Here is a 55,906-nt window from a genome sequence, read left to right as displayed (position 1 = left end):
CAGCTTGCTGATCGACGCGATCGGCATCCTTTGATGAGTGTTCTTTTCGTAAAGGGTTTCACCTGTGCTGCCGTTGATGACCAGCACCGAACGGGAATTGAGCCGGGGGGCGCTGTAGCCGGACATCTCGCTGGCTACCATCACGCCGTGCGGCGGAGCCGCCATTACCGGCATGGCCAGAGCCGCCGATACCAGCAGACTTGCGATTTTCTTGATCATGCGTCACTCCGCTTATGTGAGCTTATTTTGGAGGAAACAGGACGATATCCCGAGGGCATTGGTTGCCAAATGTCGCCAAGATGACGGCATCTTGCAAGCGGGCTGCCCGCAGGGTCCTGTCTGCATTTTAAACAATGTTGTCGTGCTGTGTAGGGCAAAAAAGCAATTCCGCAGTGTGTTCCGGCCGGGGCGTTGCCGGTCTTCTTCCGCAGGAGGTGTGAACCGCTCCGGACAAGCGTAAAATCATCGGCTTCGCCACCCGATCCGCCCCTCTTGCCATGCTGCTAACCTTTCCCGACAGTCCATTTCAACTGAACCAGCCGTTTGCGCCGGCCGGCGACCAGCCCGCCGCCATCGCCCAACTGGTGGAGGGGTTGTCCGACGGCCTGTCCTACCAGACCCTGCTGGGGGTGACCGGTTCCGGCAAGACTTACACCATGGCCAACGTCATCGCCCAGACCGGGCGGCCGGCCATCATCATGGCGCACAACAAGACGCTGGCGGCGCAGTTGTACAGCGAGATGCGCGAATTCTTCCCGCACAACGCGGTGGAGTATTTCGTCTCCTATTACGACTACTACCAGCCGGAAGCCTACGTGCCCAGCCGCGACCTGTTCATCGAGAAAGACTCCAGCATCAACGAGCACATCGAGCAGATGCGGCTGTCGGCCACCAAGTCGATATTGGAACGGCCTGACTGCATCATCGTGGCGACGGTGTCGGCGATTTACGGTATCGGCGATCCGTCCGACTACCATCAGATGATCCTGCATCTGAAGGAAGGCGAGACCACGCCGCAGCGCGAGATGATCAGCCGGCTCACCACCATGCAGTACAGCCGCAACGATATCGACTTCGGCCGCGGCACCTTCCGCGTGCGCGGCGACGTGATCGACATCTATCCGGCGGAAAGCAGCGATACCGCCCTGCGCGTCAGCCTGTTCGACGACGAGGTGGAAACGCTGACGCTGTTCGATCCCTTGACCGGCGTCACCAAGCAGCGCGTCGGCCGCTTCACGGTGTTTCCGTCCAGCCACTACGTGACGCCGCGCGACACCGTGCTGCGGGCCTGCGAGCAAATCAAGGAGGAGCTGCGCCACCGCATCGAGTGGTATCAGAAAGAGGGCAAGCTGGTGGAGGCGCAGCGCATCGAGCAGCGCACCCGCTTCGACCTGGAAATGCTGTATGAGATGGGCTTCTGCAAGGGCATCGAAAACTATTCGCGCCATTTCTCCGGCCGCGGCCCCGGCGATCCGCCGCCGACGCTGATCGACTACCTGCCCAAGAACGCGCTGATGTTCATCGACGAGAGCCACGTCACCGTGCCGCAGGTGGGGGCGATGTACAAGGGCGACGCGGCGCGCAAGGCCAATCTGGTGGAATATGGCTTCCGCCTGCCCTCGGCTGCGGACAACCGGCCGCTGAAGTTCCATGAGTTCGAGCAGCTGATGCCGCAGACCATCTTCGTCTCCGCCACGCCGGCGGTTTACGAGAAGGAGCATGCCGGCCAAGTGGTGGAGCAGGTGGTGCGGCCGACCGGCCTAGTGGACCCGGAAATCGAGATCCGTCCGGTGGCGACGCAAGTGGATGATCTGCTGTCCGAAATCCGCTTGCGCATGGAGCGCGGCGAGCGCGTGCTGGTCACCACGCTGACCAAGCGCATGGCCGAGCAATTGGCCGATTACTACACCGAGCACGGCATCAAGGTGCGCTATCTGCATAGCGACATCGACACCGTCGAACGGGTGGAAATCATCCGCGACCTGCGGCTCGGCATGTTCGACGTGCTGATCGGCATCAACCTGCTGCGGGAAGGCCTGGACATCCCGGAGGTGAGCCTGGTGGCCATCTTGGACGCTGACAAGGAGGGCTTCCTGCGCAGCGAGCGCAGCCTGATCCAGACCATAGGCCGCGCCGCGCGCAACCTGCACGGAAGGGCATTGCTGTACGCGGATCGCATCACCGACTCCATGAAGCGGGCGATGGACGAGACCGAGCGCCGCCGCGCCAAGCAGATGGCCTTCAACGCCGAGCACGGCATCACGCCCAAGGGTGTGGAGAAGAGGGTGAAGGACATCATCGATGGCGTCTACAGCGTCGAGGCCGAGCGCAAGAAGCTGGTGGACGAGGCCAAGGTGGCGATGATGGACGAGAAGACGCTGGCCAAGGAGATCAAGCGGCTGGAGAAGGACATGCTGGAGGCGGCGCGCAATCTGGAGTTCGAAAAGGCCGCGCGCATCCGCGACGAATTGAAGGAATTGAAGGAAAAAGCCTGGCTCAGCGATCTGTAAGCGTCTGGATGCCGCAACCGATGCCCCGCGCCGGAATGACGCGGGGTATTTTTTTAAGTCGTTTCCAGCAATTCCTGCGGCAGGGTGGCCAGCTCCGCGCGGAAGAAACTGCGCTCATTGCGGCGCAGCTCGGGCAGCAAGGCCAGCAGCCGCGCGGCGTTGCCGCAGGCGGCGCGGCTCAGTCCCTGTTCCTGCGCCTGGAACCATAGCGTTTCCAGCAACAGATTCGCCAGTTGCAGCGGCGCCAGCGGCAGCCGGCCCTGATCATGCTCTTCCAGCGTCAATTCCGCCAAGGCCGACCAGTTGCCATAACCCTTGGCTGGCGAGAATGGACAAGGACTGAGCTTCAGCGCCTTGCCTAACTGGGACGGCGGAAAGGGGCGGTTGGACTGGAAGGCCGCCAACGAGGGGTGGATGTCGCCAGCGCAGTTGCCGCGGGCGACGCGCAGCAAAAAAATGGTGTTCCAGGCCGAGCCATTGCCGCCGCCAAAACGGTCGCAAATCCACTCCGACAAGCCCAGCCAGCGTATCGCCTGGCGCTGCATCGCCTCCGCCGGCAGCGCGCGCTCGCCGTCGATCAGCCGCTGCCGCCAGAACAGCCACAGGCACCAGCCGATATTGGCCGCCACATGCTGGGCGGAGTCTATCGAGTCGGCTTCGTAGGCGGCCTCCAACGCGCCGGCCAAGGCTTGCAGCGCGGCCTGCGCCCGCTGGGGCTGATTGTCGCTCAGCGCCGCCTGCTTGTGCAGCAGCGCGCTCAGGTTCAGGCATTCGAAACGGACCCGCGGGTTGTAGCGGAACACCGGCTGCAGCTCGGGAGAGGCGTGCAGCTGGGCCAGGCTGGCTTCTGCCGCCGCGGTCTCGCCGCGCGCATAGCCGTCCCAGGCCTCGGCGATGCGCGCCATCGCGGCGAAGGTGGGTTGGGCATTGGCGAAACGGCTTCCCGCCAGGGCGCGGCCCAGCCGTTTCAGCGCCACCCGGCTATCGTCCATTTGCGCGCTGCGGCGCCAGGCCAGGCTTTCCTTCATCAAGGCCAGCGCCTGCTGGAAATCGTTGTGCGCGCATGCGCTGGCGGCATGAAAGGCGGCGGCGGTCTGGCGTCCCGACTGCCGGCCCTGGCCATCGCGCTCGTCCCGGATCGCCTGCGTTAGCCGGCTCCAGTAATCAAGATCCTGCATCAGCTCGGCCAGCGGGTCGTCCGCGCCGGCTGTCGAAGCGGCGTGCAATCCCAGAAACTGCTCCAGCGCCTCGCGTCCGGCCGCTTGCCCTTGCAGTGTGAAACGCAGCCGTTGCAGCGTGCTTGCCGGCAGCCAGAACGGGCCGCGGCTGCGCCCGGCAGGATTCAGCAGCGCCACAGCCACGCGCCCCGGCGGCCCCCAGCCCACTTCCACCCCCCAGCGGGCAAAGTCGGCGAAGGCGCGCGATACCAGCATGCGCAATCCGCGCGTGGCCGGAAAGCGCTGCCGCAAGGCGGCGGCCGGCAGCGGGCCATCTTCATGGACGCTGGCGTAATACAAGCGGACCAGCAGCCATAGCGACTGGAAACGGGCCGGGGCGCCGGCGGCGTGATATGGCGGACTGAGCTCGAAACAAAAATCGGCGGCGGGCGGGATCATCGCGGTTTGTGGTTACGGAAGTTACAGTTGGCGGCGTTTACCAAGCAGAACGCCGCCCCTAGAATTTTTGTCACGGACATTCGGCGGTTTTTCTTTTTAAAACAATTTATTGCCGGCATGGCAGCGCCGGTATTCGCCATTTGAACGTCTAGCAGGCGGCAAGTTCTCGCGCAGATAAGCTTCGGGACGATTTGCGGCTTAATTATCAACACTGATGGATGATGGAATGCACAAAATATTCAAGATGGGCGGTCGCCTGGCGGCATGGGCCCTGGCTTTGGTCTGGGCGGCGACGGCTGGCGCCGCGGATGGCAAGATGGCGTTGAAGCCGGTGCGCGGCGGCGTTTATGTGGCGGAAGACAGCTACTACGCGCGGGAGAATTCGGTGGTGTACATCGGCAGCGCGCATGTGACCGTGGTGGGGGCGACCTGGACGCCGGATACCGCGCGCGAGCTGGCCGAGCAGATCCGCCGCGTGACCGATAAGCCGATCACCGAGGTGATCAACACCAATTACCATACCGATCGCGCCGGCGGCAACGCTTACTGGAAGAGCATAGGCGCGCGCATCGTGTCCACCCGGCTGACGGCGGACGAGATGCGCGCCGGCTGGGACGAAGTGGTCGCCTTCACCCGCCAGGGTTTTCCCGATTATCCGGCCTTGCCGCTGGTGTTGCCGGATCAGGAGTTCCCAGGCGACTTCTCCTTGCAAAACGACCGGGTGCGCGCGTTCTATCTGGGGCCGGCCCATACCAAGGACGGCATCTTCGTCTATTTTCCGCGGGAGAAAGTGCTTTATGGCAACTGCATCCTCAAGCCGGAGCTGGGCAATATGCGCTATGCCGACTTGGCGGAATACCCCAAAACGCTGGAAAAGCTCAAGGCACTCCATCTGGATGTCGACACCGTCATCGCCGGCCACCAGGATGCCGAGCACGGTCCGGAGCTGATCGACCGCTATCTGGCGCTGCTGCACGCGGCGCAATGAAAAATCCCCGCGCAGGCGGGGAGGGCGCGATGGCTAGGCGCGGGTTCCGGCCCGCGCTGAACGCATCTGTCGGCTGCGGTAACGCTGGGCCAGCATCGCGCACACCATCAGCTGGATCTGGTGGAACAGCATCAGCGGCAGCACGATGGCCCCGATGGCATGGCCGGCGAACAGCACCTTGGCCATCGGCACGCCGCTGGCCAGGCTTTTCTTGGAACCGCAGAACAGGATGGTGATCCGGTCTTCGTGGTTGAAGCCCAGCTTGCGGCCGGGCAGCGTGGTGATCGCCAGCAGCAGCCCCAGCAACACGCCATTGACCACCAGCAGCCCCGCCAGCGCGGCTGGCGGCGTTTGCCGCCACAGGCCGCTGATCACCGCGGCGCTGAAAGCGGTGTACACCACCATCAGAATCGATCCCTGGTCCACATACTTCAGCACGGCCTTGTGCTGGTCCACCCAGCCCCCTATCCAGCGGCGGGCAATCTGGCCGGCCACAAACGGCAGCAGCAGCTGGTAGACGATGTCCAGCGCCGATCCCATGCTTTGACCGGCGCCGCCGTGATCGACGATCAACCAGCCCACCAGCAGCGGGGTGAGGAAGATGCCCAGCAGATTGGACGCGGTGGCGCTGCAGATGGCCGCCGGCACATTGCCCTGCGCCATCGAGGTGAAGGCGATGGACGATTGCACGGTGGACGGCAGCATGCACAGATACAGCACGCCCAAATACAGCTCCGGCGTCACCAGCGGGGTCAGCACCGGCTTGAGCAGCAGGCCCAGCAAGGGAAACAGGGCGAAGGTGCAGGCCAGCACCGTCAAGTGCAGCCGCCAGTGTCCGGCACCGGCCAGCACCGCTTCCCGCGACAGCTTGGCGCCGTGCAGAAAGAACAGCAGGCCGATGGCCAGGTTGGTGACGAGATTGAAAATCTGCGCAGCCTCGCCGGAGCAGGGCAGCAGACTGGCCAGCGCGACGGTGGAGATCAGCGCCAGCGTGAAAGAATCCAGCAGTTTGGGCATGTCGGTCCCACGGGGTGTAACAGCAATGTCACTATTGAAACGCAGCTCAATTCAGAATACAAATGCATTTATATGATCAATTAATTACTTTAATTTATGAATTTCACCTTGCGACAATTGCGCGTGTTCCGGACAGTCGCCGAGCAAGGCGGTTTCAGCCGCGCCGGCGATGAGCTGGGTTTGACCCAGCCTGCGGTCAGCCGCGCGGTCAGGGAGCTGGAAGAGACGCTGGCCGTGCGCCTGCTGGACCGCACCACGCGCGAAGTGGTGCTGACCGATGCCGGACGCCGCTTGCTGACCAAGCTGGCGCGCGCGCTGGACGCGCTGGACGAGGTGCTGGATGCGGCGCGCAAGGAGGGCGGGCAGGCCATGGGCACGGTCCATGTGGCCAGCAGTCCCACGCTGTCCGCCAGCCTGATGCCGGCCATCATCGCCGCCAGCCGCCAGCGCTATCCGCAGTTGAGCCTGCATCTGCAAGACCAGGTGCAGCGCCTCAATGTGGAAGCGGTAAAGAGCGGCGCGGTGGATTTTGGCCTGGTGGTGGAACCGGAGCCATCGGACGAGCTGGAACAGGAAGTGATTCTGCAGGACGATTTCTGGCTGGTGTGCCGCTCCGATCATCCCTTGGCCGCGCAAGCCGCCGCGACGTGGCGCCAACTCGATGGCGAAACGCTGGTGTTGCTGGATGGCAGCTCCGGCAGCCGGCCGTTGATCGATCAGCTGCTGCAGCGGCATGAGGTCAATTGCCCGGTGGCGCAGCAGCTGGGGCACTCAAACTCAGTTTTCCGCATGGTGGCGGCTGGTATCGGCGTCAGCGTGTCGCCGGGCCTGGCCATGCCGTTTCCAGCCGGTTGCGATCTGCTGGCGCGGCCGCTGCTGCCGCGAGAGAGTCGCCGCATCGTGCTGATACGCCGCCGCAACCGCACGCTGTCGCCGGCGGCGGAAAGCCTGTGGCGGCTGGTGCTGGAGATGCGCGCCGAATTGCAGCGGCTGGCGCGCGAGGCGAGCGGCGATAGCGCCGGCTGAAGAGGCCGCTTACTGGAACGGAAAACTTAAACGCAGATTGAAGAAGTTGCCGCCAACATCGTTGCGGGTTTGCAGGCCGAAATTATAGATCGCCATCAGTTTCAGCTTGCCGAACTGATAGCCGAGCAGCGGGCCGATGCCGTAATTGCTGGCGCGGCAGCCGCCTGCGTGTCCGCAAGCTGCGGCGCCGCTGCCGGAGTCATCTCCCAGCTGGTTTTCCTGATAGCCGCCCAGGCCCAGTGTCCAGTTGCCTATGGTCCTGGCCGCGGTGTAGTCGATGGCCAATTGCTGGCCCGACTGATAATGGGTATCCGGATTGCGGAAGTTGTAGGCATAGGTGGCATCCATGCTCAAATTCCATCCTCCATGCAGCCAACTCAAGGCTACTCCGGGTTGCAGCGTCCAGAAACCATTGGCGGCCCCAAGATAGGTGCCGCTCGGCAGCCGGCCTGGCGAGGAACTGCCATTGGGCAGATAGACCGCCAGGCTGGTTTTGAGATGCAGATTGTTGGGCAGCGTCCAAGACAATTGTCCGGGTACCAGTATGGTATTGAAGCTGCCCCAGCCGCCATTGGCGGGGATGCCGTTTCCGCTTAGCGTGGTGTAGTCGACAGGCTGGGCGATGGCGACGGCGTAGTCGGCGCCGAACACCTTGAGTCCGGTGGACCATAACACTTCCGGCAATTCGATGAGCGCCCGCACCCGTAGGCCGGTCTTGTTGCCGTTGTTGTCGTACTTGTCCACCCAGGTCCAGTAATTATTGAGTACGCCGTAAACGCCTTTGGGCGGCAGGACGCCGGCCGCTAGCCCTTCGTTGACGCCGCGCAGGTGTGGATCCCACAGTTCCTGCGCATGGATGGCTGTGATGGGCAATATCGCTGCTAGGGCAAGAACGGCGGCTTGCATTCTGGTTTGCGGTAGTTTCATTTTAAACACCTCCGACCGGTTATGCGTTGCCGCAGGCCAAGTAAGCGGCTGTAAATATGATATTCAGGTATTTTGCTGCTGAATTATAGATGCATAATTCAAAATGATTTTATTTGTTAAAATTGGAATGGCGTGATGAAGGGGTGATGACGGACACCATTGATATTCGGAGTTGAAATTTTTTGCGATGTGGTTTGATATTCTTCAGGACTCAGCGTCCTGTTGTCATGCAGGCAATTAACGAGTTTTTTAGGTGTCGGAAAAGTGGCTTAAGCCCAAGGCGAATCGACGTTATGGCCGGATGCATTGCCGCTTAAGACCCGCTAACAAAACCCCTGATCCTGCGTTGCGCCTCCTTGCCATACTATTTGTACTGTCTGCGTCGGCGCGCCTTGGCTCAGGTTCTCTAACAAGGTTTTGTTAGCGGCTCTAAGTGGGATTGGTCTCTGAATTTCATGGGTATGATTTTGTTTTAAATGGAAAAATTATCAATTTTGTTCGTCTGCCATGGCAATATCTGCCGCTCGCCTACGGCGGAGGGTGTCATGCGGGCCAAACTGGCGCAGGCTGGCCTGTTGGACAGGGTGCGGATAGACTCCGCCGGCACGCATGGCTATCACGTGGGTGAGCCGCCGGATGAACGCAGCGCGCGGGCGGCGGCGCGCCGGGGGTACGACTTGTCTGCCCTGCGTGCGCGGCAGGTAGGCGACGCCGACTTTGCCGACTTTGACCTGATCCTGGCGGCCGACAAGCGCAATCTGGCGGACTTGCGTCGCCAATGTCCGGCGCATCTCCAGGATCGCTTGCATTTGATATTGGAACCGCTGGGCGAAGGGCGGGAGGTGGCGGATCCGTATTATGGCGGCAGCCAGGGATTCGAAGCCGTGTTGGACCTGCTGGAGGCGGCCTGCGATGGCTGGCTGCGTCAACTGGCTCGGCGCGCCGATTGAATAGGACGAAGGGCTGACTGCGGCCGTCAACTGCTGCTAAGCTGACGGAAATACCTTTTCTCTTTAATAAGCCCGTGGCGGCGCTTCGCCGCAGGCGGACCATGTCGCAAGGTAAAATCATGGCCCTGACTTCGCGCGAGCGAGCGAACAAGACGCCGTTGGAGATCGTTCCCAGCCATAGCGCGGACGTGATCCTGCCGCGTCAGCCCACCAAGACGCCGCTGGCGAGCCAGACCATCGTCGTCATTGGTTCGTCCACCGGGGGCACCGAAGCCTTGCGCACCCTGTTGACCGCCTTGCCTGCCAATATGCCGCCGATTCTGGTGGCTCAGCATATGCCGGAAATGTTCACCCAGTCGTTTGCGCAGCGTCTGGATTCATTGTGCCGCTTGCGGGTGAAGGAGGCGGAAGACAATGAGCGCCTGCAGGCGGGGACGGTTTACATCGCCCCGGGGCATTCCCATCTGCTGATCAAGAACGCGCCGACAATAGGTTACAGCACCTCGCTGAACAATGGCCCGGCCGTCAATCGGCACCGGCCCTCGGTGGACGTGTTGTTTCGCTCTGCCGCCAATCTGGTGGGCAAACACGCCATAGGCATCATCCTGACCGGCATGGGGCGCGATGGCGCCAACGGCATGTTGGAGATGAAACAGGCCGGAGCCTGGAATATCGCGCAAGACGAGGCCAGTTGCGTGGTGTTTGGCATGCCGAAGGAGGCCATCGCGCTGGGCGCCGCGCATGAGGTGATGGCGCTGTCCGGCATCGCCCAGCGACTCACGGTGCTGGTGCATCAGCGCCAGCCGACGATATAGACAAACACATTGGATTCCATGAAGTATTTACCGATTTTAGTGGTCGAAGACGATGCCGACCTGCGCGAAGCCATCATCGACACCTTGATGCTGTCCGGATACCCGACCCTGGAGGCGGCGGATGGCGGCCAGGCCTTGCAGCGGCTGAAGCAGGAACCGGTAGGCTTGATCATTTCGGATGCCCAGATGGCGCCGATGGACGGCTATGCCCTGTTTGAAGAGGTGAAAAAGCATTACCCCGGCGTGCCCTTCATTCTGATGACGGCCTATGGCGTGATTGAGCGGGCCATCGAACTATTGCGAGCCGGCGCCAGCCACTATCTACTGAAGCCATTCGAGCCGCAGAGCCTGCTGGCGGAGGTGGAGAAGCATCTGCTGGCCATGCCTGGCAACGAAGGCGGCGACGTGGTGGCGGAGTCCGCCGCCATGCGCCAGCTGTTCGCCTTGGCGGGACGGGTGGCGCAAAGCGACGCCAGCGTGATGATCAGCGGTCCCAGCGGCACCGGCAAGGAAGTATTGGCGCGTTATATTCATCGCTACTCTCGGCGCGCATCCGGCCCATTTGTCGCCGTCAACTGCGCGGCGATCCCGGACAACCTGCTGGAGTCCACATTGTTCGGCCACGAGCGCGGGGCCTTTACCGGCGCGGCGCAGGCCTTGCCCGGCAAGTTCGAGCAGGCGCAGGGTGGCACCATTCTGTTGGACGAAGTCACCGAGATGCCGCTATCGCTGCAAGCCAAGCTGTTGCGGGTGCTGCAGGAGCGGGAGGTGGAGCGCATAGGCAGCACCCGCACCATCAAGCTGGACATCCGGGTGTTGGCGACGTCCAACCGCGACTTGCAGGCGGAGGTGGAGGCTGGGCGCTTCCGTGAGGACCTGTATTTTCGCTTGAATGTTTTTCCCTTGCGCATACCGGCGCTGGCCGAGCGTCCGGACGATATCCTGCCTTTGGCACGATTCCTGCTTAAAAGACATGCAGAGGCCGCAGGACGGACATCTCTGGTGTTTTCCAGGGATGCGGAACGTCATTTGACGGCCTATAGTTGGGAGGGTAACATCCGCGAACTGGATAATGTCGTGCAGCGGGCGGTAATACTTGCCGCGGGGGCGGAAATTATTGCCGCCGATTTGTTGCTGGGCGATATTACGGGCGTGGGGCAGCTTACCCGGACGGCGTCCGATTTGGACGGTTCGGTGTCGGATGAAACCGACATGAAAACCCTTGAAAAACGCCATATTCTGGAAACATTGGGAGCTGTCGGCGGCGTGAAGAAGCTGGCGGCGGAAAAACTGGGCATCAGCGAGCGCACTTTGCGCTATAAATTGCAGCGTTACCGTGATGAGGATTCCGCTGCGGCTGGCCAGGATGTTCCGGAGGGAAATGGCACGGAGTAGCCATGTCAAACAATATCGACCAGTTGCTGGGCGAACTGAAAAGCGCCGCGGCGTTAGCGGGGGGCAAGCAGCCGCAGGCTGCGCAGCAGACGCCGCAAGTCGACTTTTCCGACGTGCTCAAGTCGACGATAGACCAAGTGAATTCGGCGCAGCAGACTTCGGAGGAAATGCAGAAGCAGTTTCAGCTGGGCGACAACAAGGAAGTCAATCTGCAGGATGTGATGATGTCTTTGCAGAAAGCCAGCCTGTCGTTCCAGACCATGGTTCAGGCGCGCAATAAACTAGTCAGCGCCTATCAGGAAATCATGAATACCCAAGTCTAACGCTGTCGGATCCACAGATTGGGCGGCGGTGGACCTCAACCTAATACCACCGTATGGCTGATCTGGCAGAAGAAAACGCAACTCCTGTTTGGCGCGCTCGTTTGAATGAAGCGGGAGACCGCTTCAAGGCCTTGCCAAGCAATAAAAAAATCCTGTTTCTGACGGCGCTGGCGGCCATTTTCGCCGTCGTCGTCGGCGCTGTCGTTCTCAATCGCACCCCCTCTTACAAGGTTTTGTTTTCCAATCTGGCTGATCGCGATGGCGGTCAGATTACGGCTGCGCTGCAGCAAATGAACATTCCGTATCAGTTGGGCGAGGGCGGCGCGATCTCTGTTCCTGCGGACAAGGTCTACGACGTTAGGCTGAGACTGGCGGCGCAGGGCTTGCCCAAGGCCAGCGGCGTCGGCTTCGAGTTGATGGACAACCAGAAGTTCGGCATCAGCCAGTTCGCCGAGCAGGTCAACTATCAGCGTTCGATCGAGGGCGAGCTGGCGCGCACTATCGAGGCGATTTCCTCGGTGCAGAGCGCCCGCGTGCACATCGCTACCCCCAAACAGAGCGTATTCGTGCGGGAGCAGCAGGCGCCCACCGCCTCCGTGATGCTGGAGTTGTATCCGGGGCGCATGTTGGATGCAGGCCAGGTGGCCGGCATTCTGCACTTGGTGTCCAGCTCGGTGCCCAATCTGACCTTGAAGAACGTCACCATCGTCGATCAAGACGGCAATCTGTTGTCCAAGCAGCAGGGGGTGGATGAAAACTCCGGGCTGGATCAGCGCCAGCTGGGATTCGTGCGCCAGATCGAGGAAGGCTACGTCAAGCGCATCGAAGACATCCTGGAGCCGATATTCGGCAAGGGCAACGCGCGCGCCCAGGTGACGGCCAATGTCGATTTTTCCGAGATCGAGCAGACGTCCGAGACCTACCGTCCCAACTCCAGCCCCAACCCGTCGGCCACGCGCAGCCAGCAGATCAGCGAAAAGCTGGTCAATGGCTCCGCCCTGCCCAGCGGCGTGCCGGGCGCCTTGTCCAATCAGCCTCCATCTGCGGCGTCGGCGCCCATCACGCTGCCGCCGGGCGCCGGGCCGGGCACGGCCAATCTATCCGGCCAGAGCGTCAGCGCCAGCGGCACTTTGCAGCGCGACATCACCACCAATTACGAAGTGGACAAGACCATCCAGCACACCAAGGTGCCGACTGGCGTGGTCAAGCGGCTGTCCGCCGCTGTGGTGGTGAACTACCGGCGCATGCCGGACAAGAACGGCGAAATGAAGCCGACGCCGTTGACGGCGCAGGAAGTGCAGCAGATCAACAATCTGGTCAAAGAGGCGATGGGCTACAACGCCAGCCGCGGCGATACGCTGAATGTCGCCAACGCCGCCTTCGCCGACAATGCCCAGCCGGTTACCGTGCAGGAGCGGGTGGTCGATTATGTCACCGGCAACGGCACCAGCTTGATCAAGTATGGCTTGCTGGCGATAGCGCTGTTGTATCTGCTGTTTGGCGTGGTGCGTCCCATCATGCGCGATCTGGTCAAGCCGCCGCCGGCGCCGGGCGAAGCCGAGGGCGCTGCAGGCGCCAAAGGCGGCCGCTTGCTGGGCGTGGCGGGAGAAGAGGGCGAAGAAGGCGAGATGGCTGCCGGCATGGCTGGCAGCGGCGCGCCGGAAGATCCGCGCGAAGCGCAGCGGCGCCAGTACAGCACCAATCTGGAAGCGGTGCGCGAGATCGTGAAGTCCGATCCGCGCATGGCGGCTCAGATCATCAAGGAATGGATCAGCTCCGATGAGTGATAACGGCATTCGCAAAAGCGCCATCCTGCTGTTCAGCCTGGGGCAGGCCGAGGCGGTCGAGGTATTCAAGTACCTGGGGCCGAAAGAGGTGCAGAAGATTTCATTGGCCATGGCGGCGATCAACAACCTCAGCTATGAGCAGATCGACGACGTGGTGGAGCAATTCCGGCAGGAGTGCCAGGCCCGCGCCAGCATCGGCGCTTCCGACGAATACCTGCGCAATGTGCTGGTGGAGGCGCTGGGGCCGGACAAGGCCGCCAACCTGCTGGACAAGATCATGCAGGGCAACGATCACAGCGGCATCGAAAGCCTGAAATGGATGGACCCGTCCTCCGCCGCCGATTTGATCCGCCATGAACACCCGCAGATCATCGCCACGATTCTGGTGCACCTGGAGCCGGACTTGTCCAGCTCCATCCTGTCATTCTTCCCGGAACGCATGCGCAACGAGGTGCTGATTCGCACCGCCACCCTGGAAGGGGTGCAGCCGCAGGCGCTGCGCGAGCTGAACGACGTGCTTACCCAGCTGTTGTCCGGTTCGGACCGCATCAAGAAGAGCGCGTCCGGCGGCGTGGGGCTCACAGCCGAAATCCTCAATTTCATGGGCGGCAATGTCGAGGCCTCCGCCCTTGGCTATATCCGCGAATACGATCCGGAGCTGGCGCAACGGATTCAGGACAAGATGTTCGTGTTCGAAAACCTGCTCGATGTCGACGATCGCTCGATCCAGACCATTCTGCGCGAGGTGCAGTCCGATTCGCTGGTGATCGCCTTGAAGGGCACCAGCAACGAGCTGAAGGAAAAGATCTTCCGCAATATGTCGCAGCGCGCGGCGGAAATGTTGCGTGACGACCTGGAGTCCAAGGGGCCGGTCAAGCTGTCCGAAGTCGAGGCCGAGCAGAAGGAAATCCTCAAGGTGGTGCGCAAGCTCGCCGACGACGGCCAGATCGTGCTAGGCAGCAAGGGCGGTGATGAAGGCCTCGTCGAATAATCCCATCATTCCCGGCGAAGAGCTGGAAAGCTGGAGCAGTTGGAGTCCGGCCTCGCTGGATGGGTTTACCCAGGCGCTGTCTCCCGCCCAACTGGTGGCGATGGCGCAGATGCGCAAGCCCGGGCCCAGCCTGGCGGAGCGGATCGCCGCCAGCGAGGCCGGGTCTGCGGCGCCAGTGCCGCTGGCGGAGGCCGAGGCCATGGCCGAACAGGCTGAAATGGCCGAGGATGCGGCGCCGGAAGACGAGCCGGCCTTGAGCTACCCGACCGCGGCCGAGCTGGAAGCCATTCATCAGGAAGCCTGGCAGACCGGGCATGATGCGGGGCTGGAGGCGGGCCGCGCCGAGGGTTTCGAGCAGGGCATGCAAGCCGGGCGCGAGCAGGGCGCGGCCGAGGCGCGGGCCGAGCTGCAGCCCAGGCTGGATGAGGCCTGGCAGTCTCTGCAGTCGATGGCGGGCAGTTTTTCCGCGGAGCTGGCGCGCGTCGAGCAAGAACTGGCCCAGGATGTGCTGCGATTGGCCTGGCAACTGGCGCAGAAGCTGCTGCAGCAGCAGTTGCTGCAGGACAAGCAGGCTTTGCTGCCCTTATTGCAATCGGCCCTGGCGGACTTGCCGTCCACGCTTGCCACGGCTCGCTTGCGCGTCAATCCGGCCGATGTGGAAGTGGCGCGCGAATTCTTGCAGCAGGAAACGCCGGAGACGGCTTGGCAGTGGATAGAAGATCCGGCGATCACGCGCGGCGGATGCGTCATCGATACCGCGTCGGCGCGCTTGGACATGAGCGTCGAAACCCGCCTGGCCGCCTTGAGCCGGGCCTTAGGGCTGGAGGCGGGAGATGAGCAGCGGTCTGCTTGAGCGGCAACGCGCCTGGCTGGACGCCTGCGGCGAGGCTGCGGCCTCGGCCTCGTTGTGGCAGCCTTGCGGCAGGCTGGTGCGCGTCACCGGCATGGTGATGGAGGCGGTGGGCATCAAGCTGCCGGTGGGCAGTGCCTGCCGGGTGATGCTGGCCGACGATCAGGCGGTCGAGGCCGAGGTGGTTGGCTTTGCCGGCGACAAAGTGTTTCTGATGCCTTTGACCAATGTTCACGGCTTGCTGCCGGGCACGCCGGTGTTGCCATTGGCTTCGCATGCGCCGCCGATGTACGGGCATGCTCGCGGTGCCGCGCGCGCCGATCTCTCCGTCGGCCGCCAGGTGCCGGTCGGCCTCAGCCTGCTGGGCCGCGTGCTGGATTCTCTGGGGCGGCCGCTGGATGGCTTGGGCCCCATCCATCCCGATGCCTGGTACCCCCTTTACAGCCAACCGATCAACCCGCTGGACCGCACCCCGGTGCATGATGTGCTGGATGTCGGCGTGCGCGCCATCAACGGCCTGTTGACCGTGGGGCGGGGCCAGCGTTTGGGCTTGTTCGCCGGCTCGGGGGTCGGCAAATCGGTTCTCCTGGGCATGATGGCCCGCTTTACCAAGGCCGACGTGGTGGTGGTGGGCCTGATCGGCGAACGGGGCCGCGAGGTGAAGGACTTCATCGACAACATCCTGGGCGACGAAGGGCGCGCGCGCTCGGTGGTGGTGGCGGCGCCGGCCGACATGCCGCCCTTGATGCGGCTGCATGGCGCGGCCTACGCCACGGCGCTGGCGGAATATTTCCGCGCCCAGGGCCTGGACGTGTTGCTGCTGATGGATTCGGTCACCCGTTACGCGATGGCGCAGCGCGAGATCGCCCTGGCCATTGGCGAGCCGCCGGTGACCAAGGGCTATCCGCCGTCCGTTTTCGCCCGCTTGCCGCAATTGATCGAGCGTGCAGGCAATGGCGAGGAAGGCGGCGGTTCGATCACGGGCTTCTATACCGTGCTGTCCGAGGGCGACGATCAGCAGGATCCGATCGCCGACTCGGCGCGAGCCATCCTCGATGGCCACTTCGTGTTGTCGCGCGATTTGGCCGAGGCAGGGCATTACCCCGCCATCGACATCGAGCAATCGATCAGTCGGGTGATGGTCGACATCGTGCCGCAACAGCAAATGGACATGGCCCGCCACTTCAAACAATTGTATTCGCGCTATCGGCGCAATCGCGATCTGATCAGCGTGGGCGCCTATGTCGCCGGCTCCGATCCGGTGCTGGACGATGCGATGCGCCGCCATTTGCCCATGGTGGGTTTCCTGACCCAGCCTATGCATGAATCGCACGACTACGCCTCCTGCTGCGAGCAATTGGCGAGCGTGCTGGTCTGAGGTTGATCCATGGCGGAAAGCAAGTATCTGCTGCTGGTTAGGCTGGCCGACGAAAGACAGCAGTCGGCGGCGGAGCGGATGAGCCTGGCGCAGAACAGCCTCAATCAGGCTCACATGCGGCTGACGCAGTTGGACGATTTTCGCAATGAATATCGCCAGCGGCTGGTGACGGGCGGCAGCAAGGGCATGTCGGTGATCCAGTATCAGGACTTCCATCGATTCCTGTCCCGGCTGGATGAAGCCATGATCCAGCAGCGGCAGGATGTGGATCGCTGCACCCAGCGCTTCATGCTGGAGCGGCAAGCTTGGCAGCATGAATACAAAAAATTCAAGGCCTATGAAAAGCTGCTGCAGCGCGAGCGCGAGCGCGAGGCGCAACTGGAGGCCAAGCGCGAACAAAGGCGCACCGACGAGTTTGCTACTCGGCAATTCTGGGATAAGACGCACGGCGAGGACGCCTGATCTGGCATGCTCCTTGCTTTGAACGGGAGGCTAATACTCAGTCGAGGCTTGATCATGACCATCATCGTCACTACGCCAGTTGCCAATTCCAGCGGCGCGTCCGGCCCCAGCGGCTCTTCCTCCGCCGCAGGAGGGGGCGCCGAGGGGGCGGCCGGAAATCTGTTCGCCAGCCTGCTTGGCGTGCAGATGAGCGCGATCGGCAGCCTGTTGCCGGGGCTGGGGGATGGCGGCACCGGAGCGGGCAAGCCTGACGATGACAAGCCCAATGCCTCGCCCGGCGACGCCTCTGCGCAAGCCGCGCTGGCCACGCCTCTGCTGGCGGCGCTGCAGTTGCAACAGGCGCCAGTGACGCCCGCGCAGCAGCCGACTCAAGCGGCGCAAGACAAGGCGCCGGTGCAGGACTTGTTGGCGCAACCGTCCGCCACTCATTTGCCGATACAGGATCTGCAGGCTCAGCAAGCGACTCCCAAGGTAGATCCCACGTTGCTGCTGCCCGTCGGCAAGCAGGGGTTCAACTGGCAGAGCAGCCAGCAAAAATTGCCGGACCCGGATCAGACGGCCGCGCAATTCTTGCCGCTGCAGCAATTGCAGCAGCCGCAGCAGAGCAATCAAGCGCAGGCGGCGGCCAGCGCCAATATGCCGCAGCTGACCTTGCCGCAGACGCTGAACGATCCCAATTGGGGCAAAGCGCTGGGGGAGCAAGTGCTGAGCATGGTCAGCCTGAAAATGGACAAGGCGCAGATTCAGTTGAACCCGCCGCAGATGGGGCCGATTGAGATCACCTTGAAGATGAACGGCACGGATCAGGCGCAAGTTTTGTTCACCGCGGCGGTGCCCGCTACCCGCGAAGCTTTGGAAAACAATATGCACCGCCTCAGTTCCATGCTGTCTTCAAGCGGCATCCAACTGACCGACTCTCAGGTTTCCAGCGGCAATTCCGGCCAGCAGCAACAGGCATTCCAGCAGAAGCGCGGCCGCCAGGATGCGGGCCTCCCCGAGGTGGATGGCGTGGACGCTCTGGCCTCGATCAAGGCCGCGCGCGGCATACTCAGTATATTTGCCTGATCGTATTTGATTACGACACTGTTCATCCGCCCGAGAAAACTGGAAAATATGGGGGGGAAATCGTTTAAGATTTCACTAGGCACTCCATAAAAGAACAGGTCATAACATATGTCGGACGAAAAAAAGGCGGATAAGGCGGAAAAAAAGGCAGGAGGCGGCGGCAACAAGCTGATGCTGATCGTCATTGTGCTGCTGATTCTGCTATTGGTCGCGGTGGGCGGGCTGGCCGCGTATATGTTCACCAGCATGGGCAAGCCGCAAGCTGGGGCGCAGACTGAGCAGGTCAAGGAAAAACCGAAGAAAAAACACGAAGGTCCGCCGATTTTCGAAAAACTTGACACTTTCGTGGTCAATCTGGCCGGCAATGACGGTAGCCTGTTGCAGGTTGACATGCAGGCGGAGCTGGGCGACGAAGAGGCCAAGAAGAAATTCACCGACTATGCGCCCAAGATCCGCAGCGCGGTCATTTTGCTCTTGTCGTCCAAAACCGCCGCTGAGGTCAGTACCGCCGACGGCAAGGTCAAGCTCAAGGCGCAGGTCAAGCAGATCATCAACGAGGCGATGGACGCGGGCGAGGATCCCGTCGTCGATAGCGTCCTCTTCACTTCCTTCATCATTCAGAAGCAGTAAGCGCCATGGGCGACGATATCCTGTCCCAGGAAGAGGTAGACGCGCTATTACGAGGCGTCTCCGGCGAGGACGAAGATGACGAGGCAGGCCAGGATGCCTCAGGCGTACGCGGCTACGACATTGGTCGGCAGGAGCGCATTGTCCGCGGCCGCATGCCGACGCTTGAGATCATCAACGAGCGTTTTGCCCGTAATCTGCGCATCGGCCTGTTCAACTTCATCCGTCGCAACGCGGAAATCTCCGTGGGGCCGGTGCGGGTGCAGAAATACAGCGAATTCATCCGCAACCTGGTGGTGCCGACCAACCTGAACCTGGTGCATGTCAAGCCGCTGCGCGGCACGGGCCTGTTGATCTTCGATCCGGATCTGGTGTTCCTGATCGTGGACAACCTGTTCGGCAGCGACGGCCGCTACCACGTACGGGTGGAGGGGCGGGATTTCACGCCGACGGAGCAGCGCATCATCCACCGTCTGCTGGAGGTGGTGTTTGCTGAGTGCCAGAAGGCCTGGGAGCCGGTGCATCCGATCGAGTTTGTCTATCTGCGCTCTGAAATGAACACCCAGTTCGCCAATATCGCCACGCCGACCGAGGTGGTCGTGGCGATGACCTTCCATATCGAGCTGGGCGCGGGCGGCGGTGATTTCCACATCTGTCTGCCGTACTCCATGGTGGAGCCGATCCGCGATCTGCTGTCCAGCACGATGCAGGCCGACCGCACAGAAGTGGATAACCGCTGGGTCAACCTGATGACGCATCAGGTGCAGGCGGCCGAGGTGGAGCTGGTGGCCACGCTGGCCCAATCCAAGGTGACCCTGGGGCAGATTCTGAACCTGAAGGCGGGCGATGTGGTGATGGTGGAGATTCCGGAGCGGGTGGAAGCCGATGTGTCGGGCATTCCGGTGTTCGAAGCCAGTTACGGCACGGTACAGGGCCGCTATGCCTTGAAAGTGGAAAAGATTTTGGCGGGAGCGAACGAGTTCTTGGAGCTGCCGGGAGATAAAGAGCAATGAGCGAAGAAGAGCTGCAGGGCGGCGCGGCAGGCGCCGAGGAAGAAGTCTCGATGGACGACTGGGCCGCCGCGATGGCGGAACAGGAGGTGGCGGACAGCCAGTCGGCGGAAGCGCCGGAGGCGGTGCCGGCGCAAGGTTTGTTCCAGGAGTTGGGCACGGCGGCCGCGGCCAGCGGCACGCAGCAGAATCTGGACATGATTCTGGACATTCCGGTGCAGCTGACCGTGGAGCTGGGCCGCACCAAGATCGCCATCCGCAACCTGTTGCAGCTGGCGCAGGGCTCGGTGGTGGAGCTGGACGGGATGGCGGGCGAGCCGATGGACGTTCTGGTCAATGGCTGCCTGATTGCCCAGGGCGAGGTGGTGGTGGTCAACGACAAGTTCGGTATTCGCCTGACCGACATCATTACGCCGGCCGAGCGCATTCGCCGCTTGCAGAAATGAGGATCATGCCGAATCCCTCGCGCGCCTTGCTGGGCGCATCCGGTTTGGCCTGGTCGGCGATGGCCCTGGCGGCGCAAGCGCCGGCCCCGCCTGCGCCGTCGCCTTTTGCCAGCCTGTTGCAGGTGATTCTGGGTCTGGCGGTGGTGCTGGGCGCCATCGTCGGCGTGGCTTGGCTGTTCAAGCGCTTGTCCGGCGGCATGCTGGGTGGCATGGGCCGGGTGCGCGTGGTCGGCGGCGCCATGATAGGCCAGAAGGAACGGGTGGTGATCGTCGAACTGGAAGGCGAGTGGCTGGTGCTGGGCGTGACGCCGCAGCAGGTCAATCTGCTCAGCAAGATGCCCAGGCCGGAAGGCGCCGACCAGCCCCAGACTGAACCGGCGGAGCCATTCGCCCGCTGGTTGAAAGCCGCGCTGGACAAGAGCCGCGGCGGGCAGGGGCAGCGGGACAAATCATGAAGAAAAAGTTGGTGATCGCCCTGCTGTCCGGCGGGGCTTTGTTGTTGCCGTTGCTGGCCGATGCGGCGGCGGGGCTGCCGCTGATGACGAGTTCGCCGGCGGCGGGCGGCGGGCAGAATTACTCGCTCAGCCTGCAGATGCTGTTGTTCATGACGGCGCTGACCTTCATCCCGGCCATGTTGCTGATGATGACGGCCTTCACCCGGATCGTGATCGTGCTGTCGCTGCTTCGGCAGGCGCTGGGCACCACCCAGGCGCCGCCTAACCAGGTGATTGTCGGTTTGGCGCTGTTTCTGACGCTGTTTGTCATGGGGCCGACTTTCGATCAGGTCTACAGCAAAGCCTGGGTGCCGTTTTCCGACGACAAAATCAGCTTCAACCAGGCGCTGGATGAAGCCAGCAAACCGATGAAGGCTTTCATGCTGCGCCAGACCCGGGAGAAGGACCTGGCTTTCTTCATCGAGATCTCTCAATCGGAAAAGCCGCAGACCAAGGAAGACGTGTCGATGAAGACGCTGGTGCCGGCCTTCGCCATCAGCGAACTGAAAACCGCGTTCCAGATCGGCTTCATGGTTTTCATCCCCTTCATGATCATCGACCTGGTTGTCGCCAGCATCCTGATGGCGATGGGGATGATGATGGTGTCGCCGGTGACCATCTCGCTGCCGTTCAAGATGATGCTGTTTGTGTTGGTGGATGGCTGGACGCTGCTGATGGGCTCGCTGGTGCAGAGCTTTTACACGGGATGACGATGCCGTTGGAAGCGCTGTCGGCGGCTGATCTGCCGTCGTGTCATGCCTTGTTTCAAGCCAGCGTCCGCGCCTTGGCCGGAACGGTTTACACTGAAGAGCAGTGCGCGGTCTGGGCGCCGGCGCGCGGCTGGGATGAGGAAATCGCTCTCGCCTGGCAAGCTCGGCTGGCCGATGCGTGGTCGTGCAAGGAGATGGCGGCGGATGGACGCATGGCAGGTTTCGCCTGGCTGAAGCGGGACGGCGAGTTCGACATGCTGTATGTCGCGCCGTGGGCCGCCCGGCGCGGCTTGGGCGGCCGAATGATCGTCGAACTGGAGCGCCAGGCTACGGCGGCGGGCGTCAATGCGTATTACGTCTGGGCCAGCCATGCGTCCCGTCCGGTGTTCGAGCGGGCGGCTTACCGCCTGCTTCGTCCTAACCGGATCATCCGGCAAGGCGTGGCGATAGACAATTGGCTGCTGGCCAAGGGCGGCTGGCGGGAGGAAGAGTCATGAGTCCTGAATTGGTCATCAGCATCATGCAGAATGCGCTGTACATTCTGATCATCGTATCGGCGCCGGTCTTGTTGACTTCTCTGTTAGTGGGCCTGCTGATCAGCATTCTGCAGGCCGCCACCCAGATCAATGAAATGACGCTGACTTTCATTCCCAAGCTGCTGGCGATGTTTCTGGTGCTGGTGCTGGCCGGGCCGTGGATGCTGAACACCTTGATGGAGTACATCACCCGGCTGTTCCAGAGCATACCGAATGTGATTGGCTGATGCTGGCGCTGAGCGATGTAGAGATCAACGCCTGGGTCAGTGTCTTTGTCTGGCCCTTCGCGCGCATCGTCGGTTTGTTCCTGACGGAGCCCATCTTCGCCTATCGCGGCGTGCCGCGCACTTTCAAGGCGGGGTTCGCATTGATGCTGACCGTTTTGCTGGCGCCCTTGCTGCCGCCCTTGCCAGCGGTGCCCTTGGTGTCGGCTGAGGGCATCGCCATCCTGCTGCAGCAACTGCTGATCGGTCTGGCAATGGGCTTTGTGATGCGCCTCGTGATCACCTCGGTGGAAATAGCCGGTTTCATCATCGGCGCGCAAACCGGCCTGGGCTTCGCCATGTTCTTCGACCCGGTTCACGCGGCCCAGGTGCCGGTGGTGTCGCAGATGCTGTCTTTGTTCACGTTTTTCCTGTTTTTATCGTTCGATGGCCACCATGTGGTGTTGCACACCCTGGTGGAAAGCTTCCGCGTGCTGCCTATCGGGATGGGGATGCCGGCTCAGGGCATCAAGGCGTTGGCGCTGTGGGGCGCGCATATGGTGGAGTGGGGCATCCGCCTGACCATGCCGGTGATCGGCGCGCTGCTGATCACCAATCTGGCCATCGGCGTGATGACCCGCGCCGCGCCGCAGTTCAACATCTTCACCTTCGGTTTCCCGCTGACCATCATGATTGGTTTCGGCACGCTCTATCTGACGCTGCCGATGATGGTGCCGGTGATCGAGCAGATGTATCGGGCCGGCTTTGAAATGATGCTCAGGATGCTGCAGGCCAAATAGCGCGGAATCTCGTAGTCCGCGGCCGCTTTCTGTTAAAATATCGCGATTTTTGATTGACGATTGGGTTCGGCGAGAACCAAACCAACAGACAGAGGCAAATATGGCAGGTCACAGTAAATGGGCTAACATCCAGCACCGCAAGGGTCGCCAGGATGCCAAACGTGGCAAGATCTTCACCCGCCTGATCAAGGAAATCACCGTCGCCGCCAAGATGGGCGGGGGCGACGTCAACATGAACCCGCGCCTGCGCCTGGCCGTGGACAAGGCCAAGGCCGAGTCCATGCCCAAGGACAATATCGAGAACGCGATCAAGCGCGGCACGGGTCAGCTGGAAGGCGTGGACTATGTGGAATGCCGTTATGAAGGCTATGGCATTGCCGGTGCCGCGGTGATGGTGGACTGTCTGACCGACAACAAGACCCGCACCGTGGCCGATGTGCGCCATGCTTTCTCCAAGTACGGCGGCAATATGGGCACCGACGGCTGCGTGGCCTTCCAGTTCAAGCACTGCGGCTATCTGGTGTTCGCCCCGGGCGTGGATGAGGATGCGCTGATGGAAGCGGCGCTGGAAGCCGGCGCCGAGGACGTGGTCACCAATGACGACGGTTCGATCGAAGTGATCACCGGCCCTTACGAATTCACCGACATCAAGGACGCGCTGGAAGCCAAGGGCTTCAAGTCCGAGATGGGCGAAGTGACGATGCGGGCCGAGAACGAGACCGAACTGACTGGCGATGACGCCGTCCGCATGCAGAAGCTGCTGGACGCGCTGGAAGACCTGGACGATGTGCAGGAGGTGTATACCTCCGCCGTCATCGGCGAATAAGCCCGCGCCATCAAGGCAAACAACCCGGCCATGCCGGGTTTTTTCATGCCGATGTGCTGCGCGCCGCCCCGGCAGGCTTGGGGCGAGGCCGCCGCAGGTGTAAACTGGCGGCTTGATTCGTTTCGACCACCGCCGCAGGAATCCGCCACCCTATGTCCCAGCCGCATGCCGCCCGCCGCCGCCGTTTACTGACGCAGATCGGCGATGGCGTCGTTCTGTTGCCCACTGCGCCGGAAGCCGTGCGCAACGCCGACTGCCACTATCCCTACCGCGCCGACAGCCATTTTCTGTATTTGACCGGCTTTGCCGAGCCGGAAGCGGTGTTGCTGCTGGACGGACGCAGCGGCAAGTCCATCCTGTTTTGCCGCGAACGGAATCCCGAGATGGAGATCTGGGAGGGTTTTCGCCACGGGCCTGATGGCGCGCGCGAGGTTTTCGGCTTCGACGAGGTCTATGCCCTGTCGGAGATGGCGGCGCGGATTCCGGAACTGCTGACCGACCGCAGCCAGCTGTGGTGGCCGCTGGGCCATGACGAGGCATTCGACCGCCGCGTCAATACCTGGCTGGAAGCGGTGCGCGCGCAGGCGCGTTCCGGCGCGCGCCCGCCGTCGCATTATGGCGACCTGCGCGTGCTGCTGGACGAGATGCGCATGGTCAAAGACGAGGACGAGATCGCTTTGCTGCGCCGTGCCGGCGAGATTTCCGCCGCCGGCCACATCCAGGCGATGCGCGCCGCCCGTCCAGGCATGCATGAATACCAACTGGAAGCCGAGCTGCTGCATGCCTTTGTGGGCCGCGGCGCGCGCTATCAGGCTTATGAGTCCATCGTGGCGGCGGGCGCCAATGCCTGCACCCTGCACTACGTGGCCAACGATGCCTGGATACGCGACGGCGATCTGGTGCTGATCGACGCCGGTTGCGAACTGCAGGGCTACGCCGGCGACATCACCCGCACCTTTCCGGCCAATGGCCGCTTCAGCGGGCCGCAGCGCGATGTGTACGAGGTGGTGCTGGCGGCCGAACTGGCCGGCATCGACGCGGTGAAGCCGGGCGCGGCCTGGCATGCGCCGGGCGACGCCGCGCTGCGCGTGCTGGCGCAAGGCATGTTGGACCTGGGTTTGTTGAGCGGCACGCTGGATGGCGTGATCGAATCCGGCGCATACCGCCGTTTCTACATGCATGGCGTCGGCCACATGATAGGCCTGGACGTGCACGATGTCGGCCAGCGCAAGCTGCATGGCCAATGGCGCAGCTATCAGCCGGGCATGTGCACCACCATCGAACCGGGCCTGTATATCCGGCCGGCCGACGATGTGCCGGCGGCTTTCCACAATATCGGCGTGCGCATCGAGGACGATGTGCTGGTCACCGCGGACGGCAATGAGGTGTATACCGCGGCGGCGCCCAAGACGATAGCCGAGATCGAGGCGCTGATGCGCGGAGAATGATATGAATGCGATGAACAGCGAACACGCCGACGTTCTGGTTGTCGGCGGAGGCCCGGTGGGCGCGCTGGCGGCGCTGCGGCTGGCCCGGCAGGGGCGGCGCGTGCTGCTGATCGAAGCGCGTGCCCGGGAGGCCGAGGTGCGCGACGCCCGCGCGCTGGCCCTGTCCTGGCACAGCCGCGAGCTGCTGGCCGACGCCGGCGCCTGGCCGGATGACATGCCGTCCACCGTCATCGACACCGTTCATGTGTCGCAGCAGGGCAGTTGCGGCCGTACCCGGCTGGACAAGTCCGACCTCGGCTTGCCGCACCTGGGCGCGGTGGTGGATTACCCGGCGCTGGTGGCTGGCCTGTCCCGCGCCCTGGCGCGCGCAGGCGTGCAGGTGCTGTGGCAGACGCGGGTGACGTCGGTGAAGAGCCTGAGCCAGTATGCCTGCGTCGAGGTGGAGACGCCGCAGGGCAAACGCCTGCTGACCGCCCGGCTGGTGGCGCTGGCTGAAGGCGGCGCGCTGGCGGAAGCGCTGCCGGGCATCCATCGTCGGACCCATGATTATCATCAGTGCGCGGTGCTGGCCGAGGTGGAAACCGAGCGGCCGCCCATGGGCGTGGCCTACGAACGCTTCGCCCACGACGGCCCATTCGCCTTGCTGCCGCATGGCGAGCGCTACATGCTGGTGTGGACGCGCAGCCAAGACGACGCCGAGCGCTTGGTGGCCGCCGACGAGAGCGCGCTGCGCGAGTCGCTGCAGCAGGCTTTTGGCGAGCGCCAGGGCCGCATCCTGTCCATCGGCCCGCGCGCCAGCTTCCCGCTGGCGTTGCGCCAGGCCAACCAGGTGGTAAGCGGCCGCGTGGCCTTGATCGGCAATGCGGCGCAAACCATGCACCCGGTGGCGGCGCAGGGCCTGAACCTGGGCCTGCGCGACGCCGTTGGCTTGTGCCAGGCGTTGGAGGGGGCGGGCGATCCCGGCGACGCGCGCGCGCTGAAGCGATATGCCGCCGCGCGCAGGCTGGACAGCCATGCGGTGGTTGGTTTCACCCACGGCCTGATCAAGCTGTTCGACGGCCACCATCCATTGCAGAACGCGCTGCGCGGCATCGGCATGACCACTCTGGACGCGCTGCCTGCGCTCAGGCGCAAATTCGCCGGCCATCTGGTGTTCGGCGTGCAAGGATAAGCCATGCGTTACGACAAATATCAAGTCATCGTCGTCGGCGGCGGCCTGGTCGGCGCCAGTCTGGCATTGGCGCTGGCGCGCGAGGGCAAGCGAGTGGCGCTGCTGGAGCGGCGGCATCCGGATTTTGAGGCGTTGGAGCAGGGCTGGGACGCCCGCGTCTACGCGGTGAGTCCGGCCAACCGGCGTTTTTTGGAAGGCCTGGGCGCCTGGCCCGGCATGGAGCGGGTCGGCACGATCGCGGCGATGGATGTGCGCGGCGACGCCGGCGGGCGCATCGAGTTCTCCGCTGCCGACGCCGATGCCGACGCGCTGGCCTGGATCGTGGAAAACCGCTGGCTGCTGGCGGCGCTGTGGCGTAGTCTGCAGGACAGCGACGTGGAACTGTTGACTGGCTCGGCGCAGGGGCTCGCCACCACGCCGGCCGAGGCGCGCCTGACGTTGGAAGATGGCCGCGAACTGCGCGCCGAGCTGCTGGTCGGCGCCGATGGCGCCAACTCCTGGGTGCGCGGCCAGCTGGGACTCTCGGCCGACGTCAAGCCTTATGGCCAGAGTGGCGTCGTCGCCAACTTCGCCTGCGAGAAGCCGCATGGCGGCGTGGCGCGGCAATGGTTCCTCGGCGATGACATCCTGGCCTGGTTGCCGATGGCGGGGAACCGAATCTCCATGGTGTGGTCCACTTCTGATTCGCCATCGCTGCTGCAGTTGTCGCCTGCCGAACTGGCGCTGCGCGTGGCGGACGCCGGCGGCGGGCTGCTGGGCGCCTTCGAGACATTGACGCCGGCGGCGGCCTTCCCATTGCGGTTGATCCGGCCGGAGGGCGTGGTGGCCGAGCGGGTGGCGCTGGTGGGCGACGCCGCCCATACCGTGCATCCGCTGGCGGGGCAGGGCGTCAACCTGGGTTTCCAGGATGCCGCCCAACTGGCCGCGCTCTTGCAGCGCGCGCCGGACTGCGGCGATTGGATGCTGCTGCGTCGGCACCAACGACAGCGGCGCGAGGCCGTAGCGGCGATGCAACTTGGCTGCGATAGCCTGTACCGTCTGTTCCAGACCAGGCTGCCGGGCCTGCCCTGGTTGCGCAATACCGGCCTGTCGCTGACCAATCGTTTGGCGCCGCTGAAGCGCCAGCTGGCGCGGCAGGCGATCGGATACTGAATTCCCACAAGGACACCTTAGCTGATGAAAACCAAATTGAAGTCGCTGGCGCTGGCCAGCTCCATGCTGATGTCCCTGGCGGCCTGCTCGCAGGCTGCCGGCGGCAATCTGGACGATGTGAAGAAGGCTTTCCTCAGCCATTTTCCCAATAAGCAGGTCAAGAGCGTCAGCGCCACCCCGGTCAAGGGCATTTATGAGCTGGTGGTGGAAGGCAAGCAGGTGGTGTACACCAATAGCGACGCCAGCTATCTGTTCGTCGGCGACCTGATCGACACCAAGAACAAGGAAAGCCTGACCGAGAAGAAGATGGCCGAGCTGTCCAAGGTAGACTTCAACTCGCTGCCGCTCGAATACGCCTTCAAGGACGTGCGCGGCAAAGGCGAGCGCAAGATGGCGGTTTTCACCGATCCGGATTGCCCGTTCTGCAAGAAACTGGAGCGCGAGAGCCTGAAGGATATCGACAACGTCACCATCTACACCTTCCTGTACCCGCTGACCCAATTGCATCCGGACGCGATGCGCAAGTCCAAGCAGATCTGGTGCTCGACCGATAAGGTAGGCACCTGGACCGCCTTCATGCGCGACGGCAAGCCGCTGACCGGCCCGGACAACTGCGATACCTCGGCGCTGGACAAGATCCAGGCCTTGGGCGAGAAGCTGGGCGTCACCGGCACGCCTGCGCTGATCTTCCCGAACGGCCGCCTGGTGCCGGGCGCGATCGACGGCAGCGATATCGAGCAGCTGCTGAGCGCCAAGTAAATCTGTTCTGATCGGCTGTGTTTTCAGGGGCGGAGCGACGGTTGTGAGAATCAGGCTGCGGTCCTGGAACATGGCGGAAAAGCTGCTGCTGGCGCTGTGGCTGTCCATGCTGGCGCATGCCGCATTGCTGTGGCTGCCGCTGCGGCCGGGACAGCCGAATGGCGGCGCGACGGATGCGCTGACCGTTCGGGTTCGCGCCGCGGCCGCGCCTGCGTTGGAGAATGCCGCGGCATTGCGCGAGCGCGTCTCCATTCCCGCCCCTGTATTGGCGCCGCCGCAGTCCTCCGCTTCCGCGCCGGCAGGCGCGACACAGCAAAAACTGTCCGCGGAAGGGGACCGTTTGCGTTTGGGCGCGGACATCTATTATCCGGCGCGCGAGCTGGAGCGGCTGGCGGAAGAGCGCAGCGCCATCACCTTGCCCGATGTGGCCTGGAGTGGCCCGCAGCAGCCGTTGACGCTGCTGGTCTTCATCAGCGAGACCGGACAGGTGGACGCGGTGCGTTTCGAGGGCGAGGCGCCCAAGCCCTTGGCCGACGCCATCGCCCCGGCTTTCCATGCCGCCTGGTATCAGCCGGGCATCAAGGATGGCCGTCCGGTCAAAAGCTACAAACGGATACGCATAGAGCCGCAAGCTGACGCCATGCCTGCGCCGGCACTGTCGCGCTGAAACGCTTCATGCTAAATTGTCCACCGTCCCGGCGCATGCCGGGGGGCTAACACCACAGGGGCGGACAACCGCCCCGGATTCATCGACAAAGGAAACGCCATGTCTGATCTGCAGACCCTGTTTACCCAGGCCCAGGCCGATGTGAAAACCCTGTCCGAGCGTCCGGACAACCAGACCCTGCTGCAACTGTACGCGCTGTACAAGCAAGCCACCGACGGCGACGCCAGCGGCGAGCGCCCGGGCATGATGGACTTCATCAACCGCGCCAAGTTCGACGCCTGGGAAAAGCTGAAGGGCAAGTCTGCCGATGCCGCGATGCAAGAGTATATTGACGTGGTGAACAAGCTGCTGGCCGACTGAGCCTGCTTGCCTGCCATGTGAAACGGCGCCCAGTGGGCGCCGTTTTTGTTGTGGTGTCACCAGCAGCTGTTGGGTGTCGCGATCACCGCATTGCTGGCCGTCAGATTGCTTTGATTGCCCTGATTATCCAGCTGATAGGTATAGCAGCTGGTGTCCTTGGCCTGCGCGCCTTGGGGCACGGCTTGCAAAATGAAGAGCGATGCCGTGGCGCTAGCGATGGATAACGCGTACAGATTGTTGCCGCCGCCCGGCACGTAGACCGTGCCGCTGGCGTAGTTCAGCGAAGTGAGCTGGCTGGCGTAGGTATTGTTCAGCGTGTAATAGCTTTCCTGGCGCGTGGCCAGATCCTGCAGCGCGGTTTTGGCCGTGCTGCGGTTGGACTGCTGGATGAAGCTGGTGTAAGCGGGCACGGCGACGCCGACCAGGATGGCCAGCACTGCCATGGCGATGACAAGTTCGATCAGGGAAAAGCCGCTGTGTTTTTGCGGGTGCCGCATACGATGTGTTTCCTTGTGCCGTTTCAGCGCAATTCTATCCAGTTCAGCCGGGTGTGCAGATCGAACGCGGCTGGGTTGATTTGCGGGGGGGTGGCCACCGGGCCGCCGCTGCCGCTGCTGCCGATGATGAAGAAATTGTTCTGGTAGCTGACCACGTTGGCGCTGCCGACCATATTCACGGCAATGCCATTGATGACATTGTTGCTGACGCCGGTGAAGTTGCCCGCATCGTTGGAGTAGAACGAGGTGCGGGTGGCGCCGCCCGTGCGGATGTTCGGCGACATGGAAAAACTGGTGGCGGCGCTGACGGTGCAGGAAGCCGGATTCGTGTTGGGCGGGATGGTGGTGTTGACCGTCATGGTGCCGAATACATTGACCGGGTTGTAGACCACCTGTTCGCCGCTGCCGGGCAGATTCAGCTTCCAACCATAGCTGTTGTTGTTGGTGGCGCAAGCGCTGCCGCCCTGCCAGCACACCGTGTTGTTGGACAGCGAGCGGTAGCCTTGCACGCTGCCTAGCGTCGAGTTGTAAGAGCCTGTGACGGTTTGAGTTGTCAGGTTGCTGGGCCTGAGCGTCTGGCCGCCGCTGACGGTGATCGAATTGTAGCTCGGCCAACGGCTCATGTCCCAATCCCACACTCCGTACAGGCTTTGCGTGCCGCTGGCGTAGATGTCGGCAGAGGAGGTGGTAAAGGGGATTTTTTGCCCGGTGCCAAAGCTGACCAGCACATTCGGATTGGTGCCGCCTGCGGGGATGGACGATACCAGCAGCTTGCTGGTAATGGGTTGCAGGCTGCGCGTGCAGGTGCCGGCGCTGACCTGGCTGTTGCTGCAATAGGTGTATTGGGTGGTGAACAGCGGCGCGGCGGCGCCGGTGCCGTATTGGGAGACGCTCCAGCTGGAGGGATTGCTGTTGGTGACGTCAAAACGCCAGACATTGCCGAACAGGTCGCCGGCATAGATGTAGTCGGTGATGTTGTCGCCGTCCAGGTCCACCGCGGTGGCGTAGTAAATGCCGTTGCTGTTGCCGCCGCCGGAGGGGTCGTTGCTGGGGCCGCTGCCGGTGTCCAATTGATAGAACGTGCGATTGCCGCTGCTGTCCACCAGCATGATGAACAGCACGGCGCGGCCATTGGCGCTGCCGTAGCCGTTGCCGAAAATCACGCCCCATGAGCCGTTATGGAAACGGGTGATCACCGGCGTGCCGAAGGTATAGCCCAGATTTTGCTTGCAGGTGCTGCTGTTCTGGCAGCTGAGGTTGCTGGAGTCGACCTCGCTGATGACCACGCTCGTCGGGGTGTTCTCAGAGAAATTGGCCGGATTGGTCACGTCCAGCATGTACAGTGCCTGTCCGCCGGCGCCCAGGCCGCCCACCAGCCAGGTGTGCCAGCTGTTGTTGTAGTACAGGTCGTCCGCCACGGGCGTGGCGTCCACATAGTATTGGTGGGCATAGGTGGGGTTGCTGTATTGCGGAAGATTGGCCAACACGGCATTGGGCACGTAGGCGATCACCTCCTGGCCATCGTTAGGCGTGGTTGAGGTGCTGTAGTTGCCGCTGCTGTCGTTGGCCCCGCTGCGGTAGCCGTGCAGCATGCCGTCGTTGCCGCCGTTGTAGATGATGTTGGCGCGGGTGGCGTTGCTGCTCTTGTAGGCGCTGTAAGCCTGGCCGTTGCTGGCGTTTTCCTGCATGGTGGCGCTGGCATTGAGCTTGTCCACCCAGGCATCCGGGTATTTGTTCTGCGGGGCCCCTACCCATATCGGGCTGCTGTTGACGATGTCGCCCAGCACGCTGTCGCGCGCGCGGAACAGACCTTGAGCCTGCGAGTTCACCTCATTGCTGCGGTCGCCGCGCAAATAGGCGATGCGAGCCGAGCCGTTGCTGTCTGCATTGCCATTGCCGTCGGTATTGAGCGCAGTTTTCTGGGCGTTGGATAGATTGGCCCACTGCAGGGCGATGCCGGCCCCCTGGCTGCCTGACAGGCCGTTCCAGCTCAGAATGGCGCGGCTGCTCTGCGCCGTCATATTGTTGATGCCGGTGGCGCTGCAATTGCCGCCTGTCAAGACGCAGGAGGCGTCCCAGGTAGCCGTGCTGGAGACGGTGACCTTGCCGGTCGTGCTATTCGCCAGCAGCGCGTATGAGGCCACCTCGCCCCACCAGTTGTCCGGGTGGTAGCTGGCGACATATTGCTGTGTGCCGGTCTTGACCAGACTGGTTGGCTGGCTGTTCAGGCCGCTGGAACTGGCGGACTGGGTAAACGGCTGCACTTGGAAGCAGGCGATTTCGTGCACATTGCGGCTGCCGCCAGTGGAGCCGGCAAAGCCGAAAGTCAGGTTGGTGGGCAGGGCGCCGCTGGTGCCGGTGGTGTTGATGTCGAAGCCGGAAATTACATTGACATAGGCGCCGTTGTTGTAGCTGTAGGACAGGCTCAACAGGTTGTTAGGCGTGATTTTCAGTTTGTAGCTGATGGGTACTGCCTGGCTGCGAGAGGTCGTGCTCTCTTTGGCCATGGGCTGGTTGCTGGGCAGCCGGTAAACGCCGCTGGGCGCCCCGGGAATGCTGATCAAGGGGTAGTTTGGAACGCTATTGCCATTATATTTGCCGGACTGACATACCGACTGGATAGTGCCTGCATAGGAGACATTGCTGAGCACGCCTGGGGCGTTGGCCGCGACCGAGCCCGAGCCGCGCAGCGATATGTTTTGCGGAATCTGGCCGGGACCGGTGGAAGTGTTGTCGCCGGCATTGGGGAAATTGCCGTACTCGTCCATGCCCAGGCCGAGAAAGCCGCCGATGATGCCGTTGTAGGGCGCGTTATAGCTGTTGTTGGAGCAGCTGTAGCCCAGGCTGCCGCCGAACGATCCCACCGCATTCGGAATGGCGGTGAGCAGGAAGAAGCTCATGCCGTCGGCGCCGTTGCGGGCAGGGCCGCCGGAGTCGCCGCCGTAGGTGTAAGTGGTAAAAGTAGCTTGCAGGCCGCTGGTGGATGGGAACAGGCTGTTGTAAATGATGGCGCCGGATTGGGAGTTGGCGCTGTTGGTCAGGCGCAGCGCGCCATTGCCACTGCTGTCCGGCATGCTGCCGTTGTAGCCGCCTACCTGGGCATTGCCGCTTGGGTCCCTGGTGCCGCAGGCCGGAATCGAGCCGCTGCCGTTGCCCGCTGTCATGCAGGCGCCGCCGAACACTTTCCAGCTGAGCTGCGCGCTGCCTCCAGTGAAGTTGTCGCCCACCACGATGGCGTGGGCGGGAATGGGCCATAGCGCGGCCAGGAGCAGACTGAGCGCGGTGCGGGAGGCAGGAAAGCGCGAGACGTGTTTCATCGTCATTTCCCCAGGTTTTTGACGCCGGAGTACAGCGTGTAGGTGCTTTGCAAGACCACGAGGGAGCTCGTGTTGCCGCCATAGCCCAAGGTGTTGATCTGGTACAGCACCCCATTGCCGGCGCTATTGAGCCCCAGGTACTGTATGTAAATCTGCGGTGGCTGGGCAAATGCGGCGCTGATGCTTGGGGCGTTGGCGGTCAGCGCGTAGCTGTAGCCAGCATTTGTCCAGGGGGTCGTGGTGGCAGCGATCGCGTTGCTGCAAAGGGCGAGCGAGGTCTGCGTCGCGCTGCAATTTGTGGCCTGAGAAGGGTCCGAATTGTTATTTTGCAGCAGCCACCATTCCGCATAGTCGATGCTGGCCTGCGCGGCTTCGAAGGCGCGGCCTTTTTCGCGGAAGTTGCCCGCCATGCGTCCCTGCAGCCCCACGCCGCGCATCATGGCCAGGCCGATGATGGTGATGACGATCAAGATCATCAGCGCGGCGATCAGCGTGAAGCCATGTTGTCTTGCTCGTGCGTTAGAGGGTTGTTTCATAGCTGATTCATCACCCCGATGACCCAGGATACGGTCAGAGAATTTGTACCCTGAGTCGCTACCTGCACCTGGTTGGCGATAGGGTTGACCATGGTCAGCGTGACCTTGACCGAGCGCACGGCGGCCCCGGCCGGCAGCGCGCTGGCGCTGAAGTACTGGTTGACCGACCCGTTGCCATTGGTGTCCACGCCGTATAGCACGGTCATGTTGCTGACGCCGTCCACCAAGGGCTGGGCGGTGCCGCCGTTCAGCGCGCAGGTCAGCTGGTTGTTATTGACGGCGAACTGATTGATGTAGATGGTGTTGCTGCTGCCGGTGTTTGAGGTGCCGTTGCAGTTGAGTATGCCGTCGCCCGGTGCGGTGGCGAAGCGTACGGTCAGGGTGTCCGATGCGTTGCTGGTGCCCGATGTGCCGGTGATCGATTGGCCGGCGGCGAACACGCCGGACGCTGGCAGCGCATCGGTGACGCCCTGGGTTTGCGGGCTTGGGTAGTAGCCGGCCGATTGCACGATGGTGTTGATCATCGTCATGGCCGTGCGCTGGTTGTCCTGCAGTCGCGTCAGCCCGCTCTGGTTGCTTTGCGCCAGCTTGGTCGAAGTGAAGATCATCACCAGCACGCTGAGCAGCAGCAAGCCGATGGTGATGGCGACCATGACTTCCACCAGGCCGCTGCCGGTTTGCTTGGGTTGTCTCATGGGATCACCACCATCTGATACGTGGCGCTGGCGGTGGCCGGGGCGGTCATCGTCGCGGCGTTGACCTTGGATTGCTTCTCCTGCCAGGAGACCGTGATGGTGCAGGTGGTCGGCGCCGACGTGGTGCAGGCGATTTGCCCTTGGCCGTTCGGCAGCGTGCCCAGCATGCCGCTGCCCCATTGGGTCGTGTCGTAGGCGGCCATGTTGGCGGCAGAGCAGTTGCTGCCCGAAGCGGAGCAGTTTACGGTTTGGGTCAGAGACGGTGTGCCTGTGACGCCGCTGGCAGTGACGGTCCAGCTATTGCTGTTTGCTGACGACAAGGCGGTCCAGTAGGCGTTATTGGCGTGCATCGCCGCGGCCATGCTTTCCGCGGCGATGGCGCCGATGCTGCGGCTGCGGGCGATATTGGTATTGTTGATGGCCGCCGCTTGCATGCCGGCGATGCCGAGCAGACCCAGCGAAATCACCACCAGCGCCACCAGCACTTCCAGCATGCTGACCCCGCTTTGGCGAAACGAAGCAAACGTATTCATGGACATGTCATTCCCGATGGACTGGTCTGGCCGCCGCGCAGGCTCAGCGGATGGCCTGAGGCCTCAACGATGACGCAGTATGGCGTGGCGCTGGTATTGCTGGTGCTGCGAATCACCACCTTGCCGGTATTGGCCGATGCGGCGTAACCCATCCGGTTGAAGCAGAACGGCGTGGTGCCGGCCACCGGCGGCGAGGCGAGATTGGTGTAATTGGCCGTATCCTTGCTGCTGAAAGCCTTTTGCTTGCGCAACACGGTGCCGTTGCTGCCGTTGGCGCAACTGGTGCCCGTCGTCACGATCCAACCTACCGCCCAATTGGCGCTGCCGCCGGACGCATCGCAAGTTTGATTGTCGGTGGACTGGCAGACCAGCACGTACAGGCCTTGGCGCAGCGCTTCATTGCGAGCGTACAGGATGTCGCCGTACAGATTATTGCTTTCCGCCTGGATGCTTTCCGCCGCGATGGTGCTCTGGTAGGCCGGCACGGCAAAGGCCAGCGTGATGGCCAGTATGGCGATGACCATCATCAGTTCTAATAAGGTGAAACCATTCTGGTGGCGCATGGCGATCCGTTGACGGCTTATTTTGTCGATTCTTCCCCTACACTTGATTATCCAATAATTTACATCTGGATTGAATGGCGCCAGCCTCCATCGATCCTGCTGTTGGCGCCGTTCGTCGATTTGCAGGTCATGCCCAGGCTTGCAGAATGGCTAGCAGCGAGGGGTGCTGCAATTTGCGGCGGCTGGCGCTGACATAGTAATGCTCCCAGATGCCATCCAGGGCGCCTATGCCTTCCAGTCCGGGCGGACCATTGTCTTCGTCGGGAAGGAAGGGTGCGGGACATAAGCCCAGGCCCTGGCGGGCGAAGGTTTCCATCAGCGCGTAATCGTCGCACTCTCCCACCACTCTGGGGCGCAGCCCCTGGGATTCGAACCAATGTTCCAACTGGCGGCGCAGCATATTGTCGCGGCTGGGCAATAGCAGCGGCGCCTGCCGCAGGCTGGCCGGGAAGCCCGGCTGATAACGCTCTCGCAGCGCTGGATTGGCCAATAGCTGCACCGGGCAGCGCAATAGCAGCCAGGACTGGAATTGCTGCTGTTCGCTGCTGGCCACCGGGCGGTCGGCCAGCACCAAGTCCAGTTTGTGGCGTCCCAGTTCGCCTATCAGCTCATCAAAGTCTCCTTCGCTGCAACTGAGCCTGAGTTGTCCGGATGCGGCCGGCAGCGCGGGCTGGAGCAGGCGGCTGGCGATGTGTTTGGGCAAGACGTCAGAGACGCCGGCGGCCAGTCTTTGTATCTGGTCCAGCTGCTCGTCGGCCATGGCCTCTTCCAACTCCGCGCCCAGCATGAAAATCCGATCGGCATAGCTCAGCGCCAGCCGGCCGGCCTCGGTCAGTTCCAGGCCGCGGCCTTGCTGGCGGAACAAGGCGCGGCCGAGTTGCCGCTCCAGCTTGGCTATCTGGCCGCTGATGGTCTGCATGCTGACATCCAGCTGCTCGGCGGCGCGGGTCACGCTGCCGGTGCGGGCAACCGCCCAGAAATATTGCAGGTGCTTGTAGTTGAGGTTTTCCATTTATTCGAAAAATTGGAAGTTTTAATCAGATTTTATATGATTTTTTCGATGTGTTGCATCGCCTACACTACAGCATGGCTATCGTTGCTGGATGGCCATGGATTGCATGAAACCATTTTGGAGACCAAATAATGAAACGGGTGATTTTGCTGATCGCCACCAATATCGCGGTGATGCTGGTGTTGAGCGTGAGCGTGCGCTTGCTGGGCCTGGACCGCTTCGTCACCGCTGGCGGCTTGAACCTGGGCATGCTGCTGATGTTCTCGGCCGTATTGGGCTTTGGCGGCGCGTTTATTTCTTTGGCCTTGTCCAAGACCATGGCCAAGTGGAGCACCGGGGCGCGGGTGATCACCCAGCCGTCCGGCCAGACCGAAGCCTGGTTGCTGGCCACCGTGCGCAAGTTGGCCGACCGCGCCGGCCTGCCGATGCCGGAAGTGGCGGTGTACGAGGGTGAGCCCAATGCCTTCGCCACTGGTCCTAGCCGATCCAACTCGCTGGTGGCGGTGTCCACCGGCTTGCTGGCCAATATGAATGAAGAAGAGGTCGAGGCGGTGCTGGCGCATGAAATCGCCCACATCCGCAACGGCGACATGGTGACGCTGACGTTGATCCAGGGCGTGGTCAATACCTTCGTCTATTTCCTGGCCCGAGTGGTCGGTTATCTGGTGGACAGCTGGCTCAAGCGCGACGAGGAGAACAGCGCCGCAGGCACCGGCATCGGCTACTTCGTGACGGTGATCGTCTGCGAGATCGTGTTCGGCATCCTGGCGTCCTTGGTGGTGATGTACTTCTCGCGCCAGCGCGAATTCCGCGCCGACGCCGGCGCCGCCGAGCTGCTGGGCTCGCCGCGGCCGATGGCCAACGCGCTGCGTCGCCTGGGCGGCATTGAAGCAGACAGCCTGCCGCAGAGCATGGCAGCTTCCGGCATCGCCGGCGGGCGCGGCGTGCTGGGCTTGCTGGCCACGCACCCGAGTCTGGAAGAGCGCATCGCCGCCTTGGAAGGCCGCAAGTGATAGAGCGGGCGATAGTCCGCCCATTGATGGATTGAATGGAGCAAGCAGTAATGGATTTTTTGATGTCCCCAACTTTGGGGTATCCCTTGTGGGTGTGGCTGATGTTCATGGGCGGCGTGCTGGCGCTGCTGGCCTTTGATCTGGGCGTTTTGCAGAAGGATGGCCGTGAGATCGGCGTGCGCCAGAGCCTGAAGTTGTCCGCGATGTACATCGGCATTGGTCTGGCCTTTGGCGGCTGGGTGTGGTGGTACCGCGGCGCGGATGTCGGCGTGCAGTATCTGACCGGTTATCTGCTGGAGAAGTCGCTGTCGCTGGATAATGTGTTCGTGATTTCGCTGATCTTCGGCAGCATGGCTGTGCCGCGCGCCTACCAGCATCGCGTGTTGTTCTGGGGCATCCTGGGCGCCATCGTGATGCGGGCGCTGATGATAGGCGCCGGCGCGGCGCTGGTGGCGCAATTCCAGTGGGTGTTGCTGGTGTTCGGCGCCTTCCTGTTGTTTGCCGGCGTCAAGATGCTGCGCGATGCCGACGAGGAGTCCAAACCGCTGGAGGAGCAGCGTTTGTATAAATGGCTGCGCGCCCGTTTCCGGTTCACGCCTAGTCTAGTAGGCAGCGCTTTCCTGGTGCGCGGCGAGAAGCATGACCTGGCCGCCGGCTGGTGGGCGACGCCGCTGCTGCTGACCTTGATTCTGGTGGAGGCGGCGGACCTGGTGTTCGCGGTGGACAGCATACCGGCCATCTTCGCCGTGACGCAGGACCCGTTCCTGGTCTACACCTCCAATATCTTCGCGATTCTGGGCCTGCGCGCGCTGTATTTCGCGCTGGCGGCGATGGTGCATCGCTTCCACTATCTGAAGTATGCGCTGGCGCTGGTGCTGGTGATGATCGGCGTCAAGGTGGGGCTGGTGTATCTGCATGATATCGGCCTGGTGGCGTTGAAGCTGCCGACGGCGCTGTCGCTGCTGTTGACTGTCGGGTTGCTGGGCGGCGGCGTGGCTTATTCGCTGTATCGCACTCGCCAAACCCAAAGCATTGGCTAAAGCCAGGAACCAATTGCCGTTAGCATGGTTCAAACAGAACGGGCGTCTGCCATTTTATCTCGGCAGACGCCCGTTTGTGCGCCGGCAGACAGGTCTGCCGACGGCAAGCTGGTCTCAATAATCAAAAAACCTTAGGAATAGTCTTGATGTCACAAGCCCCTCGATTGCTTATCGTTGATGATGATCCGGATCTGCGCGGTCTGCTGAGCGACTACCTGAGCGGTCAGGGAATGACGGTGGCCGCCGTGGGCGATGGGGATGCGATGAATCGCATTCTGGCCGAGCAGTCGTTCGATATCCTGATACTGGACCTGATGCTGCCCGGCACCGATGGTTTGACCCTGTGCCGCGATCTGCGCTCTCGCTCCAGCATGCCCATCCTGATGTTGACCGCGCGCGGCGATGAGCTGGACCGCATCATCGGCCTGGAGATGGGCGCGGATGACTACCTGCCCAAGCCCTTCAACCCGCGCGAACTGCTGGCCCGGGTGCGCAGCATCCTGCGCCGCGTGGATGAGAAGCGCAACAGCAGCTCGCTGCGCGCCTTGCAGTTTGCCGATTGGCGTCTGGAGCTGGGCGCCCAGCATCTGGTCGATGGCGAAGGCGTGGTGACGCCGCTGTCCGGCGGGGAGTTCAAGCTGATGCAGGCGCTGGCGGAAAATCCGCAGCGCGTGATGTCGCGCGACCAATTGATGGAAGCGATGAACGGCAAGGAAGCCGGACCGTTTGATCGCACCGTCGATGTGATGATAGGCCGTTTGCGCAAGCGGCTGGGCGACGACGCCCGCGAGCCTTTGCTGATCAAAACCATCCGCAGCGGCGGCTATATGCTGGCCTGTGAGGTGGTGCCGGTGAGATGAGGCGGCTGCCGCGAACCTTGTACGGTCAGCTGCTGCTGACCTTGCTGACCAGCGTGCTGTTGGCCAATGTGATCGGCATCGCCCTGGTGCTGACCGATCGCGAGCGCTTGACGCGCACGCTGCGCGCCGAATACGTGGCGCAGCATCTGGCGGACATGATCAATCTGCTGGATGAGACCCCAGCCTCCAATCGCGCCAAGCTGGCCGGCGCGCTGTCTTCGCCTATGGTGCAGGTGGTGCTCGGGCACCCGTGGCTGGATAGCCGGCAGACGGATTGGCCTGAGGCCAGCAAGCTGTGCCATCTGATCCGTACCGATCTGAATTTCCCATACCAGATGCAGGTGCTGTCGTTCCGCGAAGACGAGCCCGATGCGCCGGAAGGCTTGTTGGCGCCGTTCATGGAGCCGGGTCAGCATGTGTTCGCCCCGGACAAGAAGTTCTGGGTCAGGGCCTTGCCGAGTGGATTGGAGGAGGGTGAGGAAGAGCTGAAAATCCAGATGGCGACGGTGCAAGTCACGCTGCGCGACGGCGAGGTGGCTACTTTTCGCATCGGGCAGGTGGTGTCGCCGGAAGAAACGCCATGGCGGGTGACGGCCTGGTTGCTGTTGGTGGCCTTGGTCGTAGCGGCGGTGTCGGCCTGGGCGGTCAGGCGGCTGACCCGGCCCTTGGCCTTGTTCTCTACTGCGGCGTCGGGCCTGGCGGCCAATCTGGATCAGCCGCCGTTGCCGGAAACCGGCACCCAGGAGGTGATCAACGCCACGCGGGCCTTCAATCGGATGCAGAAGGAATTGCAGCGCTATCTGCAAACACGCAGCCAGATGCTGGCCGGCGTGTCGCATGATCTGCGCTTGCCGATCACCCGCATACGCTTGCGGCTGGAGCAGCTGCAGGAATCGCCGTCGCGGCTGGCGATAGAGCGCGACTTGATCGAAATGGACCAGCTGATCGGCGATACCTTGGCGTATCTGCGCTTGGGGCAGGGCAATGAAAGTTGCGTGCTGCTGAATCTGGATGCGCTGCTGGAAGGCACCATCGAGGATATCGAAGCCCTGGGCGCCCAGGTGAACTACACCTCTTCGCCCGTCAAGCCATTGTTGGCCCGGCCTCAATCCCTGCGCCGCTGCATCGGCAATCTGCTGGAGAATGCCCGGCGCTATGGCGGCGATGGCGTGATCGAAGTGCGTTTGGGCGAGCGGAATGGCAGGGTGGAAGTCATGGTAAGGGACCACGGCCCCGGCATTGCCGATGCTGACCTGGAGCGCGTGTTCGAGCCTTATGTGCGGCTGGAGGATTCGAGAGCCAAGCATACTGGCGGCAGCGGCTTGGGGCTGGCCATCGCCCGCGCGATTGCGCGTGAGCATGATGGTGAAATCCTGTTGTTCAATCATCCGCAAGGCGGTTTGTGCGCCGAGTTGAATTTTCCGGCGCAGCGGCCTGCTTAACATTGGTTGACAATTGCAAACATGGATTAGCTTGATGTTTTGATTGGGAGTAAATACAATCTAAATTGAGTTCGCTAGAGTTTGTCATCCCCAAACTCGAGAGGATTCGGTCAAGTCTATCCTTTATAAGGCCCGCGTTTGCGGGCCTTTTTTTATGCATTTGGATGTAAATGAAAATTAAACGAGCTATTAAGATTCGTTAAGCAACAGTATTTGCAAATAAATTGTTCATTTGTGAATTATTTTGCAATGTTGCATTTTTGATTCAGTGTTGCCTTTTTGCTACTTTTTGAGAGTGCATGCTTGCGTTGTTTGATTTTGGAAATTAGTATGTGATCGCTTTCTAAGACAAATCCAATAGGATGTGCACGATGAAAAAAACTCTGATCGCTCTGGCCGTCGCCACTCTGCCGGCAGCAGCATTCGCTGACGTTACCATCTACGGTACCCTCAAGGCAGGCGTGGAAAACGTTGACGCCGGCGGCATGAACAAGACCAATATCGATGACTTGGGCTCGCGTATCGGCTTCAAGGGCAGCGAAGATCTGGGCAACGGCCTGAAGGCCATCTGGCAAGTTGAAAGCGGCTTTGATATCGACGGCTCCAACCGTCAGAAATATGGCACCTTCGCCAGCCGCGAATCGTTCGTCGGTCTGGATACCGGTTTCGGCAAGGTCCGTCTGGGTAATCTGTCCACTTTCAGCGATGACAGCATGGGCATGGTGAATACCTGGGAAAGCTCCAGCGCCGCTCTGCAGCTGGATGCTTATGGCCGCGACGATGTGCGCGTGAAGAATGCGATCCGCTTCGACACCGCCAATTACAATGGCTTCAAGGCCGCCTTCCTGTACGGCACCAAGGAAGACAAGACTGCGTCTTTCGGAACGGGTGTGACACCGAGCGATAGCTCGCGCGAACTGTACAACCTGGGTCTGTCCTATGAGAACAGCGGCTTCTTCGGCAAGTACCAGTTCATTCACCAGACTCCGGTGAACATCGCTGGCACTCGCACCCAGTCCAACGACAGCCACCGTCTGGAAGCCGGCTATAACGCCAACAACCTGCTGGTGTCCTTCGGCTACCGCAATGATCGCGGCGACAGCTCCGTGACGCCTCTGAGCTACTTCCTGGGCGACAGCGCTCCGGCTCTGGATGGCAGCAAGTACAAGTCGCAGGAATACGCGCTGACTGCCGCCTACACCATTGGCGCCTTCACGCCGAAGATCTCCTACGCCCAAGCCAAGGATTACAGCAAGGATGGCGTGAATGTCGATCACACCGGCTACAAGCAATTCCTGGTAGGCGTGGACTATCAAGTGTCCAAGCGCACCACCATGGGCATGCAGTACGGCGAGGTCAAGGCTGATCAAGCCATCTTCTCCAATGCCGAAGGCGCTTCCGCAGGCAACAAGCTGCGCGGTCTGGGCCTGAACGTGATCCATTCCTTCTAATAGCGTTTCGCTGGAGGGAATCGCCGCGATGGGCTGACATCGAGGTGAGAACAACAAGCCGTCGCATCCATGAGGGTGCGGCGGCTTTGTTTTATGCGCTTGTTTGCATTGGCAGAGCGCGATTAAATCATCTCTTTGCCAGGGAGAGTCTAATGTCGCCATTTCACCGTCTGTTTTCTTCCGCCGTTGAGTCTTTGCCATGGATCGATGCCGCGCAGGAGCCTTGGCAGTGGTTGCAGCATTTGTCGGAAGCTTTGCGCCGGCAACGTTTGCGGTCTTCGCCGGAGGAGTGGATCATCGATGGCGAAGCGATGATTCACCGCAGCGCGGTATTGGAGCGCGGGGTGACCCTGAAGGGGCCGATCTGGATTGGCCCAGGCTGCCGTGTAGCGGCCCATGCTTATCTGCGCGGTGGCGTCGTTCTGTGCGACGGGGTGACGATCGGCCCCGGCTGCGAGGTCAAGACGTCCATCATCGGGCCCGGCAGCCGACTTGCGCATTTCAATTTCGTCGGCGATTCGGTGCTGGACGCCGACGTCAACCTGGAGGCTGGCGCCATACTGGCCAATCACTGGAATGAGCGCGCTGACAAAACCATCCGTCTGCTCGTGGAGGGCAGGATGGTTCTTCCTGGCGTGGAGAAGCTGGGGGCTTTGCTGGCCAGCCATGTGCGCATTGGCGCCAACGCGGTATTGTCGCCCGGGACGGTGCTGCCGATGGGAACCGTGGTGCCGCGTCTGGCGTTGATTGAGCAGGATGCCGGAATCCAGAAAACCCTCGTCGAGGCGACCAGTCAATAAACTGGCCTGGGTAATTCTTTGGAATATCTTCTATCAATAAATGATATGAAGTTGGGTGTCCAAGGGGATGGCCATGGTGTCCGAAGCGGGCGGGCGTGCAAGTAGGCTGAAACTGGAGAGCCTGCTGCCTGAGTCATGGATGAGGCGGCTGAGCTTGTTCTGGGTGTTGCCGCTGTTTTCCGGGCTGTTGCTGGCGGCGATTTGGGCGACCGTGCTGGTGCAGGTCAACGAGGAACATCAGCGGGCGCAACAGGAGGTGCTGCGGCAAAACGATAATCTGGTGCGGGCTTTCGAGGAGCACGTTTCGCGCACCATCCGCGCGGTGGACCAGTCTGTCAATTTCATGAAGTATGAGTACGAAAAACAAGCGGATAAGCTGGATTTAAACCGCTTGGTGGAGCGGGGCATCATACAGCATGACATATTCGTTCAACTTGCCATCATCCGGCCGGATGGCTGGCTGCAGATGTCGAACATACCCTCCAAGCCGATTGATTTGAGCCGGCGCGAGCACTTTCTGGTGCACAAGGAGCGGGACAACGGAAAGCTGTTCATCAGCAAGCCTGTGCTGGGCAAGGTTTCCGGCAAGTGGTCGTTGCAGTTCACCCGGCGCATCAATCGCCCAGATGGGAGCTTTGGCGGCGTGGCCGTGGTGTCGGTCGATCCGTTCTATTTCACGGACTTCTATGAAAACGTGGATATCGGCAAATACGGAGTGATCACGATTCTGGGCGAGGACGGCGTGGTGCGGGCGCGGTCTGATCGAAGGGGCGGTGGGATAGGCCAGAAGATGCCGCATGCCCGGGTATTCGATTACTGGCCCAGGCAGTCTTCAGGCCATTATTTTGCCAAGAGCGTGCTTGATGGCATCCCTCGCTACTACAGTTTTCGCGGCGTGCCAGGTTATCCGCTGGTTGTGACCATGGGCGTGGCGGAGCAGGATGCCATGGCCGATTACGCTCACCGGCGGGCCATTTACCTTGCCGGAGGGGTTGTCGCTTCGCTGGTTGTCGTGCTCGCGGCCTATGTTCTGATGATCCTGGCTCTGCGCCTGCGCCGCAGCCAGATCCAGGCAGAGTCTGCCAATCGGCTGAAATCCGAATTCCTGGCAAACATGTCGCATGAACTGAGAACGCCGCTGAACGGCATCCTGGGCGGCGCGGATTATCTGAGGCAGTCCTTGCGGGAGCCGGAAGAGCGGGAAACGGCGGAGCTGATTTTCACCAGCAGCGAGCACTTGCTGAGCCTGGTGAATTCCGTGCTGGACCTGGCGCGGATAGAGGCGGGCCGAATGACCTTGGACTTGATGGAAGTGCCTGTGCGCAAGATGATGTCGAGCGCGGTGGAGGCGTTTCGTCCGATGGCGGAGCAGAAAAAACTGTCCCTGTCCTTGAGTCTGGAGATGGCGGAGGGCGAGCCGGAAATCTATCTTTTAGATAAAACGCGCGTTGTGCAGATTTTGAATAATCTCTTGCAGAATGCGCTGAAGTTCACCGAGTTCGGCTGGGTGAAAGTGGATGCCATGGTATCAGGCGGGCTGCTGAGATTTGACGTGTCGGACAGCGGGCCTGGCATCCCCAGGGAGCATCAACAATACATTTTCGAACGATTCCGTCAGGGTACGTCGTTTTTGACTCGGCAACATGGCGGATCGGGCCTGGGACTCGCGCTGGCGCGCAACTTGGTGCGTCTACTGGGGGGGCAGATCAGTTTCGAGTCCGTAGAAGGCGAAGGGACGACGTTTCGGGTTGTCCTGCCGCTGACAAAAGTGGAGCCTTTACATGCAGCCGACAATCCTGGTGGTGGATGATCATGAAATCAATCGCAAAGTGGCAGCCATGTTCCTGAAGAAGCAAGGATGGTTGGTGGAGCAGGCAGAGAGCGGTTTTCAAGCGCTGGAAATGTTTCAACGCGCGCTCTATGACTGCGTGTTGCTGGATATCAGCATGCCCGATATGAGCGGCATCGAAGTGTGCCGGCAGGTCCGCGCGGATCCGCGGATGCGGGGAATGCGGCTGGTGGCCTATACCGCACACGCCATGGCGGACGAGCAGGATGAAATTATGCAGAGCGGCTTCGATGCGATGGTCACCAAGCCCCTCACCGCGGAGCGGCTGTTTGAGGCGGTCAGCTTGGCGGGCAGGACGGCCTGAGCGCGAGATGGTGGATGAGAAAAAGCCAGCTTTGCAGCTGGCTTTTTCCATTGCGCGGAACGAAGGGACGTCAGAACCACTGGCCGTAGCGCTTGATATACAGCGTTTTCACCGTTTGCGTCAGCGCCAGGTAGCCCGCCATGGTCAGCAGCAGCCACCAGAAGTAGCTGGTGTCCAGCTGGATGAAGCCCAGGGAGCTTGCCAGCGGCGAGTATGGCAAATAGCAGCCGATGGCGATGGCCACGCTGGTGGACAGCAGCACCGGCAGGGATGCCGTGCTTTGCAGGAACGGAATCTTGCGGGTGCGCAGCATGTGCACCACCAGCGTCTGCGATACCAGGCCCTCGATGAACCAGCCGGAATTCATGATCAGCTGGCCGCCGTCGCCGCCATGCAGGTGGTAGGCCGCGCCCGCGCCGAACACCGTCCACAACAGGATGTAGGTGGTGATGTCGAACACCGAAGAGGTGGGCCCCAGCCACAGCATGAAGCGCTTGATGTTGCCGGCTTCCCACTTGCGCGGTTTCTTCAGGAAATCTGGGTCCATCTTGTCCCAAGGCAGGAACATCTGCGACAGGTCGTACACCAGATTCTGCAGCAGCAGCTGCATCGCCAGCATCGGCTCCCATGGCAGAAAGGCCGAGGCCACCAGCACCGAGAACACATTGCCGAAGTTGGAGCTGGCGGTCATGTTCAGGTACTTGAGGATGTTGCCGAAGGTCTCGCGGCCCGTGATCACGCCTTCTTCCAGCACCATCAAGCTCTTTTCCAGCAGGATGATGTCGGCGGTTTCCTTGGCGATGTCCGCGCCGCTGTCCACTGAGATGCCGACGTCGGCGTCGCGCAGCGCCGGGGCGTCGTTGATGCCGTCGCCGAGGAAGCCCACGGTATGGCCGTTGGCCTGCAGCGCCTTCACCACGCGGGATTTCTGCAGCGGCGTCAGCTTGGCGAAGATGGTGGTGTGCTTGACGGCGGCGCACAGCGCCACGTCGTCCATGACCTCGATTTCCTGGCCCAGCAGGGGTTTGCCGGGGTTCAGGCCGACATCGCGGCATACCTTGGCGGTGACGATGGGATTGTCGCCGGTCAGCACCTTGACGGTGACGCCGTATTCCTTCAGCGCCAGGATGGCCGGGGCGGCCGAGTCCTTGGGCGGGTCGAGGAAGGTCAGGAAGCCGCGAACCACCAGGCCTTGTTCGTCTGCCGTCTGGTAGGCCGCCTTGCGGGCGTCAGTCGGGATGTGACGGGTAGCCACCAGCAGCACGCGATAGCCTTCCGCGTTGAATTCCTGGCTCAGGCTCAGTAGGCGGGCACGCTCCTCGGTGCACAGCGCGCGGATGGACTCGCCATCCTGCACATAGCTGGAAACGGCCAGCATTTCCTCCACCGCGCCTTTGGACACCATCAGCTGCTGGCCATGGCTATCCTGGACGATGACCGACAGCCGGCGGCGCTCGAAGTCGAACGGCAGTTCATCGATCTTGGTGTAATCATGCAGCTTGATGCGTTCGCCGATGGCGTCGGCATGCTCGACGATGGCGATGTCCATCAGGTTTTTCATGCCGCTCTGATGGAAGCTGTTGAGCCAAGCCAGCTGCAGCGTGGTTTCATCCTTGCGGCCATGGATGTCGTAATGATGCTCCAGGATGATCTTGTCCTGGGTCAGCGTGCCGGTCTTGTCGGTACACAGCACGTCCATGGCGCCGAAGTTCTGCACCGAGTTCAGCCGCTTCACCACCACCTTGCGCCGCGCCATCGCCACCGCGCCCTTGGCCAGGTTGGCCGAGACGATCATCGGCAGCATCTCCGGCGTCAGGCCCACGGCCACCGCCAAGGCGAAGGTGAGGGCGGACATCCAGTCGCCCTTGGTGATGCCGTTGATCATGAAGACAATCGGCACCATCACCAGCATGAAGCGGATCAGCAGCCAGGACACGCTGTTGACGCCCTTGTCGAAGCTGGTTTCGATGCGCTTGTGGCTGACCACATTGCGCGCCAGCGAGCCGAAGTAGGTGTCGGAGCCGGTGGCCACCACCACGGCGCGGGCGGTGCCGGACACCACGTTGGTGCCCATGAAGCAGCCGTTGGGCAGGTCAAGCAGGCTGGCGTCTCCATTGGCTTGGTCTGCTGCGGACTTGGCGGCCACGGCGCCCAGCGTGTCGTACTTCTCTACCGGCAAGGCCTCGCCGGTCAGCACGGCCTGGCTGATGAACAGATCGCGCGACTCCAGCAAGCGGATGTCGGCCGGAATCATGTCGCCGGCTTGCAGATGGACGACGTCGCCGACCACCAACTCGCTCATCGGCACTTCCATGCGCAGCGGCGAGGTTTGCGAGGTGGGGCGGCGCTGCACGGTGGCGGTATTGCGCACCAGGGACTTCAGATTTTCCGCGGCCTTGGCGGAACGGAATTCCTGCCAGAAACGCAGCAGGCCGCTGATGCCTATCATGCTGGCCAGGATGATGACTTTGGTCCAATCCTGATCATCAGGAGGCGCCATCGCGATATCCATCACATAGCTGATGCCGGCCAGTACGATCAGTACCGCCACAAACGGATTCTTGAAGGCGAGCAGCAGTTGGATCAGCGCATGGGGCGGCTTGTCGTGGGCCACTTCGTTGGGGCCGAACTGGTGCAGCCGTTGCGCGGCCTCGGCGGCGGTCAGTCCTTCCGGGTGGCTGCGCAGGCGCTTGAAGGTTTCGTCTGCCGGCAATTGGGCCTCGCTGGCCAGCCGGAAGGTTTCCTTGTCGCGGTTCTTGCCCGGGGTGGCGATGAAACCGCGGTTCTTGTGGTGAGGATGCGTTTGTTTGGTCATGGCAAATCTCCAGGCGCCGTGGGCGTGACCATCCCTGCCGCGAGGCATCGGCGCCGACAATGTGTCAGCTTTTGAGCCGGTTCAAGATATTTCCGCGCCGCCGATTTGCTTGGGCGGCATGCATGGGAAGGGATCGTGAGCAGGCTGAGAAAGCGAGAGAACATTGCCGCCCGCTGGGGAGCTCTATGCGAACTCCCCAGCGGATGGCATCTCATTCAAGGTGCGTTGAATCTATGGCATGCTTGCTCCTGCATGGACGATGCGGCCCGGCGCCTGCGCTGGGCCTGGGTTGATTAGTTGGTTTAACGGTTGGCGTACTTTCCCATGGCGGGTGTGGACGCCGACAGGCAATCAAGCTTGACGCGGGTCAGCGGCAGCGTCGCCAGCCTTTGCGCGATGCTCTGCAGGAAATGCATGCAGGTTTCCGAACCGCAGCGAAAGTCCGCGCTGATCAGCCAGGGCGCCAATGTATGGCTGGCGCCCTGGCTGGCCGGTTGCGGCTGCTCCAGCCATTGCTGGATGCGCAAACCATGCTTTTGCGCCTGGCTGCGGATTTCGCGTCGGGCAACGCCCAGCGACATCGAGGGGCACAGGATGGACAGCTGATAGATCTGTTGCTGGCGTGGGCTGGTGAACAGGTTTTGCATCGTAAGCTCCTGCGTAGGAACGTGCCGGCAATGTGCCGGCGGGGTTCGCGTGGCAACAGCCAGGCCGCGCTGCCGGCAAGGGCGGCGACGGAATGGGCGTGTCGGTGCATGGCCGCTTGCGGCATGTCCCGACGCTTACGAGGAGGGGAACAGTGCCTTAGCGGATCGTCAGGGGTTGCGGTCCGGGTTCTTCTGGCATGGTTGGGTTTGGGTGGCTTGGGTCAGTCAATAGAAGGCGGTTATCTGCCGCCTTCCCGTTATGGGCTTAGGCCGCTTTGGCGCGATTGGCCGGGAACAGCGAGCGATGCTGAGCGGGGGCGCTGGTCAGTCGACGCCCCCAGTGCACGCGGCGGATTTCCGGCAGTTGGCTCAGGCGCAGCGCCATATCGTCCAGGTCCTGGCGGCGGATCAGCGGGCAGCTCAGGATGACGGACAGCTTGCATTGGTTGTCCTGGCTGTCGGGGCCGATGGTGACTTGCGAGGCGCGCAGTCCCAGATCGTGCATTTCCCAGAACAGGCGCTTGCGCAGCGCGGTAATCACGCTATTTTCGCAAACAATGTTCAGGCGGAATTCCGCGCAGTCTACAGCTTGGTTGCGATTAAAGAATTTCAGCAGGTGGAAGAATTTCAGGGTTTGCATGTTGAATCCCCCATTATTATTCAACAGGTAATAGCCGTCCCTTTCGATTTAAATAACCGAAATAAGGGAATGATTGTCCAATATCTAAGCGAGCGTATATGGCGCAATTGCAATCAGGCTATTCCCAAGTTGAGGGAATCAGCCGGCCATGCAGAGATGCGTCGCATCCGCTCGCGGTTCTGGTTCTTCTGGCATGGGAACCTCCTGTGCGAAACGAAAGCTGCGCAAACAATCAATACGGGTGCTGGATCTATCGATGGGGGTGTCAGGCGCGACCAAGCAAACAGGCACGGCAGGGGCTTGCATGGCATGCTCGCCATCCGGACTGCGTACTGCGAATCTTGGTCGGTATGCTGCTGTCGATGGGAATCGACTTGAGACACCACATCCTGTCTTGCAGGATGCGGCAGAGAGAAGAGAGTTCGGTCTGCTGTTTATCCTGCAAGGCTTACTGCGATCGAAGATCGACTAGAACCGTCGTTGTCCACGGTTTGCCTTTGCAAAATTAATAACAATGCCACTATAAACCGGTTTTGCCGTTTTATCAAATAAAACTGTATTTATATCGGGATAATGTTGGCAATTCAGCCGTCGAGGCAGAATATTCGCCGACTTAAATCATTTGGCATGCTGTTGCGTGGGGAAGGGATTTCATAGCCGCTTGGCGCGGCCATGGCTAACAAGCGCGCTTTTGGATAGTGCTGGAGATTAGAGATCACTTTTCCGAGCTGGGCTTGGGAATTGCGCGCAGGAGCGGCAACAGAAAAGGGCGTCCATGGACGCCCCTGCCTGCGCTGCGTATGGGACTTCTAAAGTCGCTTACACGCCAGCCTCATGGGCCTGAACATCTGCGTGGTAGCTAGAGCGCACCATGGCGCCGACTGCGGCATGGACAAAGCCCATTTCGTAGGCTTTTTCCTCGAACATCTTGAAGGTGTCCGGGTGGACATAGCGCAGCACCGGCAGGTGGCCGTCAGACGGCTGCAGGTACTGGCCTATGGTCAGCATGTCCACATTGTGGGCGCGCAGGTCGCGCATGACTTCGAGGATTTCCTCATCGGTTTCACCCAGGCCCACCATCAGGCCGGACTTGGTCCGGACATTCGGGTTCTTCGCCTTGTAGTCTTTCAACAGCTGCAGCGAATGCGCGTAATCGGCGCCCGGGCGGGCCTGCTTGTACAGGCGCGGCACGGTTTCCAGGTTGTGGTTCATCACATCCGGAGCGTGCGCGGTCAGAATGTCGATGGCGATGTCCAGGCGGCCGCGGAAATCGGGCACCAGGGTCTCGATCTGGGTGTTCGGCGACAGTTCGCGCACGGCGTTGATGCAGTCGGCGAAATGTTGGGCGCCGCCATCGCGCAGATCGTCGCGGTCCACCGAGGTGACCACCACGTACTTCAAGCGCATCGCCGCCACGCTCTCGGCCAGGTGTTTGGGCTCGTTCGGGTCCAGCGGGTTCGGGCGGCCGTGGCCGACGTCACAGAACGGGCAGCGGCGAGTGCAGATGTCGCCCATGATCATGAAGGTGGCCGTGCCCTTGCTGAAGCATTCGCCGATATTGGGGCAGGTGGCTTCTTCGCAGACGGTGTGCAGCTTTTGCTCGCGCAGGATTTGCTTGATTTCATGGAAGCGCTGGCCGTTGGGCAGCTTGGCGCGGATCCATTCCGGCTTTTTCAGCTTTTCTTCCAGCGGCACGATCTTGATCGGGATGCGGGCGGTCTTGGCCGCGCCCTTGTGCTTCACCCCAGCCTGGTTGTCCGGCTTCATGCGGTCTCCTTGCTTATGCTCAGGTGGCGTTCCAGGTGCGGCAGCAGCTTGTCGGCTACTTCGGCAACCGTGAGATTGACGCCCAGATTCTTCATTTGGGTTACCTTGAGGTTGGCGTAGCCGCAAGGATTGATCCAGCTAAACGGAGTCAGGTCCATGTCCACGTTCAGGCTTAGTCCGTGGTAGACGGCGCCGTTCTTGATGCGTAAGCCGAGCGAGGCGATTTTGGCACCATCGACGTAGACGCCCGGGGCGTCCACATCGCCATTGGCGGCGATGCCTTGTTCGGCCAGCATGTCGATGACGGCTTGCTCGATGTGGCGCACCAAGTCGCGCACGCCGATATGCATGCGCTTGAAATCGATCAGCAGATAGACCACCAGCTGGCCTGGGCCGTGGTAGGTGATCTGGCCGCCGCGGTCGGTCTGCACCACCGGGACGTCGTTCTGCTGCAGCAGATGTTCCGGCTTGCCGGCCAAGCCTTGGGTGAATACCGGCGGGTGTTCCACCACCCACAGCTCGTCGGCGGTGTGCTCGTCGCGCTGGTTGGTGAAGGCCTGCATGGCGCGCCAGGTCGGTTCGTAATCGACCCGGCCCAGATGTTTGATGATGCGTGGCACCTGAACTCCCGGCGTTTTAGAGGACCATTTTGACCATCGGGTGGCCGGTCAGAGACAGATAAATATTGTCCAACTGCTGGCGCGAAGTGGCGGTGATGGTGACGGTCAGCGCATAGAAGCGGCCGCCCGAGCTTTCGCGCAGCACCACGTCGATCTCTGCGAGATCCGGGGCGTGGATGCGTACCACTTCGGTGATGGTGGAAACGAATGCCTCATGCCGCTCGCCCATGATCTTCAAAGGGAAGCGGCAGGGGAATTCCATCAATTCCTGTTTTTCGTCGGACATGTCTGGCTACTCTTGAATTGCAAAACAGCAGGCCGCGGACAGGCCACGGCGCTGCAAACTACGGTGCTGCTTTTACTTCCAGCCTAGCAGAAGCTTCAGGCTGTCCCACAGGCGACTGAAGAAGTTGCCTTCGTCCACTGCCTTCAATGCTACCACCGGACGTTCCAGCAGTGGCTTTCCATCGAGGGAAACCACCAGCTTGCCCACGACCTGGCCGGCCTTGATCGGCGCGATCAGCGGCTGCGTGGTGGTCATGTCGGCTTTCAGTTTGGCGGCCTGGCCCTTGGCGACGGTGGCGTAGACGTCGCTGGAGAAGCCTACCGGCACCACCTTGGCATCGCCCTTGTATACCGATACGTCGGATACGCGGGCGTTTGCTGCATAAAGTTTGGGCGTGTCGAAGAATTGCAAGCCGTAGTTCAGCAGCTTGGAGCTTTCCACCGCGCGCGCCTCCGGGCTGGCCGTGCCGACCACTACGGAAATCACGCGGCGGCCATCGCGGTGGCTGGAGGTCACCATATTGTAACCGGCGGTGTCGGTGTAGCCGGTTTTCATGCCGTCTACGTTAGGGTCGCGGTACAGCAGCAGGTTGCGATTGGGCTGCTGGATGTTGTTATACGTGAAGGACTTCATCGAGTAGATCGGGTAGTACTCGGGGAAGTCGCGGATCAAGGACGCGGCCAGGATGCCCAGGTCGTGCACCGTGGTGTAGTGGCCTTCGTGCGGCAGGCCGGTGGCGTTCTTGAACTGGGTGTTCTTCATGCCCAGCTTCTGAGCCTGTTGCGTCATCACTTGGGCGAATACGTCCTCGCTGCCGGCGATGGCTTCGGCTAGCGTCACGCAGGCATCGTTGCCGGATTGCACGATCATGCCCTTGATCAGGTCTTCCACCTTGGCCGGGACTTTCGGGTCCAGGAACATGCGGGAGCCTTCGGTCTTCCAGCCGCGCTGCGAAACCGTCAGCGTCTGTTCCAGCGTCAGGCGCTTTTCTTTCAGCGCCTTGAAGGTCAGGTAGGCCGTCATCAGCTTGGTCAGCGAGGCCGGCTCGATGCGGGAATCGGGATCGCGGGCCGCCAGCACCTGCTGGCTGTTGTAGTCGATCAAGTAATAGGCTTTGCCGGCGATTTCCGGCGCGGGCGGCACAAAGGCGGTGCTGGCAAAACCAAAAGACGGCAGCGCCAGAGCGGCAGCCACCAGGGCAGAAGTGATTGTTTTCATGTTGGAGTGGGCTTGCAAGGGGTCACAAACAGTAGCCGGTGATTATACACGCTGCAGCGAGGGCCGCAGCCCGAAAAAGGCTGTCCGACATTCCGGGGTTTTGCAATGCAGCAAAGAATGCGCGGCCGGCCTCCCGCAGATTTGGAGTTCCTGATACTCTGGCAGTTCAAATACAAGAAACTACCAGGGACCAAGGCATCACCATGAGCGACAAGCATGATTATCTGGAACGCATTCTGACTTCACGGGTTTACGACGTGGCGGTGGAGACGCCGTTGGAGCTCGCGCCCAATTTGTCCCGCCGTTACGGCAACCGCATTTTGCTCAAGCGCGAAGACCTGCAACCGGTGTTCTCATTCAAGCTGCGCGGCGCTTACAACAAGATGGCCAAATTGACGCCCGAGCAGCGCGCGCGCGGTGTCATTACCGCCAGCGCCGGCAATCACGCCCAGGGTGTGGCGCTGTCTGCCAGCAAGCTGGGTTGCGAGGCGGTGATCGTGATGCCGGTGACCACTCCGCAGATCAAGATAGATGCGGTCAGGCAGCGTGGCGGCCAGGTGGTGTTGTCCGGCGATTCCTTCAATGAAGCTTACCTGCATGCCGTAAAGCTGGCAGAGGAAAGCGGCCGCACTTATATTCCTCCGTTTGACGATCCGGACGTGATTGCCGGCCAGGGCACGGTGGGCATGGAAATTTTGCGTCAGCATCCGGACGATCTGCACGCGGTATTCGTCGCCATCGGCGGCGGCGGTCTGGCGGCCGGCGTGGCCAGCTTCATCAAGCGGCTGAAGCCGGAGGTGAAGATCATCGGCGTGCAGCCGGTGGATTCCGATGCGATGCTCCAGTCGATAGAGAAGGGCGAGCGCGTCGAGCTGAAAGATGTCGGCCTGTTTGCTGACGGCGTGGCGGTCAAGTTGGTGGGAGAGGAAACCTTCCGCATCTGCCGCGAGCTGCTGGATGAGATCATCCTTGTCGATTCCGACGCCATCTGCGCGGCGATCAAGGATATCTTCGAGGACACTCGTTCCATCGTGGAGCCGGCCGGCGCGCTGGCGGTGGCGGGCGCTAAGGCCTATGTCGAGCGCGAGGGCTGTCGCGACCAATCATTGGTGGCGATCGCCTGCGGCGCCAATATGAATTTCGACCGGCTGCGCCATGTGTCTGAGCGCTCCGAGCTGGGCGAGCGGCGCGAGGCCATCATCGCCGTCACCATTCCGGAAAAGCCGGGCAGCTTCAAGCGTTTCTGTTCGGTGATTGGCGGCCGCAACATCACCGAATTCAACTACCGCTTTGCCGACCCCAGCGTGGCGCATGTGTTCGTCGGGGTGCAGATCGCCGGCCGCGAGGATGTGGAGAAGTTGCTGAGTGACTTGCGCGCTGAGGAGCTGGACGGCATCGACTTGACGGATAACGAGCTGGCCAAGCTGCATATCCGCCACTTGGTGGGGGGGCATGCGCCGCAGTTGAAGGATGAGCGCGTGCTGCGCTTCGAGTTTCCGGACAGGCCAGGCGCCTTGATGCGCTTTTTGGAGTCCATGCGCATCGATTGGAATATCAGCCTGTTCCACTACCGCAATCACGGCGCCGACTATGGCCGCGTGTTGGTGGGCGTTCAGGTGCCATCGGGCGACGCTGCTGCCTTCCAGCAGTTCCTCGATACGCTGGGATATCCTTATATCGAAGAAACCGATAATCCGGCGTACCGGCTGTTTCTTGGCAAGACCATTCGTTGATGTTGCAATACCACCTTATATATCGATATTGAAGTTGAGATCATGATCAAGGCAGTGTTATTCGATCTGGACGGCACGCTGGCCGATACCGCGCGCGACCTGGGCGCCGCATTGAACCGTTTGTTGGCCGAGGAGGGCATGCCGCCGCAGCCTTACGAAGCCATCCGGCCGATTGCTAGCCATGGCGCCCGCGGATTGGTGAGGCTGGGTTTCGGCGCAGATCTGGATGAGGAGCGGATGGAGGCGCTGCGAGTGCGCTTCATGGATCTGTATGATGCCAATCTGGCGGAGCAGACGACTCTATTCGAAGGTGTGAACGAGCTGATTGCGGAATTGGATCGGCGCGGTCTGGCTTGGGGGATCATCACCAATAAGTCGATGCGGTTTACCGATCGCCTGGTGCCGTGGCTGCCTTTTGCCATCCCGCCGGCCGTAACGGTCAGCGGCGATACGGTTGGCATAGCCAAGCCAGATCCGCGGCCGATGCTGCATGCCACTGAGCAGATCGGCATCGATCCGCAGTGTTGCATGTATGTCGGCGATGCCGAGCGCGATATCCAGGCGGGTCGCGCGGTCGGCATGAAGACTGTTCTGGTCAATTGGGGCTATTTCTCCGCAGAGGATAAGCCTGAGCAATGGGGGGCGGATGTCGATATCGATCACCCGCTGCAATTGCTGGATCATATATAAGCATCGAATCGATGGCGAAAGATGCGCGGGCCGGCAGCAATGCCGGCCCGTTTTTCATGGCGTGTGGGCGGTTTCGGCAGTGCTGCCTGGATGTGCTGCAAAAAGTCTGTTTTCATATCGTCTTTTCCGTCAGTTACTTGCGTGTACTTTCGGGCTGGCAGGCCCGCCGTTGCTCACTTTTTTTCGCAAAAGGTGTTGACGAGGGTGAGGCCCGGGCGTATAGTTCGCCTCCTCAGCTGACGCAGCGAACGAAACAGCGGAAACGAAAC

The 55,906-nt window shown here is 61.6% G+C and carries 57 protein-coding genes (1 of these 57 cut by a window edge); 39 read left to right on the top strand and 18 right to left on the bottom strand.

All coding sequences use genetic code 11. From position 1 onward, the window contains the following. Window positions 1-219, bottom strand: the beginning of a protein-coding gene (locus C2134_RS20855) for a serine hydrolase (RefSeq protein ID WP_103321962.1). 651 nt of this gene lie to the left of the window's left edge; only the first 219 of its 870 coding nucleotides appear in the window; it begins with the start codon at window positions 217-219; its stop codon lies beyond the left edge, outside the window. A gap of 278 nt (window positions 220-497) precedes the next feature. Here C2134_RS20855 and uvrB point away from each other — a divergent pair, with 278 nt between their 5' ends. After that, on the top strand, window positions 498-2,510 hold the full coding sequence (gene uvrB / locus C2134_RS20850) for an excinuclease ABC subunit UvrB (protein ID WP_103321961.1): 2,013 nt from the start codon (window positions 498-500) through the stop codon (window positions 2,508-2,510). Window positions 2,511-2,563: 53 nt separating this feature from the next. On the opposite strand, the gene C2134_RS20845 is transcribed toward uvrB, so the two are convergent. Beyond that, window positions 2,564-4,126 carry a hypothetical protein gene (locus C2134_RS20845; protein WP_103321960.1) on the bottom strand — a complete coding sequence of 521 codons (1,563 nt, stop codon included), beginning with the start codon at window positions 4,124-4,126 and terminating at the stop codon, window positions 2,564-2,566. Window positions 4,127-4,352: 226 nt separating this feature from the next. On the opposite strand from C2134_RS20845, the gene bla reads away from it, so the two are divergent. Further along, window positions 4,353-5,114 carry a subclass B2 metallo-beta-lactamase gene (gene bla, locus C2134_RS20840; protein ID WP_233196528.1) on the top strand — a complete coding sequence of 254 codons (762 nt, stop codon included), beginning with the start codon at window positions 4,353-4,355 and terminating at the stop codon, window positions 5,112-5,114. A 33-nt stretch (window positions 5,115-5,147) separates the two neighbouring features. Here the strand turns inward: bla and C2134_RS20835 are convergent, their stop codons facing one another. Beyond that, window positions 5,148-6,131 carry a bile acid:sodium symporter family protein gene (locus C2134_RS20835; RefSeq protein ID WP_103321959.1) on the bottom strand — a complete coding sequence of 328 codons (984 nt, stop codon included), beginning with the start codon at window positions 6,129-6,131 and terminating at the stop codon, window positions 5,148-5,150. Between the two features lie 108 nt (window positions 6,132-6,239). On the opposite strand from C2134_RS20835, the gene C2134_RS20830 reads away from it, so the two are divergent. After that, a complete protein-coding gene (locus C2134_RS20830; RefSeq protein WP_233196527.1) occupies window positions 6,240-7,157 on the top strand; it encodes a LysR family transcriptional regulator in 918 nt (305 codons plus the stop codon). A 9-nt stretch (window positions 7,158-7,166) separates the two neighbouring features. On the opposite strand, the gene C2134_RS20825 is transcribed toward C2134_RS20830, so the two are convergent. Next, window positions 7,167-8,084 carry a SphA family protein gene (locus C2134_RS20825; RefSeq protein WP_103321957.1) on the bottom strand — a complete coding sequence of 306 codons (918 nt, stop codon included), beginning with the start codon at window positions 8,082-8,084 and terminating at the stop codon, window positions 7,167-7,169. A gap of 476 nt (window positions 8,085-8,560) precedes the next feature. Here C2134_RS20825 and C2134_RS20820 point away from each other — a divergent pair, with 476 nt between their 5' ends. The 25 genes from C2134_RS20820 to C2134_RS20700 all read left to right on the top strand — a co-directional run bounded on the left by C2134_RS20820 (window position 8,561) and on the right by C2134_RS20700 (window position 29,309). After that, window positions 8,561-9,034, top strand: a complete 474-nt coding sequence (locus tag C2134_RS20820; RefSeq protein ID WP_103321956.1) for a low molecular weight protein-tyrosine-phosphatase — start codon at window positions 8,561-8,563, stop codon at window positions 9,032-9,034. A 119-nt stretch (window positions 9,035-9,153) separates the two neighbouring features. Beyond that, complete coding sequence (locus C2134_RS20815) at window positions 9,154-9,849, top strand: chemotaxis protein CheB (protein ID WP_103321995.1); 696 nt, start codon at window positions 9,154-9,156, stop codon at window positions 9,847-9,849. 18 nt (window positions 9,850-9,867) lie between these two features. Then, a complete protein-coding gene (locus C2134_RS20810) occupies window positions 9,868-11,244 on the top strand; it encodes a sigma-54-dependent transcriptional regulator (protein ID WP_103321955.1) in 1,377 nt (458 codons plus the stop codon). 2 nt (window positions 11,245-11,246) lie between these two features. Further along, a complete protein-coding gene (gene fliE, locus C2134_RS20805) occupies window positions 11,247-11,567 on the top strand; it encodes a flagellar hook-basal body complex protein FliE (protein ID WP_103321954.1) in 321 nt (106 codons plus the stop codon). 167 nt (window positions 11,568-11,734) lie between these two features. Further along, a complete protein-coding gene (gene fliF, locus C2134_RS20800; protein ID WP_233196534.1) occupies window positions 11,735-13,354 on the top strand; it encodes a flagellar basal-body MS-ring/collar protein FliF in 1,620 nt (539 codons plus the stop codon). Continuing rightward, window positions 13,347-14,345, top strand: coding sequence for a flagellar motor switch protein FliG (gene fliG, locus C2134_RS20795; RefSeq protein ID WP_103321952.1), 999 nt, complete (start codon window positions 13,347-13,349; stop codon window positions 14,343-14,345). The genes fliF and fliG overlap by 8 nt, the downstream gene beginning before the upstream one ends. After that, window positions 14,326-15,198, top strand: coding sequence for a FliH/SctL family protein (locus C2134_RS20790; protein WP_103321951.1), 873 nt, complete (start codon window positions 14,326-14,328; stop codon window positions 15,196-15,198). The genes fliG and C2134_RS20790 overlap by 20 nt, the downstream gene beginning before the upstream one ends. After that, window positions 15,179-16,573, top strand: a complete 1,395-nt coding sequence (gene fliI, locus C2134_RS20785) for a flagellar protein export ATPase FliI (RefSeq protein WP_103321950.1) — start codon at window positions 15,179-15,181, stop codon at window positions 16,571-16,573. Before C2134_RS20790 ends, fliI begins: the two co-directional genes overlap by 20 nt. 9 nt (window positions 16,574-16,582) lie before the next feature. Further along, entirely contained in the window at window positions 16,583-17,035 is a 453-nt protein-coding gene (gene fliJ, locus C2134_RS20780) for a flagellar export protein FliJ (RefSeq protein WP_103321949.1), read from the top strand. 54 nt (window positions 17,036-17,089) lie between these two features. Beyond that, complete coding sequence (locus tag C2134_RS20775; RefSeq protein WP_103321948.1) at window positions 17,090-18,100, top strand: flagellar hook-length control protein FliK; 1,011 nt, start codon at window positions 17,090-17,092, stop codon at window positions 18,098-18,100. Window positions 18,101-18,208: 108 nt separating this feature from the next. After that, window positions 18,209-18,730 carry a flagellar basal body-associated FliL family protein gene (locus C2134_RS20770; protein WP_043628505.1) on the top strand — a complete coding sequence of 174 codons (522 nt, stop codon included), beginning with the start codon at window positions 18,209-18,211 and terminating at the stop codon, window positions 18,728-18,730. A gap of 5 nt (window positions 18,731-18,735) precedes the next feature. Further along, complete coding sequence (gene fliM, locus C2134_RS20765; RefSeq protein ID WP_103321947.1) at window positions 18,736-19,740, top strand: flagellar motor switch protein FliM; 1,005 nt, start codon at window positions 18,736-18,738, stop codon at window positions 19,738-19,740. Further along, window positions 19,737-20,183 (top strand): flagellar motor switch protein FliN, encoded by a 447-nt coding sequence (gene fliN / locus C2134_RS20760; protein ID WP_103321946.1) that lies wholly within the window; start codon window positions 19,737-19,739, stop codon window positions 20,181-20,183. The genes fliM and fliN overlap by 4 nt, the downstream gene beginning before the upstream one ends. 5 nt (window positions 20,184-20,188) lie before the next feature. Next, window positions 20,189-20,638 (top strand): flagellar biosynthetic protein FliO, encoded by a 450-nt coding sequence (gene fliO / locus C2134_RS20755; RefSeq protein WP_103321994.1) that lies wholly within the window; start codon window positions 20,189-20,191, stop codon window positions 20,636-20,638. Then, window positions 20,635-21,387, top strand: a complete 753-nt coding sequence (gene fliP / locus C2134_RS20750) for a flagellar type III secretion system pore protein FliP (protein ID WP_103321945.1) — start codon at window positions 20,635-20,637, stop codon at window positions 21,385-21,387. The genes fliO and fliP overlap by 4 nt, the downstream gene beginning before the upstream one ends. After that, the gene (locus C2134_RS20745; RefSeq protein ID WP_103321944.1) at window positions 21,384-21,884 is read left to right on the top strand and encodes a GNAT family N-acetyltransferase; all 501 of its coding nucleotides are present in this window, start codon (window positions 21,384-21,386) and stop codon (window positions 21,882-21,884) included. Before fliP ends, C2134_RS20745 begins: the two co-directional genes overlap by 4 nt. Next, entirely contained in the window at window positions 21,881-22,150 is a 270-nt protein-coding gene (gene fliQ / locus C2134_RS20740) for a flagellar biosynthesis protein FliQ (protein ID WP_043628515.1), read from the top strand. The genes C2134_RS20745 and fliQ overlap by 4 nt, the downstream gene beginning before the upstream one ends. Next, entirely contained in the window at window positions 22,150-22,926 is a 777-nt protein-coding gene (fliR, locus tag C2134_RS20735; protein ID WP_103321943.1) for a flagellar biosynthetic protein FliR, read from the top strand. The genes fliQ and fliR overlap by 1 nt, the downstream gene beginning before the upstream one ends. A 100-nt stretch (window positions 22,927-23,026) precedes the next feature. Beyond that, window positions 23,027-23,752, top strand: coding sequence for a YebC/PmpR family DNA-binding transcriptional regulator (locus tag C2134_RS20730; protein WP_103321942.1), 726 nt, complete (start codon window positions 23,027-23,029; stop codon window positions 23,750-23,752). A gap of 152 nt (window positions 23,753-23,904) precedes the next feature. Continuing rightward, on the top strand, window positions 23,905-25,200 hold the full coding sequence (locus C2134_RS20725; protein WP_103321941.1) for an aminopeptidase P N-terminal domain-containing protein: 1,296 nt from the start codon (window positions 23,905-23,907) through the stop codon (window positions 25,198-25,200). Window position 25,201: 1 nt separating this feature from the next. Beyond that, window positions 25,202-26,371 (top strand): FAD-dependent oxidoreductase, encoded by a 1,170-nt coding sequence (locus C2134_RS20720; protein WP_103321940.1) that lies wholly within the window; start codon window positions 25,202-25,204, stop codon window positions 26,369-26,371. Window positions 26,372-26,374: 3 nt separating this feature from the next. After that, entirely contained in the window at window positions 26,375-27,523 is a 1,149-nt protein-coding gene (locus C2134_RS20715; RefSeq protein ID WP_103321939.1) for a UbiH/UbiF family hydroxylase, read from the top strand. A gap of 24 nt (window positions 27,524-27,547) precedes the next feature. Next, entirely contained in the window at window positions 27,548-28,282 is a 735-nt protein-coding gene (locus C2134_RS20710; protein ID WP_103321938.1) for a DsbC family protein, read from the top strand. A gap of 43 nt (window positions 28,283-28,325) precedes the next feature. Then, window positions 28,326-28,949: a hypothetical protein gene (locus C2134_RS20705; RefSeq protein ID WP_146042242.1), complete on the top strand. Its 624-nt coding sequence runs from the start codon at window positions 28,326-28,328 to the stop codon at window positions 28,947-28,949. 99 nt (window positions 28,950-29,048) lie between these two features. Continuing rightward, window positions 29,049-29,309: an acyl-CoA-binding protein gene (locus C2134_RS20700; protein ID WP_103321936.1), complete on the top strand. Its 261-nt coding sequence runs from the start codon at window positions 29,049-29,051 to the stop codon at window positions 29,307-29,309. Window positions 29,310-29,365: 56 nt separating this feature from the next. On the opposite strand, the gene C2134_RS20695 is transcribed toward C2134_RS20700, so the two are convergent. The 7 genes from C2134_RS20695 to nhaR form a co-directional block, all read right to left on the bottom strand. Further along, complete coding sequence (locus tag C2134_RS20695; protein ID WP_103321993.1) at window positions 29,366-29,806, bottom strand: type IV pilin protein; 441 nt, start codon at window positions 29,804-29,806, stop codon at window positions 29,366-29,368. A 23-nt stretch (window positions 29,807-29,829) separates the two neighbouring features. Beyond that, window positions 29,830-33,123: a pilus assembly protein gene (locus tag C2134_RS20690; RefSeq protein ID WP_103321935.1), complete on the bottom strand. Its 3,294-nt coding sequence runs from the start codon at window positions 33,121-33,123 to the stop codon at window positions 29,830-29,832. Between the two features lie 2 nt (window positions 33,124-33,125). Next, entirely contained in the window at window positions 33,126-33,659 is a 534-nt protein-coding gene (locus C2134_RS20685) for a pilus assembly PilX family protein (protein WP_103321934.1), read from the bottom strand. Next, window positions 33,656-34,354 carry a PilW family protein gene (locus tag C2134_RS20680; RefSeq protein ID WP_103321933.1) on the bottom strand — a complete coding sequence of 233 codons (699 nt, stop codon included), beginning with the start codon at window positions 34,352-34,354 and terminating at the stop codon, window positions 33,656-33,658. Before C2134_RS20680 ends, C2134_RS20685 begins: the two co-directional genes overlap by 4 nt. Beyond that, window positions 34,351-34,887: a type IV pilus modification protein PilV gene (gene pilV / locus C2134_RS20675; protein ID WP_158248846.1), complete on the bottom strand. Its 537-nt coding sequence runs from the start codon at window positions 34,885-34,887 to the stop codon at window positions 34,351-34,353. Before pilV ends, C2134_RS20680 begins: the two co-directional genes overlap by 4 nt. Next, window positions 34,884-35,450 carry a GspH/FimT family pseudopilin gene (locus C2134_RS22015; protein WP_103321992.1) on the bottom strand — a complete coding sequence of 189 codons (567 nt, stop codon included), beginning with the start codon at window positions 35,448-35,450 and terminating at the stop codon, window positions 34,884-34,886. Before C2134_RS22015 ends, pilV begins: the two co-directional genes overlap by 4 nt. Before the next feature lie 127 nt (window positions 35,451-35,577). Further along, a complete protein-coding gene (gene nhaR / locus C2134_RS20665; protein WP_103321931.1) occupies window positions 35,578-36,462 on the bottom strand; it encodes a transcriptional activator NhaR in 885 nt (294 codons plus the stop codon). A gap of 131 nt (window positions 36,463-36,593) precedes the next feature. On the opposite strand from nhaR, the gene htpX reads away from it, so the two are divergent. From htpX to C2134_RS20625, 8 genes are all read left to right on the top strand, one after another. Beyond that, window positions 36,594-37,475: a protease HtpX gene (gene htpX, locus C2134_RS20660; protein ID WP_103321930.1), complete on the top strand. Its 882-nt coding sequence runs from the start codon at window positions 36,594-36,596 to the stop codon at window positions 37,473-37,475. A gap of 62 nt (window positions 37,476-37,537) precedes the next feature. Continuing rightward, window positions 37,538-38,515 carry a TerC family protein gene (locus C2134_RS20655; RefSeq protein WP_233196525.1) on the top strand — a complete coding sequence of 326 codons (978 nt, stop codon included), beginning with the start codon at window positions 37,538-37,540 and terminating at the stop codon, window positions 38,513-38,515. Between the two features lie 146 nt (window positions 38,516-38,661). Beyond that, the gene (locus C2134_RS20650) at window positions 38,662-39,375 is read left to right on the top strand and encodes a response regulator (protein ID WP_043626446.1); all 714 of its coding nucleotides are present in this window, start codon (window positions 38,662-38,664) and stop codon (window positions 39,373-39,375) included. Further along, window positions 39,372-40,817, top strand: coding sequence for an ATP-binding protein (locus C2134_RS20645; protein ID WP_103321928.1), 1,446 nt, complete (start codon window positions 39,372-39,374; stop codon window positions 40,815-40,817). Before C2134_RS20650 ends, C2134_RS20645 begins: the two co-directional genes overlap by 4 nt. Window positions 40,818-41,188: 371 nt before the next feature. Next, window positions 41,189-42,268: a porin gene (locus C2134_RS20640; RefSeq protein ID WP_103321927.1), complete on the top strand. Its 1,080-nt coding sequence runs from the start codon at window positions 41,189-41,191 to the stop codon at window positions 42,266-42,268. 152 nt (window positions 42,269-42,420) lie between these two features. Continuing rightward, entirely contained in the window at window positions 42,421-43,068 is a 648-nt protein-coding gene (locus C2134_RS20635; RefSeq protein WP_103321926.1) for an LbetaH domain-containing protein, read from the top strand. Window positions 43,069-43,141: 73 nt separating this feature from the next. Further along, window positions 43,142-44,878 carry a sensor histidine kinase gene (locus tag C2134_RS20630; protein ID WP_158248845.1) on the top strand — a complete coding sequence of 579 codons (1,737 nt, stop codon included), beginning with the start codon at window positions 43,142-43,144 and terminating at the stop codon, window positions 44,876-44,878. Then, a complete protein-coding gene (locus C2134_RS20625; RefSeq protein WP_103321924.1) occupies window positions 44,850-45,221 on the top strand; it encodes a response regulator in 372 nt (123 codons plus the stop codon). The genes C2134_RS20630 and C2134_RS20625 overlap by 29 nt, the downstream gene beginning before the upstream one ends. A 70-nt stretch (window positions 45,222-45,291) precedes the next feature. Here the strand turns inward: C2134_RS20625 and mgtA are convergent, their stop codons facing one another. The 7 genes from mgtA to C2134_RS20590 form a co-directional block, all read right to left on the bottom strand. Continuing rightward, the gene (gene mgtA, locus C2134_RS20620; RefSeq protein WP_103321923.1) at window positions 45,292-48,036 is read right to left on the bottom strand and encodes a magnesium-translocating P-type ATPase; all 2,745 of its coding nucleotides are present in this window, start codon (window positions 48,034-48,036) and stop codon (window positions 45,292-45,294) included. Between the two features lie 302 nt (window positions 48,037-48,338). Then, window positions 48,339-48,683 carry a hypothetical protein gene (locus tag C2134_RS20615; protein WP_103321922.1) on the bottom strand — a complete coding sequence of 115 codons (345 nt, stop codon included), beginning with the start codon at window positions 48,681-48,683 and terminating at the stop codon, window positions 48,339-48,341. A gap of 265 nt (window positions 48,684-48,948) precedes the next feature. Then, window positions 48,949-49,323 (bottom strand): hypothetical protein, encoded by a 375-nt coding sequence (locus C2134_RS20610; protein WP_103321921.1) that lies wholly within the window; start codon window positions 49,321-49,323, stop codon window positions 48,949-48,951. Window positions 49,324-50,142: 819 nt separating this feature from the next. Further along, window positions 50,143-51,090, bottom strand: coding sequence for a lipoyl synthase (gene lipA, locus C2134_RS20605; protein ID WP_103321920.1), 948 nt, complete (start codon window positions 51,088-51,090; stop codon window positions 50,143-50,145). Next, window positions 51,087-51,710 carry a lipoyl(octanoyl) transferase LipB gene (lipB, locus tag C2134_RS20600; protein WP_103321919.1) on the bottom strand — a complete coding sequence of 208 codons (624 nt, stop codon included), beginning with the start codon at window positions 51,708-51,710 and terminating at the stop codon, window positions 51,087-51,089. The genes lipA and lipB overlap by 4 nt, the downstream gene beginning before the upstream one ends. Window positions 51,711-51,726: 16 nt before the next feature. Continuing rightward, complete coding sequence (locus C2134_RS20595; RefSeq protein WP_103321918.1) at window positions 51,727-51,996, bottom strand: YbeD family protein; 270 nt, start codon at window positions 51,994-51,996, stop codon at window positions 51,727-51,729. A gap of 72 nt (window positions 51,997-52,068) precedes the next feature. Continuing rightward, window positions 52,069-53,214: a D-alanyl-D-alanine carboxypeptidase family protein gene (locus C2134_RS20590; protein WP_043626467.1), complete on the bottom strand. Its 1,146-nt coding sequence runs from the start codon at window positions 53,212-53,214 to the stop codon at window positions 52,069-52,071. Between the two features lie 203 nt (window positions 53,215-53,417). On the opposite strand from C2134_RS20590, the gene ilvA reads away from it, so the two are divergent. The 3 genes from ilvA to C2134_RS22010 all read left to right on the top strand — a co-directional run. Next, entirely contained in the window at window positions 53,418-54,947 is a 1,530-nt protein-coding gene (gene ilvA, locus C2134_RS20585) for a threonine ammonia-lyase, biosynthetic (RefSeq protein ID WP_103321917.1), read from the top strand. A 42-nt stretch (window positions 54,948-54,989) separates the two neighbouring features. Beyond that, window positions 54,990-55,637: an HAD family hydrolase gene (locus C2134_RS20580; protein ID WP_103321916.1), complete on the top strand. Its 648-nt coding sequence runs from the start codon at window positions 54,990-54,992 to the stop codon at window positions 55,635-55,637. An 11-nt stretch (window positions 55,638-55,648) separates the two neighbouring features. Beyond that, on the top strand, window positions 55,649-55,906 hold a 258-nt coding region (locus C2134_RS22010; RefSeq protein ID WP_233196524.1), incomplete at its 3' end, for a hypothetical protein.

The organism is Chromobacterium sinusclupearum, assembly GCF_002902845.1.
GTDB lineage: Bacteria > Pseudomonadota > Gammaproteobacteria > Burkholderiales > Chromobacteriaceae > Chromobacterium > Chromobacterium sinusclupearum.
This window is presented reverse-complemented; position numbering and strand designations above follow the sequence as displayed.

Bases quoted from the DNA above. Each gene is read 5' to 3' on its own strand.
- C2134_RS20820 (WP_103321956.1), top strand. From the start codon at position 8,561: ATGGAAAAATTATCAATTTTGTTCGTCTGCCATGGCAATATCTGCCGC.
- C2134_RS20815 (WP_103321995.1), top strand. From the start codon at position 9,154: ATGGCCCTGACTTCGCGCGAGCGAGCGAACAAGACGCCGTTGGAGATC.
- C2134_RS20770 (WP_043628505.1), top strand. From the start codon at position 18,209: ATGTCGGACGAAAAAAAGGCGGATAAGGCGGAAAAAAAGGCAGGAGGC.
- C2134_RS20690 (WP_103321935.1), bottom strand. From the start codon at position 33,123: ATGAAACACGTCTCGCGCTTTCCTGCCTCCCGCACCGCGCTCAGTCTG.
- C2134_RS20630 (WP_158248845.1), top strand. From the start codon at position 43,142: ATGGTGTCCGAAGCGGGCGGGCGTGCAAGTAGGCTGAAACTGGAGAGC.
- C2134_RS20645 (WP_103321928.1), top strand. From the start codon at position 39,372: ATGAGGCGGCTGCCGCGAACCTTGTACGGTCAGCTGCTGCTGACCTTG.
- fliO (WP_103321994.1), top strand. From the start codon at position 20,189: ATGCCGAATCCCTCGCGCGCCTTGCTGGGCGCATCCGGTTTGGCCTGG.
- C2134_RS20640 (WP_103321927.1), top strand. From the start codon at position 41,189: ATGAAAAAAACTCTGATCGCTCTGGCCGTCGCCACTCTGCCGGCAGCA.
- fliE (WP_103321954.1), top strand. From the start codon at position 11,247: ATGTCAAACAATATCGACCAGTTGCTGGGCGAACTGAAAAGCGCCGCG.
- C2134_RS20655 (WP_233196525.1), top strand. From the start codon at position 37,538: ATGTCCCCAACTTTGGGGTATCCCTTGTGGGTGTGGCTGATGTTCATG.
- C2134_RS20700 (WP_103321936.1), top strand. From the start codon at position 29,049: ATGTCTGATCTGCAGACCCTGTTTACCCAGGCCCAGGCCGATGTGAAA.
- fliM (WP_103321947.1), top strand. From the start codon at position 18,736: ATGGGCGACGATATCCTGTCCCAGGAAGAGGTAGACGCGCTATTACGA.
- C2134_RS20695 (WP_103321993.1), bottom strand. From the start codon at position 29,806: ATGCGGCACCCGCAAAAACACAGCGGCTTTTCCCTGATCGAACTTGTC.
- lipA (WP_103321920.1), bottom strand. From the start codon at position 51,090: ATGAAGCCGGACAACCAGGCTGGGGTGAAGCACAAGGGCGCGGCCAAG.
- C2134_RS20680 (WP_103321933.1), bottom strand. From the start codon at position 34,354: ATGAGACAACCCAAGCAAACCGGCAGCGGCCTGGTGGAAGTCATGGTC.
- C2134_RS20835 (WP_103321959.1), bottom strand. From the start codon at position 6,131: ATGCCCAAACTGCTGGATTCTTTCACGCTGGCGCTGATCTCCACCGTC.
- fliI (WP_103321950.1), top strand. From the start codon at position 15,179: ATGAGCAGCGGTCTGCTTGAGCGGCAACGCGCCTGGCTGGACGCCTGC.
- C2134_RS20775 (WP_103321948.1), top strand. From the start codon at position 17,090: ATGACCATCATCGTCACTACGCCAGTTGCCAATTCCAGCGGCGCGTCC.
- C2134_RS20580 (WP_103321916.1), top strand. From the start codon at position 54,990: ATGATCAAGGCAGTGTTATTCGATCTGGACGGCACGCTGGCCGATACC.
- uvrB (WP_103321961.1), top strand. From the start codon at position 498: ATGCTGCTAACCTTTCCCGACAGTCCATTTCAACTGAACCAGCCGTTT.
- C2134_RS20610 (WP_103321921.1), bottom strand. From the start codon at position 49,323: ATGCAAACCCTGAAATTCTTCCACCTGCTGAAATTCTTTAATCGCAAC.
- C2134_RS20720 (WP_103321940.1), top strand. From the start codon at position 25,202: ATGAATGCGATGAACAGCGAACACGCCGACGTTCTGGTTGTCGGCGGA.
- C2134_RS20745 (WP_103321944.1), top strand. From the start codon at position 21,384: ATGACGATGCCGTTGGAAGCGCTGTCGGCGGCTGATCTGCCGTCGTGT.
- C2134_RS20710 (WP_103321938.1), top strand. From the start codon at position 27,548: ATGAAAACCAAATTGAAGTCGCTGGCGCTGGCCAGCTCCATGCTGATG.
- C2134_RS20615 (WP_103321922.1), bottom strand. From the start codon at position 48,683: ATGCAAAACCTGTTCACCAGCCCACGCCAGCAACAGATCTATCAGCTG.
- fliQ (WP_043628515.1), top strand. From the start codon at position 21,881: ATGAGTCCTGAATTGGTCATCAGCATCATGCAGAATGCGCTGTACATT.
- C2134_RS20810 (WP_103321955.1), top strand. From the start codon at position 9,868: ATGAAGTATTTACCGATTTTAGTGGTCGAAGACGATGCCGACCTGCGC.
- ilvA (WP_103321917.1), top strand. From the start codon at position 53,418: ATGAGCGACAAGCATGATTATCTGGAACGCATTCTGACTTCACGGGTT.
- bla (WP_233196528.1), top strand. From the start codon at position 4,353: ATGCACAAAATATTCAAGATGGGCGGTCGCCTGGCGGCATGGGCCCTG.
- C2134_RS20635 (WP_103321926.1), top strand. From the start codon at position 42,421: ATGTCGCCATTTCACCGTCTGTTTTCTTCCGCCGTTGAGTCTTTGCCA.
- fliP (WP_103321945.1), top strand. From the start codon at position 20,635: ATGAAGAAAAAGTTGGTGATCGCCCTGCTGTCCGGCGGGGCTTTGTTG.
- C2134_RS20715 (WP_103321939.1), top strand. From the start codon at position 26,375: ATGCGTTACGACAAATATCAAGTCATCGTCGTCGGCGGCGGCCTGGTC.
- pilV (WP_158248846.1), bottom strand. From the start codon at position 34,887: ATGAATACGTTTGCTTCGTTTCGCCAAAGCGGGGTCAGCATGCTGGAA.
- C2134_RS20730 (WP_103321942.1), top strand. From the start codon at position 23,027: ATGGCAGGTCACAGTAAATGGGCTAACATCCAGCACCGCAAGGGTCGC.
- fliN (WP_103321946.1), top strand. From the start codon at position 19,737: ATGAGCGAAGAAGAGCTGCAGGGCGGCGCGGCAGGCGCCGAGGAAGAA.
- C2134_RS20685 (WP_103321934.1), bottom strand. From the start codon at position 33,659: ATGAAACAACCCTCTAACGCACGAGCAAGACAACATGGCTTCACGCTG.
- C2134_RS20590 (WP_043626467.1), bottom strand. From the start codon at position 53,214: ATGAAAACAATCACTTCTGCCCTGGTGGCTGCCGCTCTGGCGCTGCCG.
- C2134_RS22015 (WP_103321992.1), bottom strand. From the start codon at position 35,450: ATGCGCCACCAGAATGGTTTCACCTTATTAGAACTGATGATGGTCATC.
- htpX (WP_103321930.1), top strand. From the start codon at position 36,594: ATGAAACGGGTGATTTTGCTGATCGCCACCAATATCGCGGTGATGCTG.
- C2134_RS20595 (WP_103321918.1), bottom strand. From the start codon at position 51,996: ATGTCCGACGAAAAACAGGAATTGATGGAATTCCCCTGCCGCTTCCCT.
- C2134_RS20825 (WP_103321957.1), bottom strand. From the start codon at position 8,084: ATGAAACTACCGCAAACCAGAATGCAAGCCGCCGTTCTTGCCCTAGCA.
- fliR (WP_103321943.1), top strand. From the start codon at position 22,150: ATGCTGGCGCTGAGCGATGTAGAGATCAACGCCTGGGTCAGTGTCTTT.
- C2134_RS20650 (WP_043626446.1), top strand. From the start codon at position 38,662: ATGTCACAAGCCCCTCGATTGCTTATCGTTGATGATGATCCGGATCTG.
- C2134_RS20845 (WP_103321960.1), bottom strand. From the start codon at position 4,126: ATGATCCCGCCCGCCGCCGATTTTTGTTTCGAGCTCAGTCCGCCATAT.
- fliJ (WP_103321949.1), top strand. From the start codon at position 16,583: ATGGCGGAAAGCAAGTATCTGCTGCTGGTTAGGCTGGCCGACGAAAGA.
- C2134_RS20790 (WP_103321951.1), top strand. From the start codon at position 14,326: ATGAAGGCCTCGTCGAATAATCCCATCATTCCCGGCGAAGAGCTGGAA.
- mgtA (WP_103321923.1), bottom strand. From the start codon at position 48,036: ATGACCAAACAAACGCATCCTCACCACAAGAACCGCGGTTTCATCGCC.
- nhaR (WP_103321931.1), bottom strand. From the start codon at position 36,462: ATGGAAAACCTCAACTACAAGCACCTGCAATATTTCTGGGCGGTTGCC.
- fliG (WP_103321952.1), top strand. From the start codon at position 13,347: ATGAGTGATAACGGCATTCGCAAAAGCGCCATCCTGCTGTTCAGCCTG.
- C2134_RS20625 (WP_103321924.1), top strand. From the start codon at position 44,850: ATGCAGCCGACAATCCTGGTGGTGGATGATCATGAAATCAATCGCAAA.
- C2134_RS20725 (WP_103321941.1), top strand. From the start codon at position 23,905: ATGTCCCAGCCGCATGCCGCCCGCCGCCGCCGTTTACTGACGCAGATC.